Annotated in this window: 49 protein-coding genes, 1 tRNA gene and 1 pseudogene (1 of these 51 running past the window's edge); 36 read left to right on the top strand and 15 right to left on the bottom strand. The window is 68.0% G+C overall.

The features are described from left to right. The 3 genes in view from accC to M2165_RS24025 are tightly spaced (each overlapping or abutting the next) and all read left to right on the top strand, a layout consistent with a single transcriptional unit that may run on beyond the window. Positions 1 to 802, top strand: partial view of an acetyl-CoA carboxylase biotin carboxylase subunit gene (gene accC / locus M2165_RS24035; protein WP_280817079.1) — the end only. Its footprint begins 1247 nt before the window's first position; the window shows 802 of its 2049 coding nt (coding positions 1248-2049); its start codon lies beyond the left edge, outside the window; it ends in the stop codon at positions 800 to 802. Then, positions 802 to 1824 carry a biotin synthase BioB gene (gene bioB, locus M2165_RS24030; protein WP_280817611.1) on the top strand — a complete coding sequence of 341 codons (1023 nt, stop codon included), beginning with the start codon at positions 802 to 804 and terminating at the stop codon, positions 1822 to 1824. The genes accC and bioB overlap by 1 nt, the downstream gene beginning before the upstream one ends. After that, positions 1821 to 2318 (top strand): VOC family protein, encoded by a 498-nt coding sequence (locus M2165_RS24025; protein WP_280817078.1) that lies wholly within the window; start codon positions 1821 to 1823, stop codon positions 2316 to 2318. Before bioB ends, M2165_RS24025 begins: the two co-directional genes overlap by 4 nt. A gap of 110 nt (positions 2319 to 2428) precedes the next feature. Here M2165_RS24025 and M2165_RS24020 read toward each other — a convergent pair whose 3' ends face one another. Next, positions 2429 to 2926 (bottom strand): Lrp/AsnC family transcriptional regulator, encoded by a 498-nt coding sequence (locus M2165_RS24020; protein WP_280817077.1) that lies wholly within the window; start codon positions 2924 to 2926, stop codon positions 2429 to 2431. A 119-nt stretch (positions 2927 to 3045) separates the two neighbouring features. Here M2165_RS24020 and M2165_RS24015 point away from each other — a divergent pair, with 119 nt between their 5' ends. Beyond that, positions 3046 to 3969, top strand: coding sequence for an EamA family transporter (locus tag M2165_RS24015; RefSeq protein ID WP_280817076.1), 924 nt, complete (start codon positions 3046 to 3048; stop codon positions 3967 to 3969). A 12-nt stretch (positions 3970 to 3981) separates the two neighbouring features. Here the strand turns inward: M2165_RS24015 and M2165_RS24010 are convergent, their stop codons facing one another. From M2165_RS24010 to M2165_RS23995, 4 genes are all read right to left on the bottom strand, one after another. Further along, entirely contained in the window at positions 3982 to 4617 is a 636-nt protein-coding gene (locus tag M2165_RS24010; RefSeq protein WP_280817075.1) for a LysE family transporter, read from the bottom strand. Beyond that, positions 4614 to 5267: an RnfABCDGE type electron transport complex subunit B gene (locus M2165_RS24005; protein WP_280817074.1), complete on the bottom strand. Its 654-nt coding sequence runs from the start codon at positions 5265 to 5267 to the stop codon at positions 4614 to 4616. Before M2165_RS24005 ends, M2165_RS24010 begins: the two co-directional genes overlap by 4 nt. Next, positions 5264 to 6661 carry a polyhydroxyalkanoate depolymerase gene (phaZ, locus tag M2165_RS24000; RefSeq protein WP_280817073.1) on the bottom strand — a complete coding sequence of 466 codons (1398 nt, stop codon included), beginning with the start codon at positions 6659 to 6661 and terminating at the stop codon, positions 5264 to 5266. The genes M2165_RS24005 and phaZ overlap by 4 nt, the downstream gene beginning before the upstream one ends. A gap of 154 nt (positions 6662 to 6815) precedes the next feature. Then, positions 6816 to 8012 (bottom strand): amino acid aminotransferase, encoded by a 1197-nt coding sequence (locus M2165_RS23995; RefSeq protein ID WP_280817072.1) that lies wholly within the window; start codon positions 8010 to 8012, stop codon positions 6816 to 6818. Positions 8013 to 8116: 104 nt separating this feature from the next. Between M2165_RS23995 and uvrB the strand changes: the two genes are divergently transcribed. The 14 genes from uvrB to M2165_RS23925 all read left to right on the top strand — a co-directional run bounded on the left by uvrB (position 8117) and on the right by M2165_RS23925 (position 19529). After that, positions 8117 to 10234, top strand: a complete 2118-nt coding sequence (uvrB, locus tag M2165_RS23990) for an excinuclease ABC subunit UvrB (RefSeq protein WP_280817071.1) — start codon at positions 8117 to 8119, stop codon at positions 10232 to 10234. A 238-nt stretch (positions 10235 to 10472) separates the two neighbouring features. Continuing rightward, a complete protein-coding gene (iscR, locus tag M2165_RS23985) occupies positions 10473 to 11009 on the top strand; it encodes a Fe-S cluster assembly transcriptional regulator IscR (RefSeq protein ID WP_280817610.1) in 537 nt (178 codons plus the stop codon). A gap of 108 nt (positions 11010 to 11117) precedes the next feature. Continuing rightward, positions 11118 to 12338: an IscS subfamily cysteine desulfurase gene (locus M2165_RS23980; RefSeq protein ID WP_280817070.1), complete on the top strand. Its 1221-nt coding sequence runs from the start codon at positions 11118 to 11120 to the stop codon at positions 12336 to 12338. Positions 12339 to 12388: 50 nt separating this feature from the next. Beyond that, entirely contained in the window at positions 12389 to 12814 is a 426-nt protein-coding gene (gene iscU, locus M2165_RS23975) for a Fe-S cluster assembly scaffold IscU (RefSeq protein ID WP_280817069.1), read from the top strand. A 1-nt stretch (position 12815) separates the two neighbouring features. Further along, complete coding sequence (gene iscA, locus M2165_RS23970) at positions 12816 to 13139, top strand: iron-sulfur cluster assembly protein IscA (protein WP_280817068.1); 324 nt, start codon at positions 12816 to 12818, stop codon at positions 13137 to 13139. A 63-nt stretch (positions 13140 to 13202) separates the two neighbouring features. Continuing rightward, positions 13203 to 13721 (top strand): Fe-S protein assembly co-chaperone HscB, encoded by a 519-nt coding sequence (gene hscB / locus M2165_RS23965; RefSeq protein WP_280817067.1) that lies wholly within the window; start codon positions 13203 to 13205, stop codon positions 13719 to 13721. A 12-nt stretch (positions 13722 to 13733) separates the two neighbouring features. Beyond that, positions 13734 to 15596, top strand: coding sequence for a Fe-S protein assembly chaperone HscA (gene hscA / locus M2165_RS23960; RefSeq protein ID WP_280817066.1), 1863 nt, complete (start codon positions 13734 to 13736; stop codon positions 15594 to 15596). Between the two features lie 7 nt (positions 15597 to 15603). Further along, positions 15604 to 15942 (top strand): ISC system 2Fe-2S type ferredoxin, encoded by a 339-nt coding sequence (gene fdx, locus M2165_RS23955; protein WP_280817065.1) that lies wholly within the window; start codon positions 15604 to 15606, stop codon positions 15940 to 15942. Between the two features lie 85 nt (positions 15943 to 16027). Then, positions 16028 to 16738: a DNA polymerase III subunit epsilon gene (dnaQ, locus tag M2165_RS23950; protein WP_280817064.1), complete on the top strand. Its 711-nt coding sequence runs from the start codon at positions 16028 to 16030 to the stop codon at positions 16736 to 16738. Positions 16739 to 16831: 93 nt separating this feature from the next. Continuing rightward, positions 16832 to 16906 (top strand) — tRNA-Val (locus M2165_RS23945). Between the two features lie 166 nt (positions 16907 to 17072). Then, a complete protein-coding gene (locus M2165_RS23940) occupies positions 17073 to 17180 on the top strand; it encodes a stereocilin (protein ID WP_280817063.1) in 108 nt (35 codons plus the stop codon). A gap of 30 nt (positions 17181 to 17210) precedes the next feature. Next, complete coding sequence (locus tag M2165_RS23935; RefSeq protein ID WP_280817062.1) at positions 17211 to 18314, top strand: NAD(P)/FAD-dependent oxidoreductase; 1104 nt, start codon at positions 17211 to 17213, stop codon at positions 18312 to 18314. A gap of 147 nt (positions 18315 to 18461) precedes the next feature. Further along, positions 18462 to 18758, top strand: a complete 297-nt coding sequence (locus tag M2165_RS23930) for a DUF883 family protein (protein WP_280817061.1) — start codon at positions 18462 to 18464, stop codon at positions 18756 to 18758. Positions 18759 to 18812: 54 nt separating this feature from the next. Beyond that, positions 18813 to 19529 carry a phage holin family protein gene (locus M2165_RS23925; protein WP_280817060.1) on the top strand — a complete coding sequence of 239 codons (717 nt, stop codon included), beginning with the start codon at positions 18813 to 18815 and terminating at the stop codon, positions 19527 to 19529. A gap of 25 nt (positions 19530 to 19554) precedes the next feature. Here the strand turns inward: M2165_RS23925 and M2165_RS23920 are convergent, their stop codons facing one another. After that, positions 19555 to 20634, bottom strand: coding sequence for a quinone-dependent dihydroorotate dehydrogenase (locus M2165_RS23920; RefSeq protein WP_280817059.1), 1080 nt, complete (start codon positions 20632 to 20634; stop codon positions 19555 to 19557). A 40-nt stretch (positions 20635 to 20674) separates the two neighbouring features. Between M2165_RS23920 and rpiA the strand changes: the two genes are divergently transcribed. Further along, positions 20675 to 21406 (top strand): ribose-5-phosphate isomerase RpiA, encoded by a 732-nt coding sequence (gene rpiA / locus M2165_RS23915; protein ID WP_280817058.1) that lies wholly within the window; start codon positions 20675 to 20677, stop codon positions 21404 to 21406. Positions 21407 to 21454: 48 nt separating this feature from the next. On the opposite strand, the gene M2165_RS23910 is transcribed toward rpiA, so the two are convergent. The 5 genes from M2165_RS23910 to M2165_RS23890 all read right to left on the bottom strand — a co-directional run bounded on the left by M2165_RS23910 (position 21455) and on the right by M2165_RS23890 (position 28433). Further along, the gene (locus M2165_RS23910; RefSeq protein WP_280817057.1) at positions 21455 to 22114 is read right to left on the bottom strand and encodes a glutaredoxin family protein; all 660 of its coding nucleotides are present in this window, start codon (positions 22112 to 22114) and stop codon (positions 21455 to 21457) included. A 30-nt stretch (positions 22115 to 22144) separates the two neighbouring features. After that, positions 22145 to 24205, bottom strand: coding sequence for a M3 family metallopeptidase (locus tag M2165_RS23905; protein WP_280817056.1), 2061 nt, complete (start codon positions 24203 to 24205; stop codon positions 22145 to 22147). Positions 24206 to 24336: 131 nt separating this feature from the next. Then, positions 24337 to 25188 carry a bifunctional methylenetetrahydrofolate dehydrogenase/methenyltetrahydrofolate cyclohydrolase FolD gene (gene folD / locus M2165_RS23900; RefSeq protein WP_280817055.1) on the bottom strand — a complete coding sequence of 284 codons (852 nt, stop codon included), beginning with the start codon at positions 25186 to 25188 and terminating at the stop codon, positions 24337 to 24339. Between the two features lie 75 nt (positions 25189 to 25263). Next, on the bottom strand, positions 25264 to 25896 hold the full coding sequence (locus tag M2165_RS23895; RefSeq protein WP_280817054.1) for a response regulator transcription factor: 633 nt from the start codon (positions 25894 to 25896) through the stop codon (positions 25264 to 25266). Then, positions 25893 to 28433, bottom strand: a complete 2541-nt coding sequence (locus M2165_RS23890) for a PAS domain S-box protein (protein ID WP_280817053.1) — start codon at positions 28431 to 28433, stop codon at positions 25893 to 25895. Before M2165_RS23890 ends, M2165_RS23895 begins: the two co-directional genes overlap by 4 nt. A 205-nt stretch (positions 28434 to 28638) precedes the next feature. Here M2165_RS23890 and aceE point away from each other — a divergent pair, with 205 nt between their 5' ends. The 4 genes and pseudogenes from aceE (at position 28639) to lpdA (M2165_RS23870) (ending at position 35569) form a co-directional block, all read left to right on the top strand. Continuing rightward, positions 28639 to 31353 carry a pyruvate dehydrogenase (acetyl-transferring), homodimeric type gene (gene aceE, locus M2165_RS23885; RefSeq protein WP_280817052.1) on the top strand — a complete coding sequence of 905 codons (2715 nt, stop codon included), beginning with the start codon at positions 28639 to 28641 and terminating at the stop codon, positions 31351 to 31353. 42 nt (positions 31354 to 31395) lie between these two features. Continuing rightward, positions 31396 to 33076 (top strand): annotated as a pseudogene (gene aceF / locus M2165_RS23880) (dihydrolipoyllysine-residue acetyltransferase). Between the two features lie 70 nt (positions 33077 to 33146). Beyond that, positions 33147 to 33740, top strand: a complete 594-nt coding sequence (locus M2165_RS23875; RefSeq protein ID WP_280817051.1) for an MFS transporter — start codon at positions 33147 to 33149, stop codon at positions 33738 to 33740. After that, positions 33737 to 35569 (top strand): dihydrolipoyl dehydrogenase, encoded by a 1833-nt coding sequence (gene lpdA / locus M2165_RS23870; protein WP_280817050.1) that lies wholly within the window; start codon positions 33737 to 33739, stop codon positions 35567 to 35569. Before M2165_RS23875 ends, lpdA (M2165_RS23870) begins: the two co-directional genes overlap by 4 nt. Before the next feature lie 64 nt (positions 35570 to 35633). Here the strand turns inward: lpdA (M2165_RS23870) and M2165_RS23865 are convergent, their stop codons facing one another. Further along, entirely contained in the window at positions 35634 to 36200 is a 567-nt protein-coding gene (locus M2165_RS23865) for a C40 family peptidase (protein WP_280817049.1), read from the bottom strand. Positions 36201 to 36441: 241 nt separating this feature from the next. Here M2165_RS23865 and M2165_RS23860 point away from each other — a divergent pair, with 241 nt between their 5' ends. Further along, complete coding sequence (locus M2165_RS23860) at positions 36442 to 37575, top strand: PQQ-dependent sugar dehydrogenase (protein ID WP_280817048.1); 1134 nt, start codon at positions 36442 to 36444, stop codon at positions 37573 to 37575. Positions 37576 to 37596: 21 nt separating this feature from the next. On the opposite strand, the gene M2165_RS23855 is transcribed toward M2165_RS23860, so the two are convergent. Then, entirely contained in the window at positions 37597 to 38394 is a 798-nt protein-coding gene (locus tag M2165_RS23855) for an alpha/beta hydrolase (protein WP_280817047.1), read from the bottom strand. 107 nt (positions 38395 to 38501) lie between these two features. Between M2165_RS23855 and M2165_RS23850 the strand changes: the two genes are divergently transcribed. The 7 genes from M2165_RS23850 (at position 38502) to M2165_RS23820 (ending at position 48767) form a co-directional block, all read left to right on the top strand. Then, complete coding sequence (locus tag M2165_RS23850) at positions 38502 to 39104, top strand: isochorismatase family protein (RefSeq protein WP_280817046.1); 603 nt, start codon at positions 38502 to 38504, stop codon at positions 39102 to 39104. A gap of 149 nt (positions 39105 to 39253) precedes the next feature. Next, on the top strand, positions 39254 to 41161 hold the full coding sequence (locus tag M2165_RS23845) for a propionate--CoA ligase (protein WP_280817045.1): 1908 nt from the start codon (positions 39254 to 39256) through the stop codon (positions 41159 to 41161). Between the two features lie 185 nt (positions 41162 to 41346). Next, on the top strand, positions 41347 to 44223 hold the full coding sequence (locus tag M2165_RS23840; protein WP_280817044.1) for a 2-oxoglutarate dehydrogenase E1 component: 2877 nt from the start codon (positions 41347 to 41349) through the stop codon (positions 44221 to 44223). Between the two features lie 54 nt (positions 44224 to 44277). Next, on the top strand, positions 44278 to 45546 hold the full coding sequence (gene odhB / locus M2165_RS23835; RefSeq protein ID WP_280817043.1) for a 2-oxoglutarate dehydrogenase complex dihydrolipoyllysine-residue succinyltransferase: 1269 nt from the start codon (positions 44278 to 44280) through the stop codon (positions 45544 to 45546). Positions 45547 to 45561: 15 nt separating this feature from the next. Beyond that, positions 45562 to 46992 carry a dihydrolipoyl dehydrogenase gene (gene lpdA / locus M2165_RS23830; protein ID WP_280817042.1) on the top strand — a complete coding sequence of 477 codons (1431 nt, stop codon included), beginning with the start codon at positions 45562 to 45564 and terminating at the stop codon, positions 46990 to 46992. Positions 46993 to 47004: 12 nt separating this feature from the next. Beyond that, complete coding sequence (gene zapE, locus M2165_RS23825) at positions 47005 to 48105, top strand: cell division protein ZapE (RefSeq protein WP_280817041.1); 1101 nt, start codon at positions 47005 to 47007, stop codon at positions 48103 to 48105. Next, positions 48102 to 48767 (top strand): hypothetical protein, encoded by a 666-nt coding sequence (locus M2165_RS23820; protein WP_280817040.1) that lies wholly within the window; start codon positions 48102 to 48104, stop codon positions 48765 to 48767. The genes zapE and M2165_RS23820 overlap by 4 nt, the downstream gene beginning before the upstream one ends. A gap of 21 nt (positions 48768 to 48788) precedes the next feature. On the opposite strand, the gene M2165_RS23815 is transcribed toward M2165_RS23820, so the two are convergent. Then, entirely contained in the window at positions 48789 to 49556 is a 768-nt protein-coding gene (locus tag M2165_RS23815) for a protein phosphatase 2C domain-containing protein (protein ID WP_280817039.1), read from the bottom strand. A 109-nt stretch (positions 49557 to 49665) separates the two neighbouring features. Here M2165_RS23815 and M2165_RS23810 point away from each other — a divergent pair, with 109 nt between their 5' ends. Next, positions 49666 to 49869, top strand: a complete 204-nt coding sequence (locus M2165_RS23810; protein WP_280817609.1) for a DUF465 domain-containing protein — start codon at positions 49666 to 49668, stop codon at positions 49867 to 49869. After that, entirely contained in the window at positions 49866 to 51944 is a 2079-nt protein-coding gene (locus M2165_RS23805) for an ATP-dependent DNA helicase (protein ID WP_280817038.1), read from the top strand. Before M2165_RS23810 ends, M2165_RS23805 begins: the two co-directional genes overlap by 4 nt. A gap of 57 nt (positions 51945 to 52001) precedes the next feature. Here the strand turns inward: M2165_RS23805 and M2165_RS23800 are convergent, their stop codons facing one another. Beyond that, positions 52002 to 52808: an outer membrane protein assembly factor BamD gene (locus M2165_RS23800; protein WP_280817608.1), complete on the bottom strand. Its 807-nt coding sequence runs from the start codon at positions 52806 to 52808 to the stop codon at positions 52002 to 52004. Positions 52809 to 52870: 62 nt separating this feature from the next. Here M2165_RS23800 and M2165_RS23795 point away from each other — a divergent pair, with 62 nt between their 5' ends. The 3 genes from M2165_RS23795 (at position 52871) to M2165_RS23785 (ending at position 56520) form a co-directional block, all read left to right on the top strand. Then, positions 52871 to 53848, top strand: a complete 978-nt coding sequence (locus M2165_RS23795; RefSeq protein ID WP_280817607.1) for an RluA family pseudouridine synthase — start codon at positions 52871 to 52873, stop codon at positions 53846 to 53848. 128 nt (positions 53849 to 53976) lie between these two features. Further along, positions 53977 to 54840: an SMC-Scp complex subunit ScpB gene (gene scpB, locus M2165_RS23790; protein ID WP_280817037.1), complete on the top strand. Its 864-nt coding sequence runs from the start codon at positions 53977 to 53979 to the stop codon at positions 54838 to 54840. A 30-nt stretch (positions 54841 to 54870) separates the two neighbouring features. Then, positions 54871 to 56520, top strand: a complete 1650-nt coding sequence (locus M2165_RS23785) for a pseudouridine synthase (protein ID WP_280817036.1) — start codon at positions 54871 to 54873, stop codon at positions 56518 to 56520. The last annotated feature ends 137 nt before the right edge of the window (positions 56521 to 56657 follow it).

Below are 56657 nucleotides of genomic sequence, written 5' to 3'. Positions count from 1 at the left end.
GCTCAACGGCTTCGTGATCCGCGGCATCAGCAGCAACATCCCGTTCCAGGCGGCGCTGCTCGCGCATCCGAAGTTCGTGGCGGGCGATTTCAACACCGGCTTCATCGCCGAGCACTACGGCAAGGGCTTCCATGCCGAGGACGTGCCGCATGCCGACCCCGCGTTCCTGGTGGCGCTCGCCGCCTACGTGCACCGCCGCTACCGGGCGCGCGCCTCGGGCATCAGCGGGCAGCTCGAAGGCCACGGCGTGAAGGTGGGCGAGCAGTTCGTGGTGGTCGAGCTCGGCGCCGAAGGCAAGCATGTGCACCATGCGGTCTCGGTGACCGATTTCCACGGCAAGACCGGCGCCAGCGCGGTCGCGGTGGACGGCAGGAACTACAAGATCGACAGCGGCTCGGCGCTCGGTGCGATCCGCGTGCAGGGCACGGTCAACGACCGTCCGTTCACCGCCCAGGTCGAGCGCGGCGTGGGGCGCAGCCCGCTGGCGCTGCGCGTGTCGCACGACGGCAAGCAGATCGAGGCGATGGTGCTGTCGCCGCTCGGTGCGCGGCTGCTCGCGCTGATGCCCTACAAGGCACCGCCGGACCTCAGCAAGTTCCTGATGTCGCCGATGCCGGGGCTCCTGGTCGAGGTGTCGGTGCAGCCCGGCCAGCAGGTGCGCGCGGGCGAGAAGCTCGCGGTGATCGAGGCCATGAAGATGGAGAACGTGCTGTTCGCCACGCAGGACGGCGTGGTGGGCAAGATTTCTGCCGCGAAGGGCGAGTCGCTCGCGGTCGATCAGGTGATCATGGAGTTCGAATGATGGGTGCCAACGACATTTCGCAGACGATCACGCTGCACCGGCCGTCCGCGCAGGCTGCGGCGCCGAAGCCGGGCCCCTGGTCGGTCGAGGCCATCCAGGCGCTGCTCGACAAGCCGCTGATGGAACTGCTGTACCAGGCGCAGACGGTGCACCGCGCGCACTTTCCCGAGGGCGACATCGAACTGGCCACGCTGCTCTCGGTCAAGACCGGCGGCTGCCCCGAGAACTGCGGCTACTGCCCGCAGTCGGCCGAGTTCGACACCGGCGTGAAGGCGCAGAAGCTCATGGAGGTCGACGAGGTGCTGCGTGCCGCCCAGGCCGCCAAGGACGCCGGCGCCACGCGCTTCTGCATGGGCGCGGCCTGGCGCGCCCCCAAGGACCGCGACGTCGAGAAGGTGGCGGTGCTGGTCGAGGCCGTGAAGGGCCTGGGTATGCAGACCTGCGCCACGCTCGGCATGCTCGAGCCGCACCATGCGCAGCAGCTCAAGGCCGCGGGCCTCGACTACTACAACCACAACCTCGACACCGCGCCCGAGTACTACACCGACGTGGTCGACACGCGCACCTACCAGGACCGGCTCGACACGCTGGCCCATGTGCGCAGCGCCGGCATCAGCGTGTGCTGCGGCGGCATCGTGGGCATGGGCGAGCAGCCGGTGCATCGCGCGGGGCTGATCGCGCAGCTGGCCAACCTCGATCCGTATCCGGAGTCGGTGCCGATCAACAGCCTCGTGCGCGTGCCGGGCACGCCGCTGGCCGATTCGGAGCCGGTCGATCCCTTCGACTTCGTGCGCATGATCGCGGTCGCGCGCATCACCATGCCGACCGCGCGCGTGCGCCTCTCCGCCGGGCGCCAGCAGATGGGCGATGCGGTGCAGGCGCTGTGCTTCATGGCCGGCGCCAATTCGATCTTCTACGGCGACAAGCTGCTCGTGACCGGCAACCCCGACGTCGAGGCCGACACGGTGCTGCTGAAGAAGCTGGGCCTCGCCGCCCGGCGCAGCGCGGAGGCCTGCGCATGACGGCCGCCGAACGCCCGTTCAAGGTGCTCGGCATCCAGCAGATCGCGATCGGCGGGTCCGACAAGACGCGGCTTCAGAAGCTCTGGGTCGACATGCTGGGGCTCGAGGTCACCGGCACCTTCAAGAGCGAGCGCGAGAACGTCGACGAGGACATCTGCGCGATCGGCAGCGGCCCGTTCAAGGTCGAGGTCGACCTGATGCAGCCGCTCGACCCCGAGAAGAAGCCGGCCGTGCATGCCACGCCGCTCAACCACGTGGGCCTGTGGATCGACGACCTGCCGAAGGCCGTCGAGTGGCTCACCGCGCAGGGCGTGCGCTTCGCACCCGGCGGCATCCGCAGGGGCGCGGCGGGCTTCGACATCTGCTTCCTGCACCCGAAGGCGAGCGACGAGTTCCCGATCGCAGGCGAGGGCGTGCTGATCGAGATGGTGCAGGCGCCGCCGGAAGTGGTTGCTGCTTTCGCCGCATTGGCCAGCTCATCGCCGATGCCCTGAACTTGCTCGTGAAACACCGCGGAACCGGCTTTGCCGGGCCGCTGGTGTTGCCCCCGGCGAGGGGGTTGGCGAAGCGACACGAAGTGCGCGAAGCCTGGGGGTGAACTCGTTCAGGCGTTGACGACCTTCCTGATCGGCGGCTTCACGTCCGAGCGCTGCGGCGGCAGCATCGGCTGGTGCTCGCGTGCCGGATTCAGGATGATCGAGGTCGCGGTCTCTGTCAGTATGCAGAACTTGGTGACCACCGCGTCGAGGTGGCTCACGTCGATGACCGCGATTTCCAGGATCCAGCTGTCCTCGCCGGTCACGTTGTAGGCATTGATGCATTCGGGCGTCTGCTGGATCAGCTGCACCACGCGGTCGTATTCGGCGCGCCCGACGCGGATCAGCGCGCGGATGCCATAGCCGAGCTTCGCGAGGTTGACGGTGGCGCGGTAGCCGCTGATCACGCCCGCGGCCTCGAGCTTCTTGACGCGCTCGGTCACGGCGGGCTGGCTCAGGTGCACGCGGCGGCCGAGTTCCGCCATCGTGAGCCGCGCATCCTTCTGGAGTTCGGCGAGGATGCGGGTGTCGTGCGCGTCCAGCGAGGGGTTCAAGGCGAAGTCCATGCAACTCCTTCAAATCAATGGTTCGAGAAGGGCAGAACCATCGAAATCGCATGGCTGCCGGCGGTCTGCTTTCATACCATGGGCGCGGCAAGCTTCCAACAACAATCCATCGCACACCCATGCCGACCCTCGCTTCTCCCGCCGAAGCCGCGCGCAGCAGCACTGCGCCCGGCCCTGCGCTGCCGCCCATCCTCTGGCTCTGTCTTGCCGCCACCTGGCTGGTCTGGGGCTCGACCTATCTTGCGATCAAGTACGCGCTGGTCAGCTTCGCGCCCTTTCTGCAGATGGGCTCGCGCTTCCTGTTCGCGGGCGTGGTGCTCGCGGCCTGGATGCGCTGGCGCGGCGCGGCCTGGCCGTCGGCCCTGCAATGGCGCAACGCCCTGGTGGTGGGCGCGTTGATGCTCGGCGGCGGCATGGGCGGCGTGGCCTATGCCGAGGTGTCGATCGGCTCCGGACTCGTGGTGGCGTTCATCGCGGTGGTGCCGCTCCTGATCGCGCTGCTGAACCTGGTCTGGGGCGTTCGGCCGACGTGGCTCGAGGCCATGGGCATCGCGCTCGGGCTTGCGGGCGTGCTGATGCTCACGCAGGGCAGCGGTTTCCAGTCGTCGCCCGCGGGGCTGGTGGCCATCTCGCTCGCCTGCGTCTGCTGGTCGATCGGCAGCGTGCTGAGCCAGCGCAGCCTGCCGCTGGCGCCCGGCGCGATGGGCTTCGCGAGCGAGATGATCTGCGGCGGCCTGGTGCTGCTGGTGCTTTCGGCGCTCGCGGGCGAAAAGTGGGTCTGGCCGCCCGAGCCGGTGGCCGTGGCGGCCTGGCTGTACCTGGTGGTGTTCGGTTCGCTGATCGCGTTCAACGCCTACATGGTGCTGCTGGCGCGTGCGCCCGCCGGGCTCGCCGCGAGCTACACCTTCGTGAATCCGGTGATCGCGATGCTGCTGGGCGTGTGGATCGCCGGCGAGACGGTCACGCGCTTCGAGTGGTACGCGGTGGGCGTGGTGCTCGCGGGCGTGCTGCTGCTGCTTTTCAAGCGCCCGAAGAAGGGCTGATCGAGCGGCCGGTCAGGCCGGCCGGCGCCAGAAGGCGAGCGTGGCGGCCAGCAGCCACATGCCGGCCGCGCAGCCGCGGTTCAGCAGCCGCAGGCCGCGGCGCGAGAGCCAGCGCACGGCCTGCGTGCCGGCGGCGGCGTAGGCCAGCATCACGCAGGTGTCGAGCGCCACGAAGATCGCGCCGAGCAGCAGGTACTGCGGGCCCTGCGGGCGGCCGACGTCGATGAACTGCGGCAGGAAGGCCGCGAAGAACAGCACCGTCTTCGGGTTGGAGAGCGCCACCAGCAGGCTGCGCAGGAGCGCGACGCGGCCGTGCGGGCGCGGCTCGACCGCGGACCTGGCGAGCGCGGCACCGAGGTCGGCGGCTTCGCTGCGCCAGAGCTTGGCGCCGAGCCACACCAGGTAGGCCACGCCGGCCGCGCGGATCGCGTCGAAGAGCATTTCCGAGGCGGCGAGCAGCGACCCCAGCCCCAGGGCGACCACCGCGATCAGCACGGTGCTGCCGAGCGAAGCGCCCGCGATGCCCCAGCTCGCGCGCTTCATGCCGCCTTCGATGCCGTTCGACAGCGCGAGCAGCATCGTGGGCCCCGGAATCACCGCCAGTGCGAGCGAGGCGACGACATAGATGAGCAGCGTGTCGAAGGTCATGGCTGGGCCTCGGGCGGGCGTTGTTGCTTCTGTGGGGACGCAGCGCGGGCGCGAGCCAGCGCGGCTTCGATGATCGAGCGCTTGCGCGTGTCGGCCGCCTGCGGCTCGGCGGTGGCGGCGGTGACTGCGGGCGCGGGTTCTTCGGTGCGTCGGGTACGCCCGCGGTGCGCGGCATGGCGCTGGTAGCGCTGCAGCGCGGCGTCGGCCTGCGCGCTGGACCACGCGGCCCAGCCGCTGCGGCCGGGCGTTTCGACCTCGAGCGAGATGCAGTCCACCGGGCAGACCGGGATGCAGAGCTCGCAGCCCGTGCAGTGCGCCTCGATCACGGTGTGCATGCGCTTGTGGATGCCGACGATGGCATCGGTCGGGCAGGCATCGAGGCAGAGCGTGCAGCCGATGCACCAGGCTTCGTCGATGAGCGCCATGCTGCGCGGGCCCTCGGTGCCGAACTGCGGATCGAGCGGCAGCGCCTCGCGGCCGGTGAGCCGCGCGAGCCTTGCAATGCCTTCGGCGCCGCCGGGCGGGCACTGGTTGATGCCGGCGGCGCCATCGGCCACGGCCTGCGCGTAGCCTGCGCAATCGGGATAGCCGCAACGTGTGCACTGCGTTTGCGGCAGTGCTTCGTGGATGCGTGCGGCCAGCGCGTTCACTTCCTGCGGACCGCGGGCTTCCTGGCGGCTGCCACGGCGGCCGGCTTGCTCGCGGCGGCGGAGGTCGCCGTCGTGCGGCCGGGCTTGATGCGGTCTTCGGCCGGGAGGTTCTCGCGCGCGCCGGCGCGGCGCTGCGGCTGGTCGTGCGCGGCGATGAACTTCGCCATCTTGGGATAGACCAGTTCGCGCCAGCGGCGGCCGCTGAAGATGCCGTAGTGGCCGGCGCCCTTGACCTCGTAGTGCTCGCGCTTCGAATCGGCGATGCCGGTGCACAGGCTGTGCGCGGCCTCGGTCTGGCCGGAGCCGGAGATGTCGTCGAGCTCGCCCTCGACCGTGAGCAGGGCGGTCGAACGGATGTCCTGCGGGCGCACGCGCTCCAGCTTTCCTTCGGGGCTGCGCACGTCCCAGGTGCCGTTCACCAGGTCGAATTCCTGGAACACGGTGCGGATCGTCTCGAGGTAGTAATCGGCGTCCATGTCGAGCACGGCGTTGTACTCGTCATAGAACTTGCGGTGGGCTTCGGCGCTCGCGTCGTCGCCCTTGATCAGGTCCTTGAAGTAGTCGTAGTGGCTGCTCGCGTGGCGGTCGGGGTTCATCGCGACGAAGCCCGTGTGCTGCAGGAAGCCCGGGTACACGCGGCGGCCCTCGCCCGCGAAGCCCTGCGGCACGCGGTAGATCACGTTGTTCTCGAACCACTCGTAGCTCTTGTTCATCGCGAGGTTGTTCACCGCCGTGGGCGACTTGCGCGCGTCGATCGGGCCGCCCATCATCGTCATGCTGAGCGGCAGCGGCTCGCCGCGGCTCGCCATGAGCGAGACGGCCGCGAGCACCGGCACCGTCGGCTGACACACGCTCACCACGTGGCAGTTGCCGTATTCGGCCTGCAGGCGGCGGATGAACTCCTGCACGTAGTTGACGTAGTCGTCGAGGTGGAATTCGCCTTCCGAAAGCGGCACGAGGCGGGCGTTCTTCCAGTCGGTGATGTAGACCTTGTGCGCCTGCAGCATCGTGCGCACCGTGTCGCGCAGCAGCGTGGCGTAGTGGCCCGACAGCGGCGCCACGATCAGCACCACGGGCTGGCTCTTGAGCGTCTTGAGGATGTGCGGTTCGTCGGTGAAGCGCTTGAAGCGGCGCAGTTCGCAGAAGGGCTTGTCGAGCTCGACCGCCTCCTGGATCACCACTTCCTCGCCGTCGACCTTGACGGACTTGATGTTGAACTCGGGCTTTTCGTAGTCCTTGCCCAGCCGGTAGAGCAGGTCATAGCCGGCGGCCATGCGCTGCGCCATCGGCAGCTGGCCCCACGCGCCCTGGCTGTAGAGCTTGGAAGCGGCCTGCGCGAAATCGGCAAACGGCTCCATCAGGGAACGCTGGGCTTCGTAGAGTTGGTAGAGCATCTGGGGTCCGGGAGGGAATGTTGCAGTGCAATATATCAGCGCGCGGGCCCCGATGCAGCAGGCCGAACCCCATGCCGAACCCGGCATCAGGGGCGTTTTCGGCTCTGCTGTGAAGGAATTGTCGCCCGGCGAAATTCCTTCACGTTCCTGTCACCTAGATGACTTTGGCGATCGACGCGCAGACGTAGTCGATGTTCTTGCTGTTGAGCGCGGCGACGCACATGCGGCCGGTGTCGGTGCCGTACACGCCGAACTCGTTGCGCAGACGCACCATCTGGTCCTTGCTGAGGCCCGAATAGCTGAACATGCCGATCTGCGTCGTTATGAAGCTCATGTCTTCCTTCACGCCCGCGGCCTTCAGGCCGTCGACGAGCTTCTGGCGCATGGCCTTGATGCGGGTGCGCATCTCGCCGAGCTCCTTTTCCCAGAGCGCGCGGAGTTCGGCGTTGCCGAGCACCGCAGCCACGACGGCGCCGCCGTGGATCGGCGGGTTGCTGTAGTTGGTGCGGATCGCGATCTTGAGTTGGGACAGCACGCGGCCGGCTTCTTCCTTGTTCTCGCACAGCACCGAGAGGGCACCGACGCGCTCGCCGTAGAGGCTGAAGCTCTTCGAGAACGAGGTCGAGACGAAGAAGGTCAGGCCGGCGGCCACGAACTTGGCGACGGCCGCGCCGTCTTCCTTCAGGCCGTAGCCGAAGCCCTGGTAGGCCATGTCGAGGAAGGGCACGAGGCCCTTGGCCTTCACGGCGGCGACGACCTGGTCCCACTGCGCAGGGGTGATGTCGTAGCCGGTCGGGTTGTGGCAGCAGGCGTGCAGCACCACGACGGTGCCGGCGGGCGCTGCGTTGAGTGCGGCCAGCATGCCGTCGAAATCGACGCCGCGCTTGGCGGCGTCGTAGTAGGGGTAGCTTTCGACCTGGAAGCCGGCCTGGGTGAACAGCGCACGGTGGTTTTCCCAGCTCGGGTCGCTGATCAGCACCTTGGCGTTCGGGTTGAGCTTCTTGAGGAAGTCGGCGCCGACCTTGAGGCCGCCGGTGCCGCCGATGGCCTGGATGGTCGCGACGCGGCCCGACTGCACCGGCTCGCTGTCGGCGCCGAAGACCAGCGCCTTGACCGCGTTGTCGTAGGCTGCGATGCCGTCGATCGGCAGGTAGCCGCGGGCGGCGGGCGCCTTCATCATGTCCTGTTCGGCCGCCTGCACGCACTGGAGCAGCGGCAGCTTGCCGTTGTCGTCGTAGTAGACGCCGACGCCGAGATTGACCTTCTTGGGGTTGGTGTCGGCGGCGAACTGCTCGTTGAGGCCGAGGATCGGGTCGCGCGGTGCCATTTCGACCGCGGTGAACATAGACATGGAAAGGTCCTTTGGGTGAAAGCTTCGCTGGCAACCGGCAGGAGGTTTAAGCTTGCCGGTTGCCTTGAATTTTACCGGCCGCGCGCCATCTGTCGGGAACAGCCATGCCAGAGAACAACGAAGCCATAGCAGACCTGAAGAAGCTCGACCCCATCGGTCCGTCGAAGCAGGGCGAGTTCGTCAAATTTCCGGGCTCGCCGTTCGAGCTCTACCAGCCCTATCCGCCGGCCGGCGATCAGCCGAAGGCGATCGAAGGGCTGGTCGAGGGCGTGCTCGACGGCGAGGTCTACCAGACGCTGCTGGGCGTCACGGGGTCGGGCAAGACCTTCACCATGGCCAACGTGATCGCGCGGCTCGGCCGCCCGGCGATCGTCTTCGCGCCCAACAAGACGCTGGCGGCCCAGCTCTACAGCGAGTTCCGCGAGTTCTTTCCGAAGAACGCCGTCGAGTACTTCGTGAGCTACTACGACTACTACCAGCCCGAGGCCTACGTGCCGCAGCGCGACCTGTTCATCGAGAAGGACTCCTCGATCAACGAGCACATCGAGCAGATGCGGCTGTCGGCCACCAAGAGCGTGCTCGAGCGGCGCGACACGGTCATCGTGGCCACGGTGAGCGCGATCTACGGCATCGGCACGCCCGAGGACTACACGCAGATGCGTTTCATCATGCGGGTGGGCGACAAGATCGGCCAGCGCGACGTGATCGGACGGCTGATCCGCATGCAGTACACGCGCAACGAGCAGGATTTCTCCCGCGGCACCTTCCGCGTGCGCGGCGACACCATCGACGTGTTCCCGGCCGAGCACAGCGAACTGGCGATCCGCATCGAGCTGTTCGACGACGAGATCGAGACGCTGCAGCTGTTCGACCCGCTCACCGGGCGCATCCGCCAGAAGATCCCGCGCTTCACGGTCTATCCGTCGAGCCACTACGTGACGCCGCGCGACAAGGTGCTGGGCGCCGTCGAAACCATCAAGATCGAGCTGGCGGAGCGGCTCAAGGAGTTCGTCTCGCAGGGCAAGCTGGTCGAGGCGCAGCGGCTGGAGCAGCGCACCCGCTTCGACCTCGAGATGCTGGCCGAGATCGGCCACTGCAAGGGCATCGAGAACTACACCCGCCATCTCTCGGGCGCCGCGCCGGGCCAGCCACCCGCCACGCTGACGGACTACCTGCCGAAGGACGCGCTGATGTTCCTCGACGAGAGCCACCAGATGGTCGGCCAGCTCGGCGGCATGTACAACGGCGACCGGGCGCGCAAGACCACGCTGGTCGAATACGGCTTCCGCCTGCCGAGCGCGCTCGACAACCGGCCGCTCAAGCTCGAGGAGTTCGAGGCGCGCGTGCGGCAGTGCATCTTCGTCTCGGCCACGCCGGCCGACTACGAGAAGCAGCACACCGGCAACGTGGTCGAGCAGCTCGTGCGGCCGACCGGCCTGATCGATCCCGAGGTGGAGGTGCGCCCGGCCACGCACCAGGTCGACGACGTGCTGGGCGAGATCCGCATCCGCGTCGAGAAGAACGAGCGGGTGCTGATCACCACGCTGACCAAGCGCATGGCCGAGCAGCTGACCGACTACCTCGGCGACAACGGCGTGAAGGTGCGCTACCTGCACAGCGACGTCGACACGGTCGAGCGCGTGGAGATCCTGCGCGACCTGCGCCTCGGCACCTTCGACGTGCTGGTGGGGATCAACCTGCTGCGCGAGGGGCTGGACATCCCCGAGGTGTCGCTGGTCGCGATCCTCGACGCCGACAAGGAAGGCTTCCTGCGTGCCGAGCGCTCGCTGATCCAGACCATCGGCCGCGCGGCGCGCAACCTGAACGGCAAGGCCATCCTCTACGCCGACCGGATGACCGATTCGATGAAGAAGGCCATCGACGAGACCGAACGCCGCCGCGCACGGCAGATCGCCCACAACGAAGCCAACGGCATCACGCCGCGCAGCATCAACAAGCAGGTGCGCGACCTGATCGACGGCGTCTACAGCGAAAAGAGCGGCAAGGAAGCGGCCAAGCTCGAACTGGAGCGCGCCAAGGTCGAGGACATGAGCGAAAAGGACATCGCCCGCGAGATCAAGCGGCTCGAAAAGCTCATGATGGAGCACGCCCGCAACCTCGAATTCGAGAAGGCGGCCCGGGTGCGCGACCAGCTCGCGCTACTGCGGGAGCAGGCCTTCGGGGCCTCGGGCGGCGACAATATCGTCGTGCTGCCGTCCTAAGGCGCAGCCCGTTCTTCATCAAGTGGGTACCCGCTGGGGTTTACCCGAGCAGACTCCGGGGATATCTGCTATACTTGAGCGAAATACTCAACAACAAGAAAAAAGAACTTCGCGATGAAGGTTCGACTCCCACCGGCTGGTTCACCAGCGCCGGGGGTCGGGCAGGGCGGAGACGAAGGTCACCGCGGCTCCTCGAGCCGGGTGTCGTTTCAACGGTAAGCACTTGAAGGAGCTTGCGATGCGTCTCACTACCAAAGGCCGTTTTGCGGTCACAGCAATGATCGATCTGGCGTTGCGTCAGAACACCGGTCCGGTCACGCTGGCTGCGATCAGCCAGCGGCAGCAGATTTCGTTGTCGTACCTCGAGCAGCTGTTCGGCAAACTGCGCCGCCACGAGCTGGTCGAGTCGACCCGCGGCCCCGGCGGCGGCTACAGCCTCGGCCGCAAGGCTGCGGATATCACCGTCGCAGACATCATTGTTTCCGTCGATGAACCCATCGATGCCACCCAGTGCGGCGGCAAGGAAAACTGCCTCGGCGAGCAGGGCCGCTGCATGACGCACGAGCTCTGGGCCTCGCTGAACCAGCGCATGGTCGAGTTCCTCGATTCGGTCACGCTGCAGAAGCTCGTCGACGACCAGATCGCCAAGGGCGTCCAGATCGAGAACAAGCCGGTCGTGAAACGCGCGATCTCGGCGCAGCCGGTGGTCAAGCCGATCCGCGTGAACGCGCCGAATTCGGTCTTCGCACTGGGCAACGCCTTCGCCAAGTCCTGAGGGCGGCGGCAGCGTCATCCGATTGGCGCGGCGCCTGCGGGCGCCGCGGCGAGAAAAGCTTTTCGACAGACATCGACACATAACAACCCACGCCAGCACGAGCCAGCCATGGACGTAACTCCTCATTTCCCGATCTATCTCGACTACGGCGCCACCACGCCGGTCGACCCGCGCGTGGTCGACGCCATGATTCCCTGGTTGCGCGATCACTTCGGCAACCCGGCGTCGCGCAGCCACGCCTGGGGCTGGGAGGCTGAAGAGGCGGTCGAGAAGGCACGCGGCTACGTGGCCGAGCTCATCGGCGCCGATCCGCGCGAGATCGTCTGGACCTCCGGCGCGACCGAGTCGAACAACCTCGCGCTCAAGGGCGCGGCGCATTTCTACAAGGGCAAGGGCAAGCACCTCATCACGGTGAAGACCGAGCACAAGGCGGTGCTCGACACCATGCGCGAGCTCGAGCGCCAGGGCTTCGAGGTCACGTACATGGACGTCGAGGAAAACGGCCTGCTCGACCTCGAGAAGTTCAAGGCCGCGATCCGTCCCGACACCATCCTCGCGAGCGTGATGTTCGTGAACAACGAGATCGGCGTCATTCAGGACATGGCCGCGCTGGGCAATGCCTGCCGCGAGAAGGGCGTGATCTTCCACGTCGACGCGGCCCAGGCCACCGGCAAGGTCGAGATCGACATCGCCAAGCTGCCGATCGACCTCATGAGCCTGGCTTCGCACAAGACCTACGGCCCCAAGGGCATCGGCGCGCTGTACGTGCGCCGCAAGCCGCGCGTGCGGCTCGAGGCGCAGATGCACGGCGGCGGCCATGAGCGCGGCATGCGCTCGGGCACGCTGCCCACGCACCAGATCGTGGGCATGGGCGAGGCCTTCCGCATCGCCAGGCTCGAGATGAAGGAAGACATCGCCAAGGCCGCACGCCTGCAGAAGCGACTGCTCGACGGCCTGAAGGACGTGGAGCAGGTGTTCATCAATGGCGACCTCGAGCGCCGCGTGCCGCACAACCTCAACATGAGCTTCAACTACGTCGAGGGCGAGTCGCTGATCATGGGCATCAAGGGCCTGGCGGTGTCGTCGGGTTCGGCCTGCACCTCGGCCAGCCTGGAGCCGAGCTACGTGCTGCGCGCCCTCGGCCGCAGCGACGAACTGGCGCACAGCAGCCTGCGCATGACCATCGGCCGCTTCACGACCGAAGAAGAAATCGACTACGCCGTCTCGACCATCAAGCACAACGTGGCGAAGCTGCGCGAACTGAGCCCGCTGTGGGAGATGTTCCAGGACGGCGTCGACATCAGCACGATCCAGTGGTCGGCGCACTGACGCAGGCCGCCAACGAGCTCCACGATTGAACAAAGTTTGAGAGGTACACCATGGCATATTCTTCCAAGGTCATCGACCACTACGAGAACCCGCGCAACGTCGGCTCCTTCGAAAAGGGCGACGATTCGGTCGGCACCGGCATGGTCGGCGCGCCGGCCTGCGGCGACGTCATGAAGCTGCAGATCAAGGTCAACCCCGAAACCGGCGTGATCGAAGATGCGCGCTTCAAGACCTACGGCTGCGGCTCGGCCATCGCCTCGTCCTCGCTCGTGACCGAATGGGTCAAGGGCAAGACGCTCGACGAAGCGGCTGCGCTCAAGAACGCGCAGATCGCCGAAGAGCTGGCGCTGCCGCCGGTCAAGATCCACTGCTCCATCCTCGCGGAAGACGCGATCAAGGCCGCAGTGAGCGACTACAAGGCCAAGCATGGCGCGAAGAGCGGCAGCGCCGCAGCCGCCACGGAAGCCGTCCACTGACATGGCCGTCACGCTGACAGACGCCGCTGCGCGACACGTCACCCGCTACCTCGGCAAGCGGGGCAAGGGCGTGGGCGTGCGGCTGGGCGTGAAGACCACCGGCTGCTCGGGCCTGGCCTACAAGCTCGAATACGTGGACGAACCTTCGCCCGAAGACGTGATCTTCGAAGACCACGGCGTGAAGGTGCTGGTCGATCCCAAGAGCCTCGCCTACATCGACGGCACGCAGCTCGATTTCGTGCGCGAGGGCCTCAATGAGGGCTTCAGGTTCAACAACCCGAACGAGCGCGACCGCTGCGGTTGCGGCGAAAGCTTTCGCATCTGATGCATCGTCGCTGACCGCGACCACGGCCGCCACCATGTCATGTGCTGGCGGTTTTTTCTTGCCATGAATCTGAACGACACCGACTTCGAACTGTTCGCCGTGCCGGCGACCTTCGCGCAGGACCGCGCCGTGCTCGACGCGCGCTGGAAGGAACTGCAGCGCGAGGCGCATCCGGACCGCTTCGCGGCGCAGGGCGCGGCCGCGCAGCGCATGGCGATGCAGTGGTCGGTGCGCATCAACGAGGCCTACCAGCGGCTCAAGGATCCGATCCGGCGCGCGAGCTACCTCTGCGAGCTGAACGGCGCGCCGCTGAATGCCGAGAACAACACGGCGATGCCGCCCGACTTCCTGATGCAGCAGATGGAATGGCGCGAGGCGCTCGACGATGCCGACGATCTCGCGGCGGTGGAACGGCTGCAGGCCGAGGTCGAGGCCGGCCGCGCGCGTGCGCTGTCGTCGCTCGACTGGCTGATCGACGAGAAGGGCGACTACCCGGCCGCCGCGCAGCAGGTGAGAGCCCTCATGTTCATTGAGCGCTTCGGACAGGACGTCGAAGCCAGATTCGATCAGTTGGGACAATAAGTCCTCATTCCTATGGCTCTTCTTCAGATTTCCGAACCCGGCCAGGCGCCCGATCCGCACCAGCGCCGCATCGCCGTGGGCATCGACCTCGGCACCACGCATTCGCTGGTGGCCGCGGTGCGCAACGGCGTGGCCGAATGCCTGCCCGACGACCAGGGCCGCGTGCTGCTGCCCTCGGTGGTGCGCTATCTTGCGGACGACCGCCGCCAGATCGGCTTCGACGCCGTGGCGGCACGCGGGCAGGACCCCGCCAACACGATCACCTCGGTCAAGCGCCTCATGGGCCGTGGCCTCGGTGACATTTCGAACCGCGAATCGATGTCCTACCGCATCGACGGCAGCGGCGACGGCGGCATGGTCAAGGTGCACACGCTGGCCGGCCAGAAGTCGCCGGTGGAGATCAGCGCGGAGATTCTCGCCACGCTGCGCTACCGCGCCGAGGACACCTTCAACGACGATCTCTACGGCGCGGTCATCACCGTGCCCGCGTACTTCGACGAGGGCCAGCGCCAGGCCACCAAGGATGCCGCGCAGCTCGCCGGCCTCAACGTGCTGCGCCTCATCAGCGAGCCCACGGCGGCGGCCATCGCCTACGGCCTCGACAACGCGAGCGAAGGCGTCTATGCAGTCTACGACCTCGGCGGCGGCACCTTCGACATCTCGATCCTGCGGCTCACGCAGGGCGTGTTCGAGGTGATCGCCACGGGCGGCGATTCGGCGCTCGGCGGCGACGACTACGACCATGCGCTCGCGGGCTTCGTGCTGGCGCAGACCGGCGCCCGCACCGAAAGCGATGCCGACCGCGCCGCGATGCTCGTCGCGGCCCGCGCGGCGAAGGAGGCGCTGACCGATGCCGCCTCGACCGGCTTCCGCGCGGAACTCGCGAGCGGCACGGTCGATTTCGCACTCTCGCGCGAGCAGTTCGATGCCGCCACCAAGCCGCTCACCGACCGCACGATCGCCGCGGTGCGCAAGGCGCTGCGCGATGCGAAGCTCAAGCCCGAGGACCTGCAGGGCATCGTGCTCGTCGGCGGCTCCACGCGCATGCCGCAAGTGCGGCGCGCGGTGGCCGGGTTCTTCGGCCGCGAGCCGCTGGTCAACCTCAATCCCGACGAAGTGGTGGCGCTCGGCGCCGCGATCCAGGCCAACCAGCTCGCGGGCAACAGCGGCGCCGGCGACCTGCTGCTGCTCGACGTGATTCCGCTGTCGCTAGGCATCGAGACCATGGGCGGCCTGGTGGAACGCATCGTGCCGCGCAACCAAACCATTCCCACAGCGATGGCGCAGGACTTCACGACCTACCAGGACGGCCAGACCGCGCTGGCACTCCACGTGGTGCAGGGCGAGCGCGATCTCGTGGCCGACTGCCGCAGCCTGGCGCGCTTCACGCTGCGCGGCATTCCGCCGATGGCCGCCGGCGCGGCGCGGATCCGCGTGACCTTCACCGTCGATGCCGACGGCCTGCTCAGCGTCAGCGCGAAGGAGCAGACCAGCGGCGTCGAAGCCAGCGTGGCGGTCAAGCCTTCGTACGGCCTGTCGGACGACCAGATCGCGACCATGCTGCAGGAAAGCTTCTCGACCGCGCAGCAGGACATGCAGGCGCGCGCACTCGTGGAAGCGCGCGTGGACGCCGAGCGCATGCTGCTCGCGACGCAGAGCGCGCTCGATGCGGACGGCGACCTGCTGAGCGCCCAGGAGCGCAGCGTCATCGATGCCTCGATGACGCGCCTGCGCGAAGCCGCGGCCGGCAGCGATGCGGCGGCCATCGAAGGCGCCACCAAGGCGCTGGCCCAGGACACCGAAGCCTTCGCGGCGCAGCGCATGAACGCGGGCATCGCGCGGGCGCTGTCGGGCCGCAAGGTCGAATCACTCTAAGAACCACATGCCGATCATCAAGATACTGCCGCACCCCGAGTACTGCCCCGAGGGTGCAGAGATCAAGGCGCCCACCGGCACCTCGATCTGCGAGGCGCTGCTCGACAACCACATCGACATCGAACACGCGTGCGAGATGAGCTGCGCCTGCACCACCTGCCACGTGATCGTGCGCAAGGGCTTCGATTCGCTCAACGAAGCCGAGGAGGGCGAGGAAGACCTGCTCGACCGCGCCTGGGGCCTGGAGCCACAATCGCGCCTGAGCTGCCAGGCCATCCTGGCGAAGGAAGACCTGACGGTCGAGATCCCGAAGTATTCGATCAACCACGCCAAGGAAAACCACTGATGAGCGCAGCGCCGGGCCGCCCCAGGCAAGCTCGCACCCTTTCGGGGGGCGGCGAGGACACGAAGTTCCGAGCGAGGGGGCACGCATGACGCGCCAGATCGTCCTCGACACCGAGACCACCGGCCTGTCCGCCGAGAACGGCGACCGCATCATCGAGCTCGGCTGCGTCGAGCTGTTCGCGCGCAAGCTCACGGGCAACGACCTGCACATCTACTTCAACCCGGAGCGCGAGAGCCACGAGGACGCGCTCAAGGTGCACGGCCTCACGACCGACTTCCTGCGCGACAAGCCGAAGTTCGCCACGCTCGCGAACGACATCGTCGAGTACCTGCGCGGCGCCGAGCTGATCATCCACAACGCGGCCTTCGACGTCGGCTTCCTCAACAAGGAGTTCGAGCGCGCCGGCCTGCCGCCGCTGCAGAGCTTCGTCGGCGAAGTGACCGACACGCTTGCGATGGCGAAGCAGGTCTACCCGGGGAAGCGCAATTCGCTCGATGCGCTGTGCGACCGCTTCGGCGTGGACCGTTCGAACCGCACCTTCCACGGCGCCAAGCTCGACGCGCAGCTGCTGGCCGACGTCTACATCAACCTCACGCGCGGCCAGGATGCGCTGCTGATCGATGTAGCCGCGAACGAGCCTGCGCAGGGCGGCACGACCGTGGTCGCCATCGACCTGAGCCAGTTCGAGCTGCCGGTCATCATGGCCGGGGAGCAGGAGCTCGCAGCGCACGAGGCGCTGTTGTCGCAGCTCGACAAATCGAGCAACGGCCGCACGCTGTTTCGGCAAAACGGCTGAGTTTCTCTGGAACGGCCAAAATCCTGTGGCATAATCTAAGGCTTCGCACAGCGCGATTCACGCCAGGGCAGCAGACGCAGCCAAGGCTGAAAAGGGCGGTTAGCTCAGGGGTAGAGCACAGCATTCACACTGCTGGGGTCGGAGGTTCGAAGCCTCCACCGCCCACCAGATTTCTCAGGCAAAAAGCGACCAGGGTCATCCCGGTCGCTTTTTTTGTTGGCGCGCCCGCTTTCGATTTGCCTGCTGTCGGCCCGTGCTGACGCCAGCTGCCGTCGCATGCCGGCTGCATCGGCTGCCGATGCGCCTAGAACGGGCGCAAAGGAGACGATCGATCATGGCCACACATCCCGATCTTCCGCCCGACCTGCCCGTGGAGCCCGACGAGGGGCCGAGCAACCCGCCGGACGACGAACCCACCGAACCCGAGCCGCCGCCGTCCTGATCCCGGCATCGGCCGCGCTAAGCTCGCGGCATGGACGAACTCGATTGCGCCGTCATCGGCGGTGGTGTGGTGGGCCTGGCCGTGGCGCGTGCGTTGGCGCTGGCGGGCAGGGAAGTGGTGGTGCTCGAATCGGAGGGTGCGATCGGCACCGGCACCAGTTCCCGCAACAGCGAAGTGATTCACGCCGGCATCTACTATCCACAAGGATCGCTGAAGGCCCGGCTCTGCGTGGAAGGGCGCCAGGCGCTCTACGAATACGCCGCCGAGCGCGGTGTGCCGCACCGGCGTTGCGGCAAGCTCATCGTGGCGACCTCCGCCGAGCAGGTGGGGCAGCTCGAAACGATCCGCGCCAAGGCGGCGGCCAATGGCGTCGACGACCTCGAGATGATCACGGCCCGGCAGGCGGCGGCGATGGAGCCGCAGCTGCATTGCGTCGCCGCGCTGCATTCCCCGGGCACCGGCATCGTCGACAGCCATGCGTTGATGCTGAGCCTGCTCGGCGACCTGGAGAACGCGGGCGGCATGCTGGCGCTGAAATCGCCGGTCGCGCGCGCCGAGTGCGGCGCCGATGCCATCGTGCTGATCGCGGAGGATGGCACGGCACTGCGCTGCAACACCGTGGTCAACGCCGCCGGGCTCGGTGCACCCGGGCTCGCGCGCCGCTTCGAGGGGCTGCCGGCAGCGGCGGTGCCGAAGGCCTGGTTCGCGAAGGGCAGCTATTTCACCCTGTCGGGCCGCGCGCCGTTCGGACGCCTGATCTATCCGGTGCCCGAGCCCGGCGGCCTGGGCGTGCACCTGACGATCGACCTGGGCGGCCAGGCGAAGTTCGGGCCGGACGTGCAATGGGTGGAATCGGTGGACGACCTCGTGGTGGACCCTGCGCGCGGCGACGGCTTCTACGCCGAGGTGCGCAAGTACTGGCCTGCGCTGCCCGATGGCGGGCTCATCCCGGGTTACGCGGGCATGCGGCCGAAGATCTCCGGGCCGCACGAGCCCGCGAGCGACTTCGTCATCGACGGGCCTGCGACGCACGGGGTGCGCGGGCTGGTCAATCTTTTCGGCATCGAATCGCCGGGGCTCACGAGTTGCCTCGCCATCGGCCGTCACGTGGCGCAGATGGTCGCGTCCGCCTGAGCGGCGGCAATGGCCGCGCGCTCATGTGCAGAAGTCTACGAATCCGCGATGCATGAGGGGCTTTTGTGCCTGTAACATGACACCACGCCATTTGCTGGCGTGAAGCCGCCGGCGCGTTGCCGGTGTCATCACGGAGGACAGATTCCAATGAGTGCATCCAACAACATCGAAGCAGCAGCTGAAGACATCGCGAGCGACGTTCGCGGCGTGCTGGCCAGCAAGGACCTGGATTCGGTTCCCCACATCAAGGCGCTGCGCCAGCGCATCGACTCCAAGCTCGCGATCGCCCGCGAACTCGCTGCCGAGAAGAGCAAGCTCGCCGCGAAGAAGGCGCGCGAAGCGGCCACCTCGGCCAATGCCTACGCCCATGACGAACCGTGGCAGATCGCCGGCGCAGCGCTGGCCGTCGGCGTGCTGGTGGGCCTGCTGCTTGGCCGCCGCTGACCTGAACGCACCCCGCCGCCTCGCTTCCGGCCTCTGCCGGTGGGGAGGCCGCGCATGAAGCTGCTGTCCTTGTTCGGGCTCGACGCCCGCCTGCGGCGCCTGCGCATTGCGGCGGCCGAAGGCGCACTCGCCGCCGAAGACCGCATGCAGCTCCTGCGCATGGCGTGGGAGGACGAGAAGCAGCGCCTGAAGATGGCGCTGGCGCTCGTGGTGGCGGTGGGCGGCCTGACCACGGTGGCCGCGGCCTTGCTGTCCATGGCGGTGGTGGTCCATTTCTGGGACACGCCGCACCGCATTGCCGCGGCATGGTGGGTGGCCGGCGTGTGGGCGCTGCTCTGGCTCGGTGCCGCGATCGGCCTGCTCCTGACGCTTCGCCGCGCCTCGAACAGCTTCGTGCCCGCGCGGCGCGAGTTCGAGCGCGACTGGGCCTGGGTGCAGGAGAGCTTCGGCATCGGCAAGGACCCCGACGCGGACGAAGAGGCACCGCGGCCGCGGCGCCCGGCCACGCGCGAGGAGCTGCTCGCCCGCATGGAGCGGCAGCGCGAGCGCATCGCCACGCTGCAGGCGCCGCGTACCGACGCCTCTGCCGCTGCGGGCGCCCCGAAAGCCCCGCCGGCCGACGAAACGGCCGGTGCCGCGGCGCTGCGGATCGCGAAGGAGCATCCGGTGGCCGTCGGCGCGGCGGCCGCCATCGCGCTGGTGGTGGTCCGCCCCAGGCGGCTCCTGCGCTGGACGGCGTTCATTGCGCCGGTGCTCTGGCGCATGCGCTGAGAAGAAAGAAAAAGCGAAGGCCGGCTCAGGCCACGCTGCGGCCCTGCTGCAGCAAAGCCTGCGCCGCTTCGCGCACGAGCCCGGGGCCGCGGTAGATGAGCCCGGTGTAGATCTGCACCACGTCGGCACCGGCCGCGATCTTGGCCATGGCATCGGCCGCGCTCAGGATGCCGCCCACCCCGATGATCGGAAAGCCCGGCCCCAGCGCCGCGCGCAGCTGCGCGACCACGCGGTTGCTGGCTTCGCGCACCGGCGCGCCCGAGAGACCGCCGGCTTCATCGGCATGCGGCAGGCCGGCCACCGCGTCGCGGGCGAGCGTGGTGTTGGTGGCGATCACGCCGTCCATGCCGTGGCGCCGCAGCGTCGCGGCGATGAGGGCGACCTGCTGCTCCTCCAGATCGGGCGCGATCTTCACGAACAGCGGAACGCGCCGGCCGCTCTGGGCGGCGAGCGCTTCACGCCGCTGGGCCAGCGCACCCAGCAGCGCATCGAGCGCCTCGTCGCTCTGCAGCGAGCGCAGGTTGGCCGTGTTGGGGCTGGAGATGTTGATCGTCACGTAGTCCGCATGCGGGTACACGCCGTCTAGGCAGGCGACATAGTCATCCACCGCGCGTTCGATCGGCGTGCTCGCGTTCTTGCCGATGTTGAGGCCCAGCAGCATCGGCGGCTTGCCGTCACGCGCGGCCTGGCGGAACCGCGCCTTCTGCACGTTGGCGAGGAAGGCGGCCAGGCCTTCGTTGTTGAAGCCGAGGCGGTTGATCAGCGCATGGCGGGCGGGCAGCCGGAACATGCGCGGTTTCGGATTGCCGGGCTGCGCCCGGGGCGTGACCGTGCCGACCTCGACGAAGCCGAAACCCATGGCCGCGAAGGCATCGATGCAGCGCGCGTTCTTGTCGAGTCCCGCCGCGAGGCCCACGCGGTTGGGAAAGCGCAGCCCGGCGAGCGTGACCGCATCCTCCACGCGGGCGGCGGCGTAGGTGCAGGCCAGCGGCGTGTTCTGGGTGCGGGCCAGGCCGTCGAGCGTCAGTTCGTGGGCATGCTCCGGGTCCAGACCGAACAGGAAGGGCCGGGCCAGGCCGTAGAGCGAGGAAGGTAGCAGGGGCATCGGATAATTCTCGACTTCAATGAGCCAAGGATTCTCCGCGATGACCGCACCCGTTTCTCCCGCTTCCACTTCGTCCGGCACCCCGGCCGCCGGCGCGATCTCCCAGGACGAACTCAAGGCGCAGGTCGGCCGCGCCGCGTTGGCCTACGTGACCCCGGGCGAAATCGTCGGCGTGGGGACCGGCTCGACGGTGAACAAGTTCATCGATGCGCTGGCCGCCATCAAGGACCAGATCCGGGGCGCGGTCTCGAGCTCGGTGGCCTCGACCGAGCGCCTGCGCGCGCTGGGCATTGCGGTGTTCGACAGCAACGAGGTCGAGGAACTCGGCGTCTACATCGACGGCGCCGACGAGATCGATCACCGCGGCTTCATGATCAAGGGCGGCGGCGCGGCGCTCACGCGCGAGAAGATCGTCGCGGCGCAGTCTCGGCGTTTCGTCTGCATCGCCGACGAATCCAAGCTCGTGCAGACGCTCGGCGCCTTTCCGCTGCCGGTGGAGGTGATTCCGATGGCGGCGCGCCGCGTCATGCGCCAGTTCGAGGCGATGGGCGGGGTGGCCCAGGTGCGTGAAAAGGAAGGGCTGCCGCTGGTGACCGACAACGGCCAGCACATCGTCGACGTGACCGGCCTGCGCATCAGCGAACCGGTGGCGTTCGAGTCGGAAGTCAGCCAGTGGCCCGGCGTGGTCACCGTGGGTGTGTTCGCGCACCAGAAGGCCCATGTCTGCCTGCTCGGCACGCCTGCGGGCGTGCGGACGCTGCAGTTCGACTGAGCCGCGACAAGCGAGCGCCGCCGAGCCGTCACCGGTCGGCGGCGGCCGTCAGAACTTGATGCCGGCCGGATTGCTCGGCGTCGGCCCGCTGGGCGCGGGGGCGGCGGGTTGCGGGGCCGCCGCGGGCTGCGCTGCCGCGGGTGCAGCGGGTGCCGCGGGCGCCTGCTGCTGGGCGGCGACCAGCGGCCGTGCCGGCGGGTTGCGGTAGCCGGCGGGCAGGCTGTTGCTCTTGGGGTAGCCTGCCGCGTCGAGGTACTGCGACCATTCCACGTCCGAAAAGCCCTTGAGCTGCTGCGAGCCGACGGTCAGCAGCGGCAGCGACACCTGGCTGCTCAGGCGCTGCAGCGCCTCGACGTCCAGGTTGCTCTTCACGATGCGTTCCTCGAACGGAATGCCGCGCGTGACGAGCAGCGAGCGCGCCGCGCCGCAGGGCGCGCAGTCCTCGCCGCTGTAGAGCGTGACGGGATAGCGCTGCGCGACCTGCCGCAGTTCGTACGGCAAGCCGGCATTGGCCGGCGGCACGATGCCCGCCTGCGGCGCAGCGGCCGGCTCGGTGCTGGCGCTCGGCGCGCGGTCCGAGAAGGTGACCTTGCCGTTCTTGTCGACGTTGCGGTAGATCGGCTGGGCCATGGCGCCGGCGGCGGCCAGCAGCAGGACGAGGCCGGCCAGGCGCGGCAAGGAGGATGTCGGGTGGGTCATCGGATGCATCGCCCGAGTATCGCAAGCTTCAGGCCCGCATCAAGCGGGCTCGGCCTGCGCCATGCCCTGGTGTCGCAGCAGCGCGTCAAGCTGGGGCTCGCGGCCGCGGAAAGCCTTGAACGACTCCATGGCGCTGCGGCTGCCGCCGGCTTCGAGGATGGCCTGGCGGTACCTGCGGCCGGTCTCGATGTCGGGCTGGCCGTCGGCCCCCATGGTTTCCTCGAAGGCCGCGTAGGCGTCGGCGCTCAGCACCTCGGCCCATTTGTAGCTGTAGTAGCCGGCCGCATAGCCGCCCGAGAAGATGTGGCTGAAGGTGTTCGGCGTGCGGCTGAACGGGGGCGAAGGCATCACCGCCACTTCGGCGCGCACCTTGGCGAGCAGCGCGAGCACGCCGCCCGCGGGCGCGGCCGACGCCTGGTACTCGGTGTGCAGCAGCATGTCGAACAGCGAGAACTCGATCTGGCGCAGCGTCTGCAGCCCGCTCTGGAAGTTCTTGGCCGCGGTCATCTTGTCGAACAGCGCGCGCGGCAGCGGCTCGCCGGTGTCGACGTGGGCGGTCATGTGCCGGAGCACGTCCCACTCCCAGCAGAAGTTCTCCATGAACTGGCTCGGCAGTTCCACGGCGTCCCATTCGACGCCGCTGATGCCGGAGACGTCGCGCTCGTCCACCTGCGTGAGCATGTGGTGCAGGCCGTGGCCGAATTCGTGGAAGAGGGTGGTCACGTCGTCGTGCGTGAGCAGCGGCGGCTTGCCGTCCACGCCGCTCGCGAAGTTGCATACGAGCTGCGCCACCGGCGTCTGCAGCGTGCCGCTGTCGGGGCGCAGCCAGCGGGCGCGCACGTCGTCCATCCAGGCGCCGCCGCGCTTGGCCGCGCGCGCGGACGGGTCGAGGTAGAACTGCCCGACCTTCTGCGGACCGTCGGCGGTCTGCCGTTCGATGCGGTAGAACTCGACGCTCGGATGCCAGGTCGGCGCGCTGTCGCGGCGGATGCTCACCTCGAACAGGGTCTCGACGATCTTGAACAGGCCCGCCATGACCTTCGGCGCCGGGAAGTACTGCTTGACCTCCTGCTCGCTGAACGCATAGCGCGCTTCCTTGAGCTTCTCGCCGACGTAGGTCCAGTCCCAGGGCTGCGGATCGGCGATGCCGAGCTGCTCCGAGGCGAAGACGCGCAGGTCCGCGAGGTCGCGCTCGCCATAGGGCTTGGCCTTGGCCGCGAGGTCGCGCAGGAACTTGATCACCTGCTCGGGCGATTCGGCCATCTTCGGCACGACCGAGAGCTCGCCGTAGTTCCTGTAGCCCAGGAGCCGGGCCTCTTCCTCGCGCAGCAGCAGGATCTCGTTGATGAGCACCGTGTTGTCGAAGGCCGGGTCGCCGAGTTCGCTGGCGCGCGTGACGTAGGCGCGGTAGAGCGTCTCGCGCAGCGCGCTGCTCTTCGCGAACTGCATCACGGGCAGGTAGCAGGGCATCTTGAGCGTGAGCTTGTAGCCGTCCTTGCCCTCGGCCTCGGCGGTCGCGCGCGCCGCGCTCACCACGTCTTCGGGCACGCCCTCGAGTTCGCCGAACTGGGCGTAGTAGGCGAAGGCGTCGGTCGCATCCAGCGCGTTCTCGCTGAACTTCTGGCTCAACTCGGCCTGGCGCTCCTGGATCTCGGCGAAGCGCTTCTTGGCTTCGCCCTGCAGTTCGGCGCCGCCGAGCACGAAGTTGCGCACCGCGTTGCGATGCGCCTGGCGCTGCTCCGGATTCAGCGTGGACGGGTCGATGGCCTTGTACTTGGCATAGAGCCGCTCGTCGGAACCGAGCCGGGTCCAGAAGGCGGTGACGCGCGGCATCGCCTCGTTGTAGGCGGCACGCAGTTCCGGCGTATCGGCCACGGCGTTGAGATGGCCGACGGCGCCCCAGGCGCGGCTGAAGCGCTCGGAGGCCACGTCGAGCACCCTGGAGATCGCGTTCCAGTCGGCCGGGAAGTCGGCCGCGGTCACGGTCTGCAGCGCCTTCTCGGCATCGGCGAGCAGCGTGTCGACGGCGGGCGCGACATGCTCGGGCCGGATGCGATCGAACAGCGGCAGGTCGGTGAAGTCCAGGAGGGGGTTGGTCATGTCAGGCATTTCCTTGGCTCGCGCAGCGAGGCCGTTCGGGAACCACCGCGGAACCGGCTTTGCCGGCCACGCTGGTGGTGCCCCTTGAGGGGGAGGCGGCTACACGAAGTGAGCAGGCAACGGGGTGGTCCTTATCTGGCGGCGCGTTCGGCGGCTTCAAGGGTGTTGGCGAGCAGCATGGCGCGCGTCATCGGGCCGACGCCGCCCGGCACGGGCGTGATCCAGCCGGCCACTTCCTTGACGCCGTCGAAGTCCACGTCGCCGGCGAGCTTGCCGTCTTCCTTGCGGTTCATGCCGACGTCGATCACGACCGCACCCGGCTTCACCATGTCGGCCGTCAGCAGGTTGCGCTTGCCCACGGCGGCGACGATGACGTCGGCCTGCCGCGTGATGGCACCGAGGTCCTGCGTGGCGCTGTGGCAGATGGTCACCGTGGCGCTCTTCGCGAGCAGCATCATGGCCATCGGCTTGCCGACGATGTTGCTGCGGCCGATGACGACCGCATGCTTGCCGCGCAGGTCGTAGCCGATCGATTCGAGCATCTTCATGCAGCCGTAGGGCGTGCAGGGCCAGAAGCCCGGCGCGCCGGTCATCAGCGCGCCGGCGCTCGCGACGTGGAAGCCGTCGACGTCCTTGGCGGGCGAGATGGTCTCGATGACCTTCTGGCTGTCCATGTGCTTCGGCAGCGGCAGCTGCACGAGGATGCCGTGCACCTTCGGGTCGTCGTTGAGCGTGCGGATGCGCGCCAGCAGGTCGGCCTCGCTCATGTCGGCCGGATAGGTCTCGAGCGTGGCCGCGAGCCCGGTCTGCGTGCTGTCGTTGACCTTGTGCCTGGTGTAGACCTGGCTCGCGGGGTCTTCGCCCACGAGGATGATGGAAAGGGCGGGATTGACGCCGCGCGCCTTGAGCGCAGCGGTGCGGCCGGCGACTTCGGCGCGAATGGTTTGGGCGAGGGCGTTGCCGTCGATCAGTTGGGCGGTCATCGGATTCGATTTTCCAAGTAAAAACGCCCGCTTGCGCAGGCGTGTGAAATGGGCGTCGCTATCGCGGGGATAGCGTCAGGCCTTGGCCGCGGGCGCGGCCTGTCCAAGCGCGATCTTGAGCAGATCGGCGACGGTGTTCGCGTTGAGCTTTTCCATGATGTTGGCGCGGTGCGCCTCGACGGTCTTGATGCTGATGCCGAGGTCGTCGGCGATCTGCTTGTTGAGGCGGCCGGCGACGATGCGCTCGAGCACCTGCGCCTCGCGGCCGGTGAGCTTGGACAGCAGCGCGTCGCGGCTGGCCGATTGCTGGTGCTGGGTGAAGGCGCCGCGCGCGTGTTCGAGCATGCGTTCGACGAGGCTGACGAGTTCTTCGTCGTTGAAGGGCTTCTGGATGAAGTCCATCGCGCCCTTCTTCATGCTGTCGACCGCCATCGGCACGTCGCCGTGACCGGTGATGACCATGATCGGCAGCGGGGAGCGTCGCTCGATGAGCCGGTCCTGCAGTTCGAGGCCGGTCATGCCCGCCATGCGGATGTCGACGATCAGGCAGGCGACTTCGCGCGGGTCGTAGCGGGAGAGGAAGGACTCGGCCGAATCGAAACATCGCACCCGGTAGTCCTTGCCTTCGAGAAGCCATTGCAGCGAATCTCGTACGGCCTCGTCGTCGTCGACGACATAGACAGTGCCCTTCTTCGGAATCAAACTCATGCAGGTACCTTTGCCTCGTCGCTTGCTACCGAACTGGTAGCGTCCAACACCGGAATCCAGAAGGAAAAACGGCATCCGATCACATCCGGGCCATTGTAGATGTTCTCCGCCTGCATCCGGCCGCGGTGCGACTCGACGATGGTGCGGCAGAGATTGAGCCCGATGCCCATGCCTTCGGGCTTGGTCGAGAAGAAGGCTTCGTAGAGCCGGTCCATCACTTCGGGCGCAAGGCCCTTGCCGGTGTCCTGCACCGAGAACTCGATGGCGTTGTGGCCTTCGATCACCTTGGGCAGCACGCGCAGCTCGACGCTGCGCCGCGCGAGGGGGCGCTCGGCGATGTCGATCGCCTCGGCGGCATTCTTCAGCAGGTTGACCAGCACCTGCTCGATCAGGATCGGGTCCACCTGCACCACGGGCAGCCGCGCGGCCACGTAGTGGTTGAGCCGCACGTTGCGGCGCCGCAATTCGATGCCCGCCAGCTCCACCGCTTCGCTGACCATGGTCGAGACATCGGCCGCGGTGCGGTTGGGCTCGCTGCGCTTCACGAAGGAGCGGATGCGCTGGATGATCTGGCCGGCGCGCTGCGCCTGCTTGGAGGTCTTCTCGAGCGCCGCGAGCAGGGCCTCCGTGTCGATCGCCTGGCCCTTGAGCCGCGACATCATGCCGTTGCAGTAGTTGGTGATGGCCGTGAGCGGCTGGTTGAGCTCGTGCGCCACGCTCGACGCCATTTCGCCCATCGTGATGAGCCGGCTCGCGGCCTGCGCGCGGTCGGCCTGCGCGGCGGCCTGCTCCTCGGCGTCGCGGCGCGGCGTGATGTCGGTCGCGATCACGAGCTGCGCGAGCCGCCCGTCGACCCAGGTCAGGTAGCGCGAGCGCACCTCGAGCCACTTGCCGAGGTGCGGCACGAAGATCTCGTTGTTGGCGGTCTGTGCCGCGGTCAGCGTGTCGATCGGCAGGCCGGCGTAGGGATCGACGTCGTCGAGCCCTTCGTCGTGCGCGTTCGACGCGGGCACGCCGGCCTGCGCCACCATGCCGAGGTGGCCCACCGTGTCGGAGCCGAACCAGAGCCGGTACAGCTTGTTCGCGAACAGCAGCTCCTCGCTGCCGATCGGCGCCACCGACACCGCCGCGTCGAGCGCCTCGAGCACCGTGGTGAAGCGTTCGTACGAGGCCGAGAGCTGCTCGCGGATGCGCGTGGGCTCGGTGATGTCGGTCATCGAGGTCATCCAGCCGGTCTGGTGGCCCTTCGCGTCGATCAGCGGCGAGACGTAGAGCCGGGCGTTGAACACCGTGCCGTTCTTGCGCTTCACCCGCACCTGGAAGCCGCCCGGGAGCGCGCGCCCGTGCAGCTCTTCCTCCAGCCGCTCGTTCATCACTTCGCGGTCGGATTCGAGCCAGTAGGGGAAGGGCGGCGACTGGCCCACCAGCTCGGCCTCGCTCCAGCCCGTCATCGCGCAGAAGGCGGCGTTCACGTAGGTGATGCGTCCCTGCAGGTCGAGCACGCGCATGCCGGTGAGCATGGAGTTCTCCATCGCGCGGCGGAAGTTGGTCTCGGCGACCAGCCGCTGCTGCGCCTGCTGGCGCCGGCGCGTATGGCGCCAGGTGCCGATCAGCATCCAGCTCGTGAGCACGCTGAGCGCGCAGACCAGCCAGAACAAGCCGTTGCCCACCACGCCCTGCGAGGTGCGGTACGCCTGCGCCCGCAGCACCAGCGCATTGCCGACCGGCGAGACCGGCACCTCGTATTCGTTGGTCCGCTCGGGCCAGGGCAGCAGCCGCGTGCCGCCTTCGCGCAGGTTGGCGGTGTTGCCGGCGAGCACGCTGCCCTTGGCATCGAGCAGCGAGACGGCATAGCGCGCCTGCACTTCCGAGGGCATGCCGTAGCGCAGCAGCCCGTCGACGGAGAACTCGCCGAGCACCACGCCCGCGAACAGGCCCTGGTCGAAGAGCGGGATGTGCAGCTGAAGCATCGCTGTCGGATCGCCACCCGCCATCGGCTGCGAGAACACCGGCTGGCGCAGCTCGCGCGCCAGGGCGTAGTTGCTCTCGATCTCGCCGGGGCGCAGCACGTCGCCGATCAGGTGCTGCTGCGCCGGGTGCACGCTCGGTGCCGAATAGCCGGCCTTGAAGCGGCGCCGGTCGTCGATCCAGGTGACCGTCTGCAATTCGGGAAACTGGCTCACCAGCGACTCCGCGCGGCTCGCGAACTCGACCGGGTCGATCTCGCGGTTGGACGCGTCGCGCGCGAGGCGCATCAACTGCTCCTGCCGCTCGAGCAGGCGCAGGCGCATGCGCTGCTGGGCGTATTCGACGTCGCGCCGCACCGACTCCTGCTCGCGTTCGACCTCCTCAGTGCGCAGGTACCAGAAGGCGGAGACGATGGCCGCGAGAAACAGCAGCACCGCCGCGATCGGCGCGAGCATGGCGACGGCGTCCTGCAGCACCGGCGTCTGCCGGCGCCACCAGCGCCGCCACCAGGAGAGGACGGACACGTTCACGGCGCTGCGGGCGGCCGCCAGCGGGGAGGAAAAGGGCATCTTTCGAGTTTAGGTGAAGCCCTTTGCCATCACGGCGGAAAAGATTGGTGACATTGATGACGGCGCGGTCGGCCCTGCCCGGAAATATCACATTGAGAAATCGCCATGCACGATTTGGAATAGAAGTATTTCTATGAGAAACTCCGCCGCGTTCAACGCCCCGGCGCACTTAAATTACAGCCACAGCCCTAAAGGAGAGACAAGCATGTCGGCAAATCCCGAGAACCTCTTCGGTTCCGCCGCGAACGACGCGGACAGCCAGGAGACCCGTGAATGGATGGATGCTCTGTCCTCCGTGATTCAGAGCGAGGGGCCTGAGCGGGCTCATTTCCTGCTGGAGCAGCTCCTCGAGCACGCACGGCAGAACACCGTCGACATGCCGTTCTCGGCCAATACGGGCTACGTCAACACGATCGAGCCCTCGCAGGAGGCCCGCAGCCCCGGCAACCTCGAGATCGAGCAGCGTCTGCGCGCCTACATGCGCTGGAACGCGATGGCGATGGTGGTCAAGGCCAACCGCCACCACCCGGCCGAAGGCGGCGACCTCGGGGGCCACATCGGCTCCTTCGCCTCGCTGGCCAGCATGTTCGGTGCGGGCTTCAACCACTTCTGGCACGCCGAGAGCGAAGGCCACGGCGGCGACCTGCTCTACATCCAGGGCCACGTCTCGCCCGGCATCTATGCGCGCGCCTACCTCGAAGGCCGCCTCTCCGAAGAGCAGCTGCTCAACTTCCGCCAGGAAGTGGATGGCAAGGGCCTCTCCAGCTACCCGCATCCGAAGCTGATGCCCGAGTTCTGGCAGTTCCCCACCGTCTCGATGGGCCTGGGTCCGCTGATGGCGATCTACCAGGCGCGCTTCCTCAAGTACCTGCACGCGCGCGGCATCGCCAACACCGAGAACCGCAAGGTCTGGGTGTTCTGCGGCGACGGCGAAATGGACGAGGTCGAATCGCTGGGCGCCATCGGCCTGGCGGCGCGCGAGAACCTCGACAACCTGATCTTCGTCATCAACTGCAACCTGCAGCGCCTCGACGGTCCGGTGCGCGGCAACGGCAAGATCATCCAGGAGCTCGAAGGCGAGTTCCGCGGCGCGAACTGGAACGTCATCAAGCTGATCTGGGGCAAGGGCTGGGACGCCCTGCTCGAAAAGGACCACGACGGCGCGCTGCGCAAGATCATGATGGAGTGCAACGACGGCGACTACCAGGCCTTCAAGGCCAACGACGGCGCCTACGTCCGCAAGAACTTCTTCGGCCGCGATCCGCGCACGCTCAAGATGGTCGAGCACATGACCGACGACGAGGTCTGGAACCTGCAGCGCGGCGGCCACGACTCGCAGAAGGTGTACGCCGCCTTCCATGCGGCGCAGAACCACAAGGGCCAGCCGACGGTGCTGCTCGTCAAGACCGTCAAGGGCTTCGGCATGGGCAAGATCGGCGAGGGCAAGAACACGGTCCACCAGACCAAGAAGCTCAACGACGACGACATCAAGGCCTTCCGCGACCGCTTCAACATCCCGATCCCGGACAGCCAGATCGCCGACCTGCCGTTCTACAAGCCGGCCGACGACACGCCCGAGATGAAGTACCTGCACGAGCGCCGCAAGGCCCTCGGCGGCTACCTGCCGCACCGCCGCACCAAGGCCGACGAGAGCTTCACCGTGCCCTCGCTCGAGACCTTCAAGGCGGTGATCGAGCCCACGGCCGAGGGCCGCGAGATCTCCACCACCCAGGCCTACGTGCGCTTCCTCACGCAGCTGCTGCGCGACAAGGCGCTCGGCCCCCGCGTGGTGCCGATCCTGGTGGACGAAGCCCGCACCTTCGGCATGGAAGGCCTGTTCCGCCAGATCGGCATCTACAACCCGCATGGCCAGCAGTACACCCCGGTCGACAAGGACCAGGTCATGTACTACAAGGAAGACAAGGCCGGCCAGATCCTGCAGGAAGGCATCAACGAAGCCGGCGGCATGTCGAGCTGGATCGCGGCCGCCACCTCGTACAGCACGAACAACCGCATCATGGTGCCGTTCTACGTGTACTACTCGATGTTCGGCTTCCAGCGCATCGGCGACCTAGCCTGGGCGGCGGGCGACATGCAGGCGCGCGGCTTCCTGCTCGGCGGCACCTCGGGGCGCACCACGCTCAACGGCGAAGGCCTGCAGCACGAGGACGGCCACAGCCACATCCTCGCGAACACCATTCCCAACTGCGTGAGCTACGACCCCACCTTCTCGCACGAAGTGGGCGTGATCCTGCACCACGGCCTGAAGCGCATGGTCGAGCGCCAGGACAACGTGTTCTATTACCTCACGCTGCTCAACGAGAACTACCCGATGCCCGGCCTGCAGCCCGGCACCGAGGAGCAGATCATCAAGGGCATGTACCTGTCGAAGCAGGGCCCCGCACTCAAGGCGAAGGCGCCGACCGTGCAATTGCTGGGCAGCGGCTCGATCCTGCGCGAGAGCTTCTTCGCGCAGGAACTGCTCGAGAAGGACTGGGGCGTCTCGGCTTCGGTCTGGAGCTGCCCGAGCTTCAATGAGCTGACGCGCGACGGCCAGGACGCCGACCGCTGGAACCTGCTGCATCCGAGCGAGACGCCGCGCGTGCCCTTCGTGACCGAGCAGCTCTCGGGCACCACCGGCCCGGTCGTCGCGTCGACCGACTACATGAAGGCCTACGCCGAGCAGATCCGTCCGTTCATCCCGAAGGGCCGCACCTACAAGGTGCTCGGCACCGACGGCTTCGGCCGCAGCGATTTCCGCAGCAAGCTGCGCGAGCACTTCGAGGTCAACCGCCACTACATCGTGCTGGCGGCGCTCAAGGCGCTCTCCGAGGACGGCACCGTGCCGGTGGCGAAGGTCGCCGAGGCGATCAAGAAGTACGGCATCAACGTCGACAAGATCAACCCGCTCTACGCGTAACAACAACCACCACGAACGCCTTCGGGGCGGGAGACACACAACATGGCAGCAGTGGAAGTCAAGGTGCCGGACATCGGCGATTTCGATGAGGTCGCGGTGATCGAGGTGCTGGTGAAGGTGGGCGACACGGTCAAGGCCGAGCAGTCGCTCATCACGGTCGAGTCGGACAAGGCGTCGATGGAGATTCCGTCGTCGGGCGCCGGCGTCGTGAAGGAGATCAAGGTCCAGGTCGGCAGCAAGGTGAAGGAGGGCTCGGTGGTGCTCGTGCTCGAGGCCGACGCAGCGGCCGGCGCCGCCGCACCGGCGCCGGCACCCGCGCCGGCCCCTGCGGCCGCAGCACCGGCCCCGGCCCCGGCCGCAGCGGCGCCTGCCCCGGCCGCCGCACCCGTCGCCGCCGGACCGGTCGAGGTCAAGGTGCCCGACATCGGCGATTTCAAGGACGTGGCAGTGATCGAGCTGCTCGTGAAGCCCGGCGACACCATCGCGGCCCGAGCAGTCGCTGATCACGGTGGAGTCCGACAAGGCTTCGATGGAGATTCCCTCCTCGGCGGCCGGCGTGCTCAAGGAGCTCAAGGTCAAGGTCGGCGACAAGGTCAACATCGGCGATCTGATCGCGGTGCTCGAAGGCGCCGCGGGTGCGGCCGCACCGGCACCCGCCCAGGCGACCGCGGCCGCCCCGGCCACGGCGAGCGCGAGCGCCCCCGCGGCGCCGGCAGCTGCGGCCACGCCCGCGGCCAGCCCGGCCGCCGCCGCGCCGCACGATCCCACCACCGCGCCCAAGGGCAACCTGCCGCACGCATCGCCTTCGGTGCGCAAGTTCGCGCGCGAACTCGGCGTGCCGCTCGAAGAGGTGAAGGGTTCGGGGCCCAAGGGCCGCATCACGCAGGAAGACATCCAGAACTTCACCAAGGCCGTGATGAGCGGCCAGGCCACTACCAAGGCCTCGGCCGCGAAGGCGCCGGCAGGCGGCGGCGGTGCGGATGGCGCGGCGCTCGGCCTCATTCCCTGGCCGAAGGTCGATTTCACGAAGTTCGGCGCGGTCGAGCGCAAGGACCTCTCGCGCATCAAGAAGCTCAGCGGCGCCAACCTGCACCGCAACTGGGTGATGATCCCGCACGTCACCAACAACGACGAAGCCGACATCACCGAACTCGAGGCCTTCCGCGTCTCGACCAACAAGGAAAACGAGAAGTCCGGCATCAAGGTCACGATGCTGGCCTTCGTGATCAAGGCCGTGGTCGCGGCGCTGAAGAAGTTTCCCGAGTTCAACACCAGCCTCGACGGCGACCAGCTGGTCTACAAGCAGTACTTCCACATCGGCTTCGCGGCCGACACGCCCAACGGGCTGGTGGTGCCGGTGCTCAAGGATGCCGACAAGAAGGGCATCCTGCAGATCAGCGCCGAGATGGGCGAGCTCGCCAAGAAGGCGCGCGACGGCAAGCTCGGCTCGGCCGACATGCAGGGCGGCTGCTTCTCGATCAGTTCGCTAGGCGGCATCGGCGGCACGCACTTCACGCCGATCATCAACGCGCCGGAAGTGGCCATCCTCGGCCTCTCGAAGAGCGCGATGAAGCCGGTGTGGGACGGCAAGCAGTTCGTGCCGCGTCTCACGCTGCCGCTGTCGCTGTCGTACGACCACCGCGTCATCGACGGAGCCCTGGCTGCGCGCTTCAATGCCTACCTGGGCCAGGTGCTCGCGGACTACCGTCGCATCCTGCTATGACCGCCCGGGCACCTGCGGTGCTCCCCGCCGGGGGGGACGGCTTCCCTGGGGCGGCCCGGCGGGAGGCCTCATGACCACCGTGGTGGCCGTCCGCAAAGGCGGCCAGGTCACGATGGCGGCCGACTCGCTGGTGACCTTCGGCGACACGCGGCTTTCGCACCGCGCCGAGGCGAACCAGAAGATCTTCACCATCGAGGATGCGGCCGGGCAGAGCCTCTTCGCGGTCGCCGGCGCCGCGGCGCACTTCCTGGTGCTGCAGCATGCGCTGGCCGCGCAGCCGCGCGAGGCGCTGCTGTTCGGCAGCAAGCACGAGATCTTCCGCACCTTCACGCTGCTGCACCCGGTGCTCAAGGACGCGTTCTTCATGCAGACCAAGGAAGACGACCATGAGCCCTACGAGTCGAGCCAGTTCACGATGCTGATGGCCAACGCCAGCGGCATCTACGGCATCTACAGCTACCGCGAGGTGTTCGAGTTCAAGCAGTTCTGGGCCATCGGCTCGGGGCGCAGCTTCGCGCTCGGCGCCATGCATGCGGCCTACGACATCAAGTCGCGCAGTTCGCGCGAGGTGGCGGAAGCGGGCATCGCCGCCGCCTGCGAATTCGATCGCAATTCGGCCCCACCGGTCGACGTTCTCACACTCAAACTGAAAGTGTCCAAATGAGCGAACAACAAATCAAGGTGCCCGACATCGGCGACTTCGACGAAGTCGCGGTGATCGAGGTGCTCGTCAACGTCGGCGATACGGTCAAGGCCGAGCAATCGCTCATCACGGTCGAATCGGACAAGGCGTCGATGGAGATTCCCTCGTCCGCGGCCGGCGTGGTGAAGGCCCTGGCCGTCAAGGTCGGCGACAAGGTCAAGGAAGGCTCGGTGGTGCTGACACTCGAAGTCGACGGCGCCGCCGCGCCCGCCCCGGCCGCCGCTGCGCCGGCCCCCGCGGCTGCCGCGGCTGCCGCGCCGGCACCGAAGGCCGCACCGGCCCCGGCGCCTGCCGCAGCGCCGGCTGCATCCAGCTACGGCGGCAAGGTCGACGTCGAATGCGACGTGATCGTGCTCGGCGCCGGGCCGGGCGGCTATTCGGCGGCCTTCCGCGCCGCCGACCTGGGCCTCAAGGTGGTGCTGATCGAGCGCTATGCCACGCTCGGCGGCGTGTGCCTCAACGTGGGCTGCATCCCCTCGAAGGCGCTGCTGCACGTGGCCGCGGTCATGGACGAGGTCAAGCACTTCGCCGACCTGGGCGTGAGCTTCGGCGCGCCGACGGTCGACCGCACGAAGCTGCTCGGCCACAAGAACAAGGTGGTGGGCAAGCTCACCGGCGGCCTCGCGGCCATGGCCAAGATGCGCAAGGTGACCGTGCTGCGCGGCGTCGGCAACTTCGTCGATCCGTACCACATCGAGGTGGAGGAAACCTCGGGCACGGGCTGGGACACCACGGGCAAGAAGCAGACGGTGAAGTTCCGCAACGCGATCATCGCCGCGGGTTCGCAGGCCGTGAGCCTGCCCTTCATGCCGAAGGATCCGCGCGTGGTCGATTCGACCGGCGCGCTCGAGCTCGGCACGGACCCCAAGCGCATGCTGATCCTCGGCGGCGGCATCATCGGCCTCGAGATGGGCACGGTGTATTCCTCGCTCGGCGCGCGGCTCGACGTGGTCGAGATGCTCGACGGCCTGATGCAGGGCGCCGACCGCGACCTCGTCAAGGTCTGGCAGAAGATGAACGCGCCGCGTTTCGACAACATCATGCTCAAGACCAAGACCGTGGGCGCCGAGGCCACGAAGGACGGCATCAAGGTCAGCTTCGAGGGCGAGAACGCGCCCAAGGAGCCGCAGGTCTACGACCTGGTGCTGCAGGCCGTGGGCCGCAGCCCCAACGGCAAGAAGATCGGTGCCGAGAAGGCCGGCGTGACGGTGAGCGACCGCGGCTTCATCCCGGTCGACATCCAGATGCGCACCAACGTGCCGCACATCTTCGCCATCGGCGACATCGTGGGCCAGCCGATGCTGGCGCACAAGGCGGTGCACGAGGCCCATGTGGCGGCCGAGGTGATCGCCGGCGAGCAGAAGGGGGACCGCGAGCTGTCGAGCGCCGCCTTCAATGCCCGCGTGATCCCGAGCGTGGCCTACACCGACCCCGAAGTGGCCTGGGTGGGCCTGACCGAAGACCAGGCCAAGGCCGAAGGCGTCAAGGTCAAGAAGGGCCTGTTCCCGTGGAACGCCTCGGGCCGCGCGATCGCCAACGGCCGCGACGAAGGCTTCACCAAGCTGCTGTTCGATGCCGAGACGCACCGCATCCTCGGCGGCGGCATCGTGGGCACGCACGCGGGCGACATGATCGGCGAGATCGCGCTCGCGATCGAAATGGGCGCCGACGAGGTCGACATCGGCAAGACCATCCATCCGCATCCCACGCTCGGCGAGAGCATCGGCATGGCGGCGGAAGTAGCGCACGGCAGCTGCACCGACCTGCCGCCGCAGAAGAAGGCGGCCTGACGGGCAAAGAAAAATCCCGCCGAGAGGCGGGATTTTTTTTGTGGGGGTGGCGGGCGCAGGCGGCTCAGTTGCCCGTGCTCTTGATTTCTTCGGCGGCCGGGGTTCCGGCCAGCACGCGGCGGGCGCCGTCGAAGCGGCGGCTCCAGTAGCTGCCGTTCATGTCTTCCACCCGCACCTGGGCGCCCGAGCGCGGCGAGTGGATGAACTTGCCTTCACCGACATAGATGCCGACGTGGCTGAAGGCGCGGCGCATCGTGTTGAAGAAGACCAGGTCGCCGGGCTTGAGCTGGCTGCGATCGATCTTCTCGGTGGCGGCGGCTTGCTCTTCGGCGCGGCGCGGCAGCACGTGGCCGAGCGTCTGGTTGTACATGGCGCGGACGAAGCCGCTGCAGTCGAAGCCGGACTCGACCGTGTTGCCGCCGCGGCGGTAGGGCACGCCCAGGAACCCGATGGCCGTGACCACGAGATCGGAGGTGCGTTCGGCGACGGTCTGGCGGACCTGCTGCAATTGTCCGATCAGGCCCTTGTCGGCCAGCAGCCGGGCCAATTCGTCATCGGATCGATCCTGTTGAGGGGCGGCCTGGACAGCTACGGCGAACAGGAGGGAAGCGGGTAGGACGAAAAAACGCATGGCGCGTAGGATATGGATGACGTGCGGTTATGTCAATTTAACCCGAATTCGCGAATGTACACGCAAACCGTTGATTTCCCTCAAGATTTTTGATTCGGCCAAAGAAAAAGTGTAACGGTCGACGTTTATGCGGCATAAGCGGTTGGGTGCAAATGGGCTTTCGGCCACCCAGTGAATTCGCTAAATGCTTCGATCCGGCGCCCAATTAGCGGCAAGATTGCTCGAACTTTCTGGAATCAGCATGAAACTGCAGCAAAAGGCATTACGCGCGCTCCTCGGGAGCCTCATCGGCCTGGCAGGACTGGGCCTGACCGCCCCCGCGTTCGCCCAGGTCCGCGCCGAAACCGTCGCCACCGGTCTGCAGAACCCCTGGGGCGTGGCCTTTCTTCCCGAAGGGCGCTACGTGGTCACCGAGCGGGCGGGACGGATGCGCCTGATCGGGGCCGATGGCCGGCTCGGCGCGCCGCTGGCCGGACTGCCCGCGATCGCGGCGGGCGGGCAGGGCGGTCTGCTGGACGTGCTGGCCGATTCCGAATTCGAGAAGAACCGCACGCTGTACTTCTGCTTCTCGGAGCCCGAGGCCGGCGGGGGTTCCGCGAACGGCACGGCGCTGGCGAGCGCGCGGCTTTCCGGCGACGCCACGAAGCTCGAGAACCTGCGGATCCTCTTCAGCCAGCAACCCAAGGTCACGAGCCGCAACCACTTCGGCTGCCGCATCGTGGAGGCGCGCGACGGAACGCTGTTCCTGACGCTCGGCGATCGCTACAGCCGCAAGGACGATGCGCAGAAGCTCGACAACCACATCGGCAAGGTGGTGCGCATCGCCAAGGACGGCACCGCGCCGAAGGACAACCCCTTCGTCGGCCGCCCGGGCGCCTTGCCGGAAATCTGGAGCTACGGCCACCGCAACGGCCAGGGCGCGGCCCTCGCGCCCGACGGCCGCTTCTGGATGACCGAGCACGGTCCCCAGGGCGGCGACGAGATCAACGTGCCGCAGGCCGGCCGCAACCACGGCTGGCCGGTGATCACCTACGGCGAAAACTATGGCGGCGGCAAAATCGGCGAGGGCATCACCGCCCGGCAGGGCATGGAGCAGCCGCTGCATTACTGGGTGCCCTCGATCGCGCCCTCGGGCATGGCCTTCCTGACCAGCGACCGCTACGGCGCGGCATGGAAGGGCAACCTCTTCGTGGGCTCGCTCAAGTTCGGCTACCTCGACCGCATCGAACTGAAGGACGGCAAGGTGGTGGCCGAGCACAAGCTCCTGGCCGACCGCGGCGCGCGCGTGCGCGACGTGAAGCAGGGGCCCGACGGCTGGCTGTACGTGCTGACCGACGAATCCGACGGCAAGCTGCTGCGGCTTCGGCCGGATTGACGCCGCGCCGAGGCGGCGCGCTCAGCCGGGGCAGCCCGGCAGCGGCAGCGTCGGCAGCATGCGGCGCCAGATCCGCGTCCATTCGGGCCAGTCGTGGCCGCCCTCGGTGGTGAACACGCGGTCCGCCGGCAGCGCCGCGGCCAGCAACCGGTGGCTGAACGCAAAACGGTCGTCGACGCCATAGCCCAGGTAGAGCGGCGGCTGGGCACCGAAGCCGGCGGTGCGGCCGGCGTAGCCGCGCAGCCATTGCCAGAGCTGGGTTTCGTTTGGCCGGCGCGGATCGCTGCCGGGCGGATCGCCCAACGGTCCGGTCCAGCGCGCGAGCCCGCCGGCATTGGCGATGTCGGCGGCGAGGGCGCGCTCGCCGAGGTAGGGCGCGATGGTCACCAGGCCCGCGAGCGCACCCGGGTGCGTCTGTGCGTAGAGCAGCCCGCCGAAGCCGCCGATGGAAATGCCGACGATCCAGACCGCCTTGTAGCCTTGGGCGCGTGCGGGTGCGATCACGTCCTGATCCAGGCGGACGAGGATGGTGCGGTCGTTGTAGTAGCCGAGGTGCGCATCGACCAGCATCGCGTCGACCGCGAGCCGGCTGTCCTGGAGCGCACGGACGAAGCCTTCGCGCACGAACTCGTCGGGCTGCGAGTACGCGCCGGGCAGCAGCACGAGCAGCGTGTCGGCATGTGCCGTGCAACTGCTCTTCTCGAGGCTGCTGCCGAGCGGCGCCCCGCCGCTGCGCAACCCGCCGCAACCACCGATGGCGATCGCCGCGCAAAGGGCCAGAATCGTGGACAGGCGGCGGTGCGGAAGGATCTGCGGCATCCGCGCAGTCTAGGGGCGCGGCCGGTCGGCCGTGTCGTCGGCCGAAGCGATCCTTTCGGTGGTACGGTCGGGCCGGTCCAACTCCTTCTGAAGAAAGAATTCCGTTCATGCTGCTCGACGCTTCCCAATCGCAACTCGTGCTGGTCGACTACCAGGCGCAATTGATGCCTGCGATCTTCGAGGCCGAAGCCGTCGTTCAGAACGCAGTGCGCCTCGGCAGGATGGCGCGCTTGTTCGGCGTGCCGGCATGGGGCACGGAACACAACCCGTCGAAGCTCGGCGAAAACGATGCCGAGATCCGGAAGCTGTGCCAGCGCACCCTGTCCAAGATGCATTTCAGCGGCGTGGAGGAGGGCCTCGGCGAATGGCTGCGCGTGCCGGCAAAGCCGCCGCAGGGCAATGCCCGCAGCCTACCCAAGCATCTGCAGAAGCCCGCCGCCGCGCCCGAGGAGCGCAACAGCATCGTGATCGCGGGCTGCGAGGCGCATGTCTGCCTGCTGCAGACCGCGCTCGACCTGCTGGAAGACGAATTCGAGGTCTGGGTCGTGACCGACGCCTGCAGCGCACGCACCGAGCGCAACCGCGATGCCGCCTTCGACCGCCTAGCGGGCGCGGGCGCCGAACTGGTGACCACCGAGATGGTCGGGTTCGAATGGCTGCGCACCGCCGAGCATCCGGCTTTCTCCGAACTGCTTGCGCTGATCCGCTAGCGCCGGTCGGCAGGTTCCGGCGTTGGTGGCGAGGGCCGGCACCGATCGCGCCGGCTGTCAGCTTGCCGCAAGATCGGTCTCCATAATTATGAATTCAGTTTCGGTGGCAACGTCCGCCGGCGCCAGAAGAACTTCAGGAGACAAGCCCGATGAGCCGCTACGAAGAGTTTTATCGCCAGTCCATCGATGCGCCCGAGGCCTTCTGGGCCGAGCAGGCGAAGCTGATCGACTGGCAGGTGCCGCCGCAGCAGATCCTCGACGCGAGCAACCCGCCGTTCGCGCGCTGGTTCGTCGGCGGCACGACCAACCTGTGCCACAACGCGGTCGATCGGCATCTCGCGGCGCGCGGCGACCAGCCGGCGCTGATCTTCGTTTCCACCGAAACCGGCACCGAGAAGACCTACAGCTTCCGGGAACTGCATGCCGAGGTGCAGCGCACCGCCGCCAGCCTGATAGAACTCGGCGTGGGCCGGGGCGACCGGGTGCTGATCTACATGCCGATGATTCCCGAGGCCGCTTTCGCGATGCTGGCCTGCGCACGCATCGGCGCCATCCATTGCGTGGTGTTCGGCGGCTTTGCGAGCGGCTCGCTCGCCAGCCGGATCGAGGATGCCGAGCCCAAGGTGATCGTCAGCGCCGATGCGGGCTCGCGCGGCGGCAAGGTGATCGCGTACAAGCCGCTGCTCGACGAAGCGATCCGCCTGTCGAGCCACAAGCCTTCGGCGGTGCTGCTGACCGACCGCGGGCTCGCGCCGATGCAGCTGACACCGGCGCGCGACCATCTCGCGAGCGCGCTGCGCGAAAGGCACCTGAACGCGCAGGTGCCCTGCACCTGGCTTGCCGCCACCGACATCAGCTACACCATCTATACCAGCGGCACCACCGGCCGGCCCAAGGGCGTGCAGCGCGACGTGGGCGGCTATGCCGTGGCGCTGGCGGCGAGCATGAAGCACATCTTCGACGGCCGCGCCGGCGAGACCTACTTCTCGACCAGCGACATCGGCTGGGTGGTGGGCCACAGCTACATCGTCTACGGTCCGCTGATCGCCGGCATGGCCACGCTGATGTACGAGGGCCTGCCCACGCAGGGCATCGACGGGCAGCCCGACGGCGGCATCTGGTGGCGCCTGGTCGAGAAATACAGGGTGACGGTGATGTTCAGCGCCCCCACGGCCGTGCGCGTGCTCAAGAAGCAGGACCCGGCGCTGCTGAAGAAATACGACCTCTCGAGCCTGCGCGCGCTCTTCCTCGCGGGCGAGCCGCTCGACGAGCCGACCGCGCGCTGGATCAGCGAAGGCCTGGGCGTGCCGATCATCGACAACTACTGGCAGACCGAATCGGGCTGGCCGATCATCACCATCGCCAACGGGGTGGAGCAGAAGCCGAGCAGGTTCGGCAGCCCCGGTGTGCCGATGTACGGCTATCGCATCAAGATCCTGCACGAAAGCACCGGCGAGGAGCTCACGGGCGCCAACGAGAAGGGCGTGGTCGTGATCGAAGGCCCGACGCCGCCGGGCTTCATGCAGACGGTGTGGCGGGACGATGCGCGCTTCGTCGACACCTACTGGAAGAGCGTGCCCGGCAAGATGGTGTATTCCACCTTCGACTGGGGCATCCGCGATGCGGACGGCTATTTCTACATCCTCGGCCGGACCGACGACGTGATCAACGTGGCCGGCCACCGCCTCGGCACGCGCGAGATCGAGGAGAGCATCTCGGGGCACCCGAACGTGGCGGAAGTGGCGGTGGTGGGCGTCGCCGACGCGCTCAAGGGGCAAGTGGCGATGGCCTTCGTGGTGCCGCGCGACGGCCGCGCCGCGAGCGATGCCGATGCGGCGCTGCAGCTCGAGGGCGAGATCATGAAGCGCGTGGCCGACCAGCTCGGCGCGCTCGCGCGCCCCGCGCGCGTGCGCTTCGTGAGCGGCCTGCCCAAGACGCGCAGCGGCAAGCTGCTGCGGCGCGCGATCCAGGCGGTCTGCGAGCAGCGCGACCCCGGCGACCTGACCACCATCGACGACCCCGCGACGCTGCAGCAGATCAAGCAGCTGCTTTCCTGACCTGAGGGGGTGCTCCGCGCCCCTTGCACAACCGCGTTCGACCGTCATATGGTGAACGTGGCACAATGCCGAAGTACTCAGGCCCTTCCCCAGCCACAGTCGCATCCGCCAACCGGTTCAGCCGTGTCGCGGAAGGTTTCTTAACCAGCTAATGCTTCCTTCAGGGAAGCGAAGGTCAGCGGATCATGAGCGATTCCTCCACGCCCTCGGCGTACACCGCCTATCAGGGCAACACCTACCTCTTCGGCGGCAATGCGCCCTATGTCGAGGAGATGTACGAAAACTACCTCGCCAACCCCGGCAGCGTCCCCGACAACTGGCGCACCTATTTCGACGCGCTGCAGAACGTGCCCGCCGTCGACGGTTCCAACACCCGCGACGTGCCGCACCAGCCCGTCATCAACGCCTTCGCCGAGCGTGCCAAGCAGGGCACGACCAAGGTGGTCCAGGCCAGCGGCGCCGATTCCGAACTCGGCCGCAAGCGCACCGCCGTCCAGCAGCTGATCGCCGCCTATCGCAACGTGGGCGCACGCTGGGCCGACCTCGATCCCCTGAAGCGCACCGAGCGTCCCGCCATTCCGGAACTGGAGCCCTCGTTCTACGGCTTCACCGACGCCGACCTCGAGACGGTGTTCAACACCAGCAACACCTTCTTCGGCAAGGAGACCATGTCGCTGCGCGACCTGCTCAATGCCCTGCGCGAGACGTACTGCGGCACCATCGGCGCCGAGTACATGTACACCACCGACCAGAACCACAAGCGCTGGTGGCAGCAGAAACTCGAGAGCGCGCGCACCAATCCCCAGCTCTCGGCCGACCAGAAGAAGCACGTGCTGAGCCGCCTCACGGCCGCCGAAGGCCTCGAGCGCTTCCTGCACACCAAGTACGTGGGCCAGAAGCGCTTCTCGCTCGAAGGCGGCGAGAGCTTCATCGTCTCGATGGACGAGCTGATCAACCAGGCCGGCGTCCGCGGCGTGCAGGAAATCGTCATCGGCATGGCCCACCGCGGCCGCCTCAACGTGCTGGTCAACTCGCTCGGCAAGATGCCGGCCGACCTGTTCGCCGAGTTCGACCACACCGCGCCCGAAGACCTGCCGAGCGGCGACGTCAAGTACCACCAGGGCTTCAGCTCCGACGTGACCACCCCCGGCGGTCCGGTGCACCTGAGCCTGGCCTTCAACCCTTCGCACCTCGAGATCGTGAACCCGGTGGTCGAGGGCTCGGTGCGCGCCCGCATGGACCGCCGCGCCGACCCGCAGGGCAAGCAGGTGCTGCCGGTGCTCGTGCACGGCGACGCGGCCTTCGCAGGCCAGGGCGTCGTGATGGAAACCCTGGCGCTGGCCGAGACGCGCGGCTACTTCACCGGCGGCACGGTGCACATCGTCATCAACAACCAGATCGGCTTCACCACCAGCGACCCGCGCGACAGCCGCTCGACGCTGTACTGCTCGGACATTGTGAAGATGATCGAGGCGCCGGTGCTGCACGTGAACGGCGACGATCCCGAAGCCGTGGTGCTCGCCACGCAGCTCGCCCTCGAATTCCGCATGGAGTTCCAGAAGGACGTGGTGGTCGACATCATCTGCTTCCGCAAGCTGGGCCACAACGAGCAGGACACCCCCTCGCTCACCCAGCCGCTCATGTACAAGAAGATCGCCCAGCATCCCGGCACGCGCAAGCTGTACGCCGACAAGCTGGCGACGCAGGGCCTGGGCGACACGCTCGGCGACGACATGGTCAAGGCGCAGCGCGCCGCCTTCGACGAAGGCCGCAACACCGTCGACCCGGTGCTCACGAACTTCAAGAGCAAGTACGCCGTCGACTGGAGCCCCTACCTCAACAAGAAGTGGACCGACGCGGCCGACACCGCCATTCCGCTGAGCGAGTGGAAGCGCCTGGCCGAGCGCATCACGGCCGTGCCGCAGGGCTTCACCGTGCATCCGCTGGTGAAGAAGGTGCTCGACGACCGCGCAGCCATGGGCCGCGGCGACGTGAACGTCGACTGGGGCATGGGCGAGCACATGGCCTTCGCCTCGCTCGTCGCCAGCGGCTACCCGGTGCGCCTCTCGGGCGAGGACAGCGGCCGCGGCACGTTCACGCACCGCCACGCCGTGCTGCACGACCAGAACCGCGAGAAGTTCGACGAAGGCACCTACGTGCCGCTGCAGAACGTGGCCGAGAACCAGGCGCCGTTCGTCGTCATCGACTCGATCCTCTCCGAAGAAGCCGTGCTGGCCTTCGAGTACGGCTACGCCTCGAACGATCCGAACACGCTCGTGATCTGGGAAGCCCAGTTCGGCGACTTCGTGAACGGCGCGCAGGTGGTGATCGACCAGTTCATCGCCTCCGGCGAAGTGAAGTGGGGCCGCGTCAACGGCCTCACGATGATGCTGCCGCACGGCTACGAAGGCCAGGGCCCTGAGCACAGCTCGGCGCGCCTCGAGCGCTTCATGCAGCTGTCGGCCGACACCAACATGCAGGTGGTGCAGCCGACCACGGCCAGCCAGATCTTCCATCTGCTGCGCCGCCAGATGGTGCGCAGCCTGCGCAAGCCGCTGATCATCATGACGCCGAAGTCGCTGCTGCGTAACAAGGACGCGACCTCGCCGCTGTCCGAGTTCACCAAGGGCGGCTTCCAGACCGTGATCCCGGACAGCAAGGGCCTCAAGGCCGAGAAGGTCAAGCGCCTGATCGCCTGCTCGGGCAAGGTCTACTACGACCTGGCCAAGAAGCGCGAGGAGCGCGGCGACGAGGACGTGGCGATCATCCGCGTCGAGCAGCTCTATCCGTTCCCGCACAAGGCCTTCGCCGCCGAGATCAAGAAGTACCCGAATCTCGTCGACCTCGTCTGGTGCCAGGACGAGCCGCAGAACCAGGGCGCCTGGTTCTTCGTGCAGCACTACATCCACGAAAACATGCAGGAAGGCCAGAAGCTCGGCTACTCCGGCCGTGCCGCTTCGGCATCGCCTGCAGTCGGCTATTCGCACCTGCACCAGGAACAGCAGAAGGCGCTGGTCGATGGCGCGTTCGGCAAGCTCAAGGGCTTCGTGCTGACCAAGTAAAACCCGTCCCCTTTCACACGAACACCCTTAAGAACAAAGCGGAGCTCACTCCAAATGTCCATCGTAGAAGTCAAAGTCCCCCAGCTTTCCGAATCCGTGGCCGAAGCCACCATGCTGACCTGGAAGAAGAAGGCCGGCGAAGCCGTCGCCGTCGATGAAATCCTGATCGAGATCGAGACCGACAAGGTCGTGCTCGAAGTGCCCGCGCCGTCGGCCGGCGTGCTGGCCGAGATCGTGCAGCCCGACGGCGCCACGGTGGTGGCCGATCAGGTGATCGCGAAGATCGACACCGAAGGCAAGGCCGGCGCCGCCGCGCCCGCGGCAGCACCCGCTGCGGCCGCACCGGCGCCGGCAGCCGCGCCGGCACCCGCTGCGGCTGCAGCCGCCACCGGCGGTGCGAAGTCCGACGTGGCCATGCCCGCCGCTGCCAAGCTGCTGGCCGACAACAACCTGAAGACCAGCGACGTGGCCGGCACCGGCAAGGACGGCCGGGTCACCAAGGGCGACGTGCTCGGCGCCGTGGCTTCGGGTGCCAAGCCCGCTGCCGCCGCCATTCCCGCGCCGGCCGCCAAGCCCGCGCTGCCGCAGGTCGCGGCACCGGCCGGCGCGCCGGACCTCGGCGAGCGTCCCGAGCAGCGCGTGCCGATGAGCCGCCTGCGCGCGCGCATCGCCGAGCGCCTGCTGCAGTCGCAGTCCACCAACGCGATCCTCACGACCTTCAACGAGGTCAACATGGCGCCCGTCATGGACCTGCGCAAGCGCTTCCAGGACAGCTTCACCAAGGAGCACGGCGTGAAGCTCGGCTTCATGAGCTTCTTCGTGAAGGCCGCGGTGCATGCGCTCAAGAAGTACCCGGTGCTCAACGCCTCGGTCGACGGCAACGACATCCTCTACCACGGCTACTTCGACATCGGCATCGCCGTTGGTTCGCCGCGCGGCCTGGTGGTGCCGATCCTGCGCAATGCCGACCAGATGAGCTTCGCCGACATCGAGAAGAAGATCGCCGAGTACGGCAAGAAGGCCCAGGAAGGCAAGCTCGGCATCGAGGAGATGACCGGCGGCACGTTCTCGATCTCGAACGGCGGCACCTTCGGCTCGATGCTCTCGACCCCGATCATCAACCCGCCCCAGTCGGCCATCCTCGGCGTGCACGCCACCAAGGACCGCGCGGTGGTGGAGAACGGCCAGATCGTGGTCCGTCCGATGAACTACCTGGCCATGAGCTACGACCACCGCATCATCGACGGCCGCGAAGCCGTGCTGGGCCTGGTCGCGATGAAGGAAGCGCTCGAAGACCCGTCGCGCCTTCTGTTCGACATCTGATCGGAGACGAAACAGATGGCCAACAAACAATTCGACGTCATCGTCATCGGCGGAGGCCCCGGCGGCTACATCGCCGCGATCCGCGCGGCGCAGCTCGGCTTCAACGTCGCCTGCATCGACGAATGGAAGAACGGCAAGGGCGGCCCGGCACCGGGCGGCACCTGCACCAACGTCGGCTGCATTCCCTCGAAGGCGCTCCTGCAGTCGTCGGAGCACTTCGAGCAGGCCGGCCACCACTTCGCCGACCACGGCATCAAGGTCGAGGGCCTGGGCCTCGACATCGACAAGATGCTGGCCCGCAAGGACCAGGTGGTGAAGCAGAACAACGACGGCATCCTGTACCTGTTCAAGAAGAACAAGATCTCGTTCTTCCACGGCCGCGGCTCGTTCGTGAAGACCGACGAGACCGGCTACGAGATCAAGGTCGCGGGCGCGGCCGAGGAGTCGATCAGCGGCAAGCACATCATCGTGGCCACGGGCTCCAACGCCCGCGCGCTGCCGGGCGCGCCCTTCGACGAGGAGAACATCCTCTCGAACGACGGCGCGCTGCGCATCGGCGCGGTGCCGAAGAAGCTGGGCCTGATCGGCTCGGGCGTCATCGGCCTCGAGATGGGTTCAGTGTGGCGCCGCCTCGGTGCCGAAGTCACGGTGCTCGAAGCGCTGCCGACCTTCCTCGGCGCGGTCGACGAGCAGATTGCCAAGGAAGCCAAGAAGGCCTTCGACAAGCAGAAGCTCAAGATCGAACTCGGCGTCAAGGTCGGCGAGATCAAGTCGTCGAAGAAGGGCGTGAGCGTGGCCTGGACCAACGCCAAGGGCGAGGCGCAGACGCTCGAGGTCGACAAGCTGATCGTCTCGATCGGCCGCGTGCCCAACACCATCGGCTTGAACGCCGAAGCGGTGGGCCTGAAGCTCGACGAGCGCGGCGCGATCGCGGTGGACGACGCGTGCAAGACCAACCTGCCCAACGTCTGGGCCATTGGCGACGTGGTGCGCGGCCCGATGCTCGCGCACAAGGCCGAGGAAGAGGGCGTCGCGGTGGCGGAGCGCATCGCCGGCCAGCATGGCCACGTCAACTTCAACACGATCCCGTGGGTGATCTACACCAGCCCCGAGATCGCGTGGGTCGGCCAGACCGAGCAGCAGCTCAAGGCCGCGGGCCGCGCTTACAAGGCCGGCACCTTCCCGTTCCTCGCCAACGGCCGCGCACGCGCGCTGGGCGACACGACCGGCATGGTCAAGTTCCTGGCCGATGCGGCCACGGACGAGATCCTCGGCGTGCACATCGTGGGACCGCAGGCGAGCGAACTGATCTCCGAAGCCGTCGTCGCGATGGAGTTCAAGGCCAGCGCCGAGGACATCGCGCGCATCTGCCATGCGCACCCGTCGCTGTCGGAAGCCACGAAGGAAGCCGCCCTCGCGGTGGACAAGCGGACGCTCAACTTCTGACGCGCTGATCCGTTGACCAGCGTCAAAGAGGCCTACGAGAGCGAACTCGCCGCGCGCGGGTTCAAGAGCGATCCAGCGCAACTGCGCGCCGTCGAGGCGCTGGATCGCTGCGCGAACGAGTGGGCGACCTACAAGGCGCAGCGGTCGAATGCGCTGAAGAAGCTCATCAACCGGCCGGAGCTCCCGCGCGGCGTGTACATGTACGGCGGCGTGGGGCGCGGGAAGAGCTTCCTGATGGATCTCTTCTTCAACGCCGTGCCGCTGCGGCGCAAGACGCGGCTGCACTTCCATGAGTTCATGCGCGAGGTGCACCGCGAACTGCGCGATCTGCAGGGCACGGTCAACCCGCTCGACGAGCTGGGGCTGCGGATCTCCAAGCGCTACAAGCTGATCTGCTTCGACGAGTTCCACGTCGCCGACATCACCGACGCGATGATCCTGCATCGGCTGCTGGTGTCGCTGTTCGACAACGGGGTGGGCTTCGTCACCACCTCCAATTTCAAGCCCGACGATCTCTACCCCGGCGGGCTGCACCGCGACCGCATCCTGCCGGCGATCGCGCTGCTCAACGAGAAGCTCGAAGTGCTCAGCGTGGACAACGGCACCGACTACCGGCGCCGCACGCTCGAGCAGTTGCGCATGTACCTCACGCCGAACGATGCGGCGGCCGAGAAGGAGATGCGCAAGGCCTTCGAGAAGCTGGCCGAGACGGCGGACGAGAGCCCGATCCTGCACATCGAGCAGCGCGAGATCCGCGCCCGCCGCAAGGCCGGTGGCGTGGTCTGGTTCGATTTCAAGACGCTCTGCGGCGGTCCGCGCTCGCAGAACGACTATCTGGAGATCGCGAGCCAGTTCCACACCGTGCTACTGTCCGACGTGCCGCACATGCCGGTGCGCATGGCGTCCGAGGCGCGGCGCTTCACCTGGCTGGTCGACGTCTTGTACGACCGCCGCTGCAAGCTCATCATGTCGGCCGAGGTCGCGCCGGAGGCGTTGTACACCGAGGGTCCGCTGGCGCACGAGTTTCCGCGCACGGTCTCCCGGCTCACCGAAATGCAATCGAGCGAGTTCCTCTCCCTGGAGCGCCGCATCGTCGACACCCGACTGACATGAAAAAAACCGTTCTCGCCGCGCTAATCGCACTGGGCAGCCTGCCCCTGTGGGCGCAGTCCAATGCGGCCGCGGGCAGCGCGGACTTCGAAACCGAACGCAGCCGGCTGTCCGCCGAGCGTGCGGCGATCGAGGCGCGCTTCGAGAAGGAGCGCGCCGCCTGCTACCAGAAGTTCGCCGTCGAGGACTGCCTGCGCGACAGCCGCAAGCGCCGCCGCAGCGAAACCGACCACATCAAGCGGCAGGAAGCGGCGATCAACGACATCGAGCGCCAGCGGCGCGGCGCGGCCGAGCTCGAGAAGCTCGACCGCAAGGCGGTCACGCCGCGGACCCAGGACACGCCCCAGCAGCAGGAAGAGGCGCGCAAGGCCCAGCGCGACCGCGAGCAGCGCGCCGCCGACCATGCCGCGAGCCGTGCCGCCACCGCGGCCGAGGCCGAGGAGCGCCGCCGTCAGTTCGAGGCCAAGCAGAAGGCGCAGGCCGAGGAGCAGGCCAAGGCCGCCCGCGAGCGCGCCGCGGCGCCGGCGGCGGTCGAGCGCTTCGAAGCCAAGCAGCGCCGCGCAGCCGAGCACCGGGCCGACCGCGAGCGGCAGAACGCCGAGCGCACCAAGCCGCGCGGCGCGCCGCTGCCGCCCGCACCGCCGGCCTCGGCGCCGGTCCGCTGAACCCGTCCCGGCCGCTGGCGCTCAGGCTTCCGGCAGCGTCTCGACCTTCAGCACCGCGATCGAGATGTTGTCGCCGGTGCCGCGGGCGCGCCGACGTGCCTCGCCCACCAGGATCTCCACCGCATCGCGCGGCGCCTCGGCGTGGAGCACGCTCGCCAGTTCCTCGTGGCTGAAGTAGTGCCAGAGGCCGTCGCTGCAGGCCATCAGCAGATCGCCGGGCTGCATCGCCGGGATGTAGTGGGGGTCGACCGGCGGCGGCGTCGTGGTCATGCCGAGGCACCCGAGCAGGATGTTGCCCTTGGGATGCACGTTCGCCTGCGATTCGGTGATCTCGCCGCGGTCGACCAGCACCTGCACGTACGAATGGTCGCGCGTGCGCGTGACGAGCCGGCCGTTCTGAAAGTGGTAGATGCGCGAATCGCCGGCGTGGATCCATGCGCAGTCGCCGCGCGGATTCATCAGGAAGGCCGCGAGCGTGCTGTGCGGCTCCTGCTCGCTCGACAGCGCCGTGAGCTTGATGACCGTGTGCGCGTCTTCCAGCAGCTGCCGCAGCACTGCGGCGGCGCTGTCGCGCTCGGGGTGGTAGCGCGTGAAGAGCTGGCGCGCCGTCATCAGCACCTGGTCGGAGGCCTTGCGTCCGCCGCTGCGCCCACCCATGCCGTCGGCGATCACGCCCAGCATGCAGCCGGGCACGCGCGGATGGCTCATCATCAGGACCTGGTCCTGCTGGTAGGGGCGGTCCCCCTTGTGGAGGCCGGTGGCGGCGGCGAGTCGAAAGCCTTGGGGCATGGGCGCGGCGCGCCGGGGGCGCGCGGTTCGTCTTCTCGTGGAATCGTTGCAGGACGTATTATCGAGTGAACATGAAGCTGCGCGCGGAAGACGTGCGCAGCGCCCGCCGTTGGACGCCAATCTCCACTCCCTTTCCCGCCAACTGATCGAGCTGCGCATCGAACACGCCGACCTCGATGCCTCCATCGATCGCATGACCGAGTCTTCGCCGCAGGACGAGCTCCTGCTGCGGCGCCTGAAGAAGCGGCGGCTGGCATTGCGCGACCAGATCACGCGGCTCGAGAACCTGCTCGATCCGAGAGAGCCTGCGTGAGCGAGATCCTCGAAGACAAGGTGCGCGAGGCCTTCGCGCCGGGCGGCGTGCTCTCGCGCGCCGCCGAGCAGTTCCGCGAGCGCTCGGGGCAGACCGAGATGGCGCTGGCCGTGGCCCGCACCATCGAAGAGGGCGGCATGCTGGTGGTCGAGGCCGGCACCGGCGTCGGCAAGACCTTCTCGTACCTGGTCCCGGCCTTGCTGAGCGGCGAGCGCGTGCTGCTCTCGACCGCCACCAAGACGCTGCAGGACCAGCTCTTCGGCCGCGACCTGCCGCGCCTGGTGGAGGCGCTCGAGCTGCCCGTGCGCACGGCGCTGCTAAAGGGCCGCGCGAGCTACCTCTGCCTGCACCGGCTCGACATGGCGCGCCACGACGCGTCGCTGCCCGAGCGCGGCAGCCTGCGCACCCTGGCCAAGATCGAGCAGTGGTCCAAGGCCACCCGCACCGGCGACCTCGCCGAGCTGCCGGGGCTCGACGAGCGCTCGCCGCTCATTCCGCTGATCACTTCGACGCGCGAGAACTGCCTCGGCGCGCAATGCCCGCAGTTCAAGCCCTGCCATGTGAACCTGGCCCGGCGCGAGGCGCTCGCGGCCGACGTGGTGGTCATCAACCACCACCTGTTCTTCGCCGACCTGGCGGTGCGCGAGACCGGCATGGCGGAGCTGCTGCCCAGCGTGAGCGTCGTCGTGTTCGACGAGGCGCACCAGCTCAACGAGACCGGCGTGCAGTTCCTCGGCGCGCAGCTCGGCAGCGGCCAGGCGCTCGATTTCGCGCGCGACATGCTCGGTGCCGGCCTGCAGCATGCGCGCGGGCTGGTCGACTGGCAGCAACTGGTCGCCGCGGTCGAGCGCGGCGCGCGCGAACTGCGCCTTGCGGTCGGCAAGCAGTGGCCCGGCACCAAGCTGCGCTGGCTCGGAGCGGCGCCCGAAGGGATCGATCCGGCGCTCTGGCAGGGTGCGCTCGAGGCGCTGCAGCATGCCTTCGAAATGGCGGCGGAAGGGCTCGACACCGTCAGCGAGATCTCGCCCGACTTCGTGCGGCTGCACGACCGGGCGCAGCAGCTGGCCCGGCGGACGGCGCGCTTCGCGCTGCCGTGCGAAGTCGATTCGGTGCGCTGGGTCGACGTGGGCACGCAACTGCGTCTCGTCGAGTCGCCGCTCGACATCGCCGAGGCGATGCGCACGCGCGTGCTCAAGATCGAGCGCGGCGAGGGCGGTACCGATGACGAAGGCGATGAGGACCACCATGACCGGGAGGCCGGCCGCCCCACGCCGCAGCAAAGCCGCCGTGCCTGGGTCTTCACGTCCGCCACGCTCGGCGACGAACCCACGCTGCGCTGGTTCACCGAACCCTGCGGCCTGCACGATGCCGCGGTGCTGCGGGTGCGCAGCCCCTTCGACTATGCGGCGCAGGCGGGTCTCTACGTGCCGCGCGCCTTTCCCAAGCCCAACGATGCCGCGCACAGCCCGCGCGTCGCCCAGCTGGCGGCGCGCGGCGCGGTCGCGCTCAACGGCCGCACGCTGGTGCTCACGACCACGCTGCGCGCGCTGCGCGCGATCGGCGACGAGATCAGGCAGCAGTTCGAGCGGCTCGATCCGCATCCGCGGCCCGAAGTGCTGGTGCAGGGCGAACTGCCCAAGCGCGTGCTCATGGACCGCTTTCGCGAAGGCGCCGACGCAGGGCGCGCCGGCTGCGTGCTGGTGGCCTCGGCGTCGTTCTGGGAAGGCTTCGATGCGCCCGGCGATGCGCTGCAGCTGGTGGTGATCGACAAGCTGCCGTTCCCGCCGCCCAACGACCCGCTGGTCGAGGCACGTTCGCAGCGCCTCGAAGCGCAGGGCCGCAGCGCGTTCAACGACTATTCCCTGCCCGAGGCCGCCGTGGCGCTGAAGCAGGGCGCGGGGCGGTTGATCCGGCGCGAGACCGACTGCGGCGTGCTCGCGATCTGCGATACCCGCCTGGTGGCGATGGGCTACGGGCGGCGGCTCGTGGCGGCCCTGCCGCCGATGCGGCGGCTCGACAGCGAGGCGGACTTCGAGGCCGCCATCGACGAACTCAGGCGATCGCTCCCGGCCTGAGTCCGGCAAAGAAAAAGGCCCCGAAGGGCCTTGTGCTTGCGCGGATGCCGGACCGTTTCACCAGACCTTCCACCAGGGATCGTCCTTGCCCTTGAAGCCGTTCGCCAGATACTGGCTCTGCGGGTAGTTGGTGGTCAGCACGCGCTGGGCGTCGTCGCGAAGGTCCTTCATGCCGAGCGCGTCGTAGGAGCGCACGATGATGTACAGGGCTTCTTCGAGGGCCGGCACTTCGCGGTAGTCGGCGAGGGCGATCTGCGCGCGGTTGATGGCCGCGAGGTAGGCGCCGCGCGAGTAGTAGTAGCGCGCCACGTGCACTTCGTACTGGGCCAGCGAATTCACGATGTAGTTCATGCGCTGGCGGGCGTCGGGCGTATAGCGCGACTCGGGGAAGCGCGTGACCAGTTCCTTGAAGGACTCGAACGATTCCTTGGCCGCCTTCTGATCGCGCTCGGAGAGATCCTGGCGCGTGAGGAACGAGAACAGGCCGAGGTCGTCGTTGAAGTTGATCACGCCCTTGAGGTACAGCGCGTAATCGAGCGCCGGACTGGCCGGGTGCAGCTTCATGAAGCGGTCGATGGTCGCGATCGCGGTGGCCTTCTCACCCGACTTGTACTGCGCGTAGGCTTTCTCGAGCTGGGCCTGCTGCGCGAGCGGCGTGCCGGCGGCGCGGCCTTCGAGCTTCTCGTACAGCGGAACGGCCTTGTCGTAGGCGCCGGAATTGGCTTCGTCCTTGGCTTCCGAGTAGATGCGGTTGGGGCTCCAGTTCGCGGTCTTGTCGACGCTGGTGGAGGAGCAGCCGGCTGCTAGCAGCGCTGCCGCGCTGAGGGCGATCCAGGCGGGGACCGATAATTTGGCGCGAAACATCACATGCGGCTTTCGTGAAACAGTTGCCCTCAATTATATCGACCGACCCCTCCGACCTCCCCCTGGACGCCGCCGAGGCGGAAGAGGGCGCGGACCCGGTCGAAGCCAGCGAACTGCGGCCGTTCACGGTGGGGCAGGCCGAGCACGGCCAGCGGCTGGACCGCGCGCTGGCTGCGCTGGTGCCCGAATTCTCACGCAACTATCTGCAACAGCTGATCGAGGCCGGCGCCGTGGAGATGCAGGGGCGGGTGCTGCAGAAGGCCTCGACCACCGTGCGCGCCGGCCAGTCGGGCCGCATCGAGCTGCGGCCCACGCCCCAGAGCCAGGCCTTCCGCCCCGAGGCGATGGACATCGTCACGCTGCACGAGGACGAGCACCTGCGCATCATCGACAAGCCGGCCGGCCTGGTGGTGCATCCCGCGCCGGGCCACTGGAGCGGCACGCTGCTCAATGGGCTCCTGGCGCTCGACCCCAAGGCGATGCTGCTGCCGCGCGCGGGCATCGTGCACCGCCTCGACCGCGATACCAGCGGCCTGATGATCGTCGCGCGCACGCGCGCCGCGATGGACGCGCTGGTGGCGCTGATCGCCGCGCGCGAGGTGAAGCGCCAGTACCTCGCGCTGGCGCACAAGCCCTGGACCGGCGCCGCCTCGCGCCAGGTCGACGCGCCCATCGGCCGCGATCCGCGCAACCGGCTGCGCATGGCCGTGGTCGACCTGGAGCGGCACGCGGGCAAGACGGCGCGCACCTTCATCGAATGCCTGTCGAGCAACACCGAGGGCTGTGCCGTGCGATGCACGCTCGAGACCGGCCGCACCCATCAGATCCGCGTGCACATGGCCTCGATCGGCCATCCGCTGGTGGCCGATGCGCTCTACGGCGGCGCCAACGCCGCGGGGCTGGCGCGGCAGGCGCTGCATGCCTTCAGGCTTGCCTTCGTACACCCCATGACGCAAGAGCCGCTCGAGTTCCGCGCCGCGCCCCCGGCCGACCTCGCGCATGCGCTGCAGGCCTGGGGGCTGGATTACAATCGCGCCTGACGGCCCGAGGGCCGCGCCGGCCACCCGATGCCGGCCTTGCGTTGCACCCGCCGCGTGCCGGCAACGCCTACTCCTTTCATCCTTGTGAGCCAGCGTCCACCAGACGCCTTTTCCCGGATAACGCAAACATGAATACGGCGGATGCCAAGCGCATTCTCGAAACCGCCTTGATCTGTTCGAGCCAGCCGTTGCCGGTGCGCGACATGCGCGTACTGTTCGACGACGAGCTGGGCGCGGACACCATCAAGGGGTTGCTGCTCGAGTTGCAGGAAGACTGGGCGCAGCGCGGCCTGGAGCTGGTGAGCGTGGGCAGCGGCTGGCGCTTCCAGAGCCGGCCCGAGATGCGCGACCACCTAGACCGCCTGCATCCCGAGAAGCCGCCGCGCTACACGCGCGCCGCGCTCGAGACGCTGGCCATCATTGCCTACCGCCAGCCGGTCACGCGCGGCGACATGGAAGACATCCGCGGCGTCACCATCAATTCGCTGATCCTCAAGCAGCTCGAGGACCGCGGCTGGGTCGAGGTGATCGGCCACCGCGAGACGGTGGGCCGGCCGGCGCTCTACGCCACCACGCGCCAGTTCCTCGACGACCTCGGCCTTGCGTCGCTCGACCAGCTGCCGCTGATCGAGACGCCGGCCCAGCAGGCGGCCCTGGTCGATGCGCTCGACCAGGCCTCGGCCAGCCAGCCCGGCCTGCCGATCGATGTGCCGGGCGAGGGCGACGCCGACGCCACCGCCATGACGCAGCCCGAGTTCGAAGCAGCCGCGGCACCTGGCGCCGAAACCGCCGAAGTCCCCGACGCCGAAGCCCCCGAGGCCGAGGCGATCGCCATGGAGGCCGCCGCTGCCCAGTTCGCCGAAGACGCCGCGGGCGCGGCCGACGACGCGCTGCCGATGGCCGCGGCGGATTCTTCCGCCGAGCTCGAATCCGAAGTCCCGTCGTCCGACGAGACCGATCCCCACGCTGTTTCTCCCGGAAAAACCTCATGAGGCCCTTCCGACACCGACGACGCGGCCCTCGTGCCGGTCCAGCCCGAGCCGACCGACGCACCCGCAGCCGCCGCGACGGAGGGCGAAGCGCCCAAGAAGAAGCGCGCGCCCCGCCGCAAGAAGGCCGTCGAGGCGGAAGCGGCGACCGCCGACGTTCCCGAAGCGCTCGAGCCGCAGCCCGCGGTGCCGGCGCCCGCCGTCGCCGACGCGGCCCCTGCCTCCGCCGAACCGGAAAGCCAACGCGAAGAGCCCCCGGCGGCGCAGCAGCCGGCCCGCGCGGCCCAGGCCGACGCCGATGCGCAGGACGACGACGATGACGAGGACGAAGAGCCCGACGAGGAAGAGGACGACCTCGACCGCGCGCGCCGCGCCGCCGAGCGCGCGCAGCGCAACGCACCGCCGCCCGAGCCGATCCGCTTCGCCGACGTCATCTCGGGCCAGTTCGACGCCGACGAAGAAAGCCCCGAGGTCCCGCCGCTCAAGCGCGTGCTGCTGCCCGAGGCCGATTCGCCCAAGCTGCACAAGGTGCTCGCGCAGGCCGGCCTCGGCTCGCGCCTAGAGATGGAGCAGCTGATCCTGCAGGGCCGCATCTCGGTCAACAACGAGCCGGCCCACATCGGCCAGCGCATCCAGTATGGCGACCAGGTCAAGGTCAACGGCAAGCCGATCCGCTACCGCATCGCACCGCCGCCGCCGCGCGTCATCGCCTACCACAAGCCTGTCGGCGAAGTCGTCACGCACGACGATCCGCAGAACCGCCCGACCGTGTTCCGCAAGCTGCCGCGCCTGCAGCAGGGCAAGTGGCAGTCCGTGGGGCGGCTCGACCTCAACACCGAGGGCCTGCTGCTGTTCAGCAGCTCGGGCGACCTCGCCAACCAGCTCATGCACCCGCGCTTCGGCCTCGAGCGCGAGTACGCCGTGCGCGTGCTCGGCGCGCTCAGCGCCGAGGAGAAGAAGCGGCTGCTCGAAGGCGTTCGCCTCGACGACGGCATGGCGCAGTTCGGCACCATCGAGGACGGCGGGGGCGAGGGTTCCAACTGCTGGTACCGCGTGACCATTTCGGAGGGCCGCAACCGCGAGGTGCGCCGCCTGTTCGAGTCGGTGGGCCATGCGGTCAGCCGGCTGATCCGCATCCGCTATGGCGCGATGGTGCTGCCGCGCGGCCTGAAGCGCGGCGCCTGGATGGAGCTCGACGACCGCGACATCAACGCGCTGTTCCAGGCATCCGGCGGCGCCCCGCGCTCGCCGCAGCAGCAACCGCAGCGCGGCCAGGAAGGGCCGGGCGGCGGGCGCAACGGACGCAACAAGAAGCGCCGTGGCAACCGCAATGCGGCTGGCGGCCAGCCGCCGCGCGATGACATTCCGAATCCGCTCGGCGACGGCCGCGGTCCGCGCGCAGGGCGCGGCAGCCGGGGCGGCGGTGGCGGCGGCAACGCCGGCATGGCGCCGCAGGGGCGCCGCGGCAGCGGCCGTGGCGGCCGCCAGGGCGAGGACCGCGCGCCCGGCGGTGCGAACCAGCCCGATCCGATGAAGACCTCGCTCGGCTACATCGGTGCCGACAGCTTCTCGCGCCAGCGCAAGGAGCAGCGCCAGGGGCCTGGCCGCCGTGGCGGCGGCGCCGGCGGTGGCTCGGGCGGCGGCTTCGGCGGCCCGGGCGGAAACCGCCGCCGCGGGCGCTGAAAGCCGCCTTTCCAGCGCAGCCTTTTCGCGGGGTTTTCACCAACCCCGGGGGCTGCGCCGGTTAAAATCAGAGGCTTTGTCGACCGAACGCGCAACAAAGCTGTTGCCGTTGTGACAAATCACTTCAAAATCAAAGC

This window comes from Variovorax sp. TBS-050B, from assembly GCF_029893635.1.
Lineage (GTDB): Bacteria > Pseudomonadota > Gammaproteobacteria > Burkholderiales > Burkholderiaceae_C > Variovorax.
The sequence above is the reverse complement of the archived record's forward strand: the minus strand, read 5'-3'. Positions and strand labels throughout refer to the sequence as shown.

Bases quoted from the DNA above. Each gene is read 5' to 3' on its own strand.
- lpdA (WP_280817042.1), top strand. From the start codon at position 45,562: ATGGCCAACAAACAATTCGACGTCATCGTCATCGGCGGAGGCCCCGGC.
- M2165_RS23800 (WP_280817608.1), bottom strand. From the start codon at position 52,808: ATGTTTCGCGCCAAATTATCGGTCCCCGCCTGGATCGCCCTCAGCGCG.
- M2165_RS23890 (WP_280817053.1), bottom strand. From the start codon at position 28,433: ATGCCCTTTTCCTCCCCGCTGGCGGCCGCCCGCAGCGCCGTGAACGTG.
- iscA (WP_280817068.1), top strand. From the start codon at position 12,816: ATGGCCGTCACGCTGACAGACGCCGCTGCGCGACACGTCACCCGCTAC.
- M2165_RS23895 (WP_280817054.1), bottom strand. From the start codon at position 25,896: ATGAGTTTGATTCCGAAGAAGGGCACTGTCTATGTCGTCGACGACGAC.
- M2165_RS23910 (WP_280817057.1), bottom strand. From the start codon at position 22,114: ATGCATCCGATGACCCACCCGACATCCTCCTTGCCGCGCCTGGCCGGC.
- M2165_RS23940 (WP_280817063.1), top strand. From the start codon at position 17,073: ATGGCCACACATCCCGATCTTCCGCCCGACCTGCCCGTGGAGCCCGAC.
- iscU (WP_280817069.1), top strand. From the start codon at position 12,389: ATGGCATATTCTTCCAAGGTCATCGACCACTACGAGAACCCGCGCAAC.
- M2165_RS23840 (WP_280817044.1), top strand. From the start codon at position 41,347: ATGAGCGATTCCTCCACGCCCTCGGCGTACACCGCCTATCAGGGCAAC.
- folD (WP_280817055.1), bottom strand. From the start codon at position 25,188: ATGACCGCCCAACTGATCGACGGCAACGCCCTCGCCCAAACCATTCGC.
- aceE (WP_280817052.1), top strand. From the start codon at position 28,639: ATGTCGGCAAATCCCGAGAACCTCTTCGGTTCCGCCGCGAACGACGCG.
- M2165_RS23995 (WP_280817072.1), bottom strand. From the start codon at position 8,012: ATGTCTATGTTCACCGCGGTCGAAATGGCACCGCGCGACCCGATCCTC.
- M2165_RS23930 (WP_280817061.1), top strand. From the start codon at position 18,462: ATGAGTGCATCCAACAACATCGAAGCAGCAGCTGAAGACATCGCGAGC.
- M2165_RS23865 (WP_280817049.1), bottom strand. From the start codon at position 36,200: ATGCGTTTTTTCGTCCTACCCGCTTCCCTCCTGTTCGCCGTAGCTGTC.
- M2165_RS23905 (WP_280817056.1), bottom strand. From the start codon at position 24,205: ATGACCAACCCCCTCCTGGACTTCACCGACCTGCCGCTGTTCGATCGC.
- hscB (WP_280817067.1), top strand. From the start codon at position 13,203: ATGAATCTGAACGACACCGACTTCGAACTGTTCGCCGTGCCGGCGACC.
- M2165_RS23855 (WP_280817047.1), bottom strand. From the start codon at position 38,394: ATGCCGCAGATCCTTCCGCACCGCCGCCTGTCCACGATTCTGGCCCTT.
- M2165_RS23920 (WP_280817059.1), bottom strand. From the start codon at position 20,634: ATGCCCCTGCTACCTTCCTCGCTCTACGGCCTGGCCCGGCCCTTCCTG.
- uvrB (WP_280817071.1), top strand. From the start codon at position 8,117: ATGCCAGAGAACAACGAAGCCATAGCAGACCTGAAGAAGCTCGACCCC.
- phaZ (WP_280817073.1), bottom strand. From the start codon at position 6,661: ATGCTCTACCAACTCTACGAAGCCCAGCGTTCCCTGATGGAGCCGTTT.
- dnaQ (WP_280817064.1), top strand. From the start codon at position 16,028: ATGACGCGCCAGATCGTCCTCGACACCGAGACCACCGGCCTGTCCGCC.
- M2165_RS23875 (WP_280817051.1), top strand. From the start codon at position 33,147: ATGACCACCGTGGTGGCCGTCCGCAAAGGCGGCCAGGTCACGATGGCG.
- M2165_RS23935 (WP_280817062.1), top strand. From the start codon at position 17,211: ATGGACGAACTCGATTGCGCCGTCATCGGCGGTGGTGTGGTGGGCCTG.
- M2165_RS24015 (WP_280817076.1), top strand. From the start codon at position 3,046: ATGCCGACCCTCGCTTCTCCCGCCGAAGCCGCGCGCAGCAGCACTGCG.
- hscA (WP_280817066.1), top strand. From the start codon at position 13,734: ATGGCTCTTCTTCAGATTTCCGAACCCGGCCAGGCGCCCGATCCGCAC.
- M2165_RS23815 (WP_280817039.1), bottom strand. From the start codon at position 49,556: ATGCCCCAAGGCTTTCGACTCGCCGCCGCCACCGGCCTCCACAAGGGG.
- rpiA (WP_280817058.1), top strand. From the start codon at position 20,675: ATGACCGCACCCGTTTCTCCCGCTTCCACTTCGTCCGGCACCCCGGCC.
- lpdA (WP_280817050.1), top strand. From the start codon at position 33,737: ATGAGCGAACAACAAATCAAGGTGCCCGACATCGGCGACTTCGACGAA.
- scpB (WP_280817037.1), top strand. From the start codon at position 53,977: ATGAATACGGCGGATGCCAAGCGCATTCTCGAAACCGCCTTGATCTGT.
- M2165_RS24010 (WP_280817075.1), bottom strand. From the start codon at position 4,617: ATGACCTTCGACACGCTGCTCATCTATGTCGTCGCCTCGCTCGCACTG.
- M2165_RS23980 (WP_280817070.1), top strand. From the start codon at position 11,118: ATGGACGTAACTCCTCATTTCCCGATCTATCTCGACTACGGCGCCACC.
- M2165_RS24025 (WP_280817078.1), top strand. From the start codon at position 1,821: ATGACGGCCGCCGAACGCCCGTTCAAGGTGCTCGGCATCCAGCAGATC.
- fdx (WP_280817065.1), top strand. From the start codon at position 15,604: ATGCCGATCATCAAGATACTGCCGCACCCCGAGTACTGCCCCGAGGGT.
- M2165_RS24020 (WP_280817077.1), bottom strand. From the start codon at position 2,926: ATGGACTTCGCCTTGAACCCCTCGCTGGACGCGCACGACACCCGCATC.
- M2165_RS23820 (WP_280817040.1), top strand. From the start codon at position 48,102: ATGAAAAAAACCGTTCTCGCCGCGCTAATCGCACTGGGCAGCCTGCCC.
- M2165_RS23860 (WP_280817048.1), top strand. From the start codon at position 36,442: ATGAAACTGCAGCAAAAGGCATTACGCGCGCTCCTCGGGAGCCTCATC.
- M2165_RS23850 (WP_280817046.1), top strand. From the start codon at position 38,502: ATGCTGCTCGACGCTTCCCAATCGCAACTCGTGCTGGTCGACTACCAG.
- iscR (WP_280817610.1), top strand. From the start codon at position 10,473: ATGCGTCTCACTACCAAAGGCCGTTTTGCGGTCACAGCAATGATCGAT.
- M2165_RS23845 (WP_280817045.1), top strand. From the start codon at position 39,254: ATGAGCCGCTACGAAGAGTTTTATCGCCAGTCCATCGATGCGCCCGAG.
- bioB (WP_280817611.1), top strand. From the start codon at position 802: ATGGGTGCCAACGACATTTCGCAGACGATCACGCTGCACCGGCCGTCC.
- M2165_RS23925 (WP_280817060.1), top strand. From the start codon at position 18,813: ATGAAGCTGCTGTCCTTGTTCGGGCTCGACGCCCGCCTGCGGCGCCTG.
- odhB (WP_280817043.1), top strand. From the start codon at position 44,278: ATGTCCATCGTAGAAGTCAAAGTCCCCCAGCTTTCCGAATCCGTGGCC.